The sequence below is a fragment of the Vreelandella andesensis genome (genome assembly GCF_003989795.1).
Taxonomy (GTDB): Bacteria; Pseudomonadota; Gammaproteobacteria; order Pseudomonadales; family Halomonadaceae; genus Vreelandella; species Vreelandella andesensis.
The window spans coordinates 1-42,111 of record NZ_RZHG01000011.1; the positions used below are offsets into that span (position 1 = coordinate 1).

The following is a 42,111-nucleotide window of genomic DNA, read 5'->3' on the forward strand; positions in this document are numbered from 1 at the left end:
TCGCTGGTATCCCAGCAGTAAGCGCTGCCATGGGTGCGGGTTTGTGATGGCATCGCTGCCGCTGAATGTCCGCACCTGGGGCTGCCCCGATTGCGGCACCCAAGGCATTGACCGTGATGTAAATGCCGCCTGCAATATCTTACAAGCAGGCACCGCGCTGTTAGCCGGTGCTGAGAGTTGAAGTAATACCGAGGGTCACTCGGAAATCGACGCCTGTGGAGTTTGTATAAGACCGGCAATGCCAAGGCATTGCAGGCAACGGACAATGAAGCAGGAACCAGGAAGGCAACGACCTGGGAATCTGCCACTATAATCTCTGATTTAGTGGTCGGAGCATGTCAATGCACTTGCTTCTTCCCTTTCGACTACTCTTTCTTTTGTCTTATGCCGCATATTGCTGACGCAAAATTTGGATAATGATAGGTAAAGGTAAAGACGACCCAGAAGTAGCACTTCTAGAAGTCGACCAGCAAATGGGCGAGCGCTGTAAGGCAAAAGAAAGCAAAGCATTCCAGCTCTATGAAATCGCCAACGCTAATCTCAAAAAAGATGCTACTCCCAACTACTCCCAACGTAGGTGAAAATGAAAAATTTGGCGGCTAACGTGACCTCAAAGCACCCTGCACACTGGGCGCTCTTCAGTGCGATCACTCTTTTACTCATTAGCATCAGCAGCTCATGGGCTAATGACGAATCTCAGATCGACACCACTGAAAGCGAGTGCGGCCTTTCCGATCAGCAACGCCAAATGCTGACACTCGTTAACGAGGCAAGAAACCATGCCCGTCAATGTGGCGATCAAAAATTCCCAACAGTAAGCCCATTGAATTGGAGCTGCCAACTTGAGGCGGCTGCCGACATGCACGCCAAAAATATGGCCAAGAACAACTATTTTAGCCATACCGATTCCAACGGCGCAGGAGTTGAACAACGCGTCGATCATCATGGGTACGTATGGCAAGCAGTGGGTGAAAATATTGCGGCAGGCCACATATCGGCAGAAACCGTAATAAAAGGCTGGTTAGAAAGTCCCGGTCATTGCAGCAATATCATGAACGACGCGTTCACAGAAATGGGCATGGCAAGTGCCAACAATACTGACTCGCGGTACACAACTTATTGGGCACAGACATTAGGAACCCCCCGCTAAGCAATCGTGACTGCTCTCTGCCTTTCAGGCGAGGCTTCCACCTTGTGAGCTGCAACCGACGCGCGGCCGGTTTCACGCAAGCCTCATTGCCAGGAACCGACAGTCCTTCAGCCAGCAACATTAAATTGTCCCTAAAATCCGCCGTAATGGACGGCCGAAATCGCATTCTTCGGCGAACCATCAACAAGTTTTGTGCTGTAAGTAAGGTATACAAAGGTTTCCGTTTCAACATCGTGCATACGGACCACGCGCATGTTTTTGAAAAGCGCAGAGCGCCGCTGGTTAAAAACAACGTCTTGCTCGTCTACCTCGGCAGGGTCAAAAACAATCTCCCCCGTTTGCCGACAGGCCACACTCGCCTCGCTAGCTTCCTCAGCAAGCCCCACCGCACCAGAAATACCGCCCACTTGTGAGTAAGAAAGATAACAGGAAATTCCCTGCACCTTTGGGTCGTCAAATCGCTCTACTTCAATCGTGCTGTTCGGGCCAATCAACCTGAACTCCGTGCGCACACTACCAATATGAGCATCCTGTGCCAGTAGTACGGTGGGCAGCAGCAACGAAGACATTGCAACAAACGTGGTAGTTGTAATAAATGATTGGAATCGCATGAAAACGTCCTTGAAAACGAGCAGTGGTAGTGATGGGTGACTGCTTCTATCTAAAATCAGTCGCGGTAAAGGACATAGTGAGCGGAGACGCATCGGCTGGCCAGCGGCCTGCCTGCGAAGTGTCAACATTTTGTCCTTGCACTGCCTGTCTTTGAATCACATAACTTTGCTGGCCGTGGTGGCGAAGCGAGGCGGCAAGCTGGGTGATGGCAGCCACATCATTGCCACTCAACAAACCGATACGCGTTCCTGGTGCCATCCAAAAGCGTGCTTCCCCTGCGCTTGCCATCGGCTGTGGCGGCGCGGGTAGCGCATTGCGGCGATGCCACTCATTCAGCTCTTCAGTGGTGCCGATTACCAACAGTGGAGGCTGTTCCTCCCTCTGCAATTGTATGGGCGAGGCAAGTGATTCGGCGTCTCGCCCAAGCACCTGCCGTGCCAAAGGGTAAAGGGTGTCGTTTAGTGCCAGCACCTGTGTGGTTGGGTCTAGCATCAGCTGGCGCAGAATGGCCGGGGTTGGGCCAGGGTGGCGCAGCAGGTCGGCGCCTGGATCTATCTCAAGAGATCGAGGGCGAGCTGCTAAATGCAGCTCGAAGGGTTGGTGCGTGTCATGCATGGGTTGGCGCACGTAAACTGAACCCTCTTCGGTACTTACCACGAGCGGGATCTCCATCGGCCAAGGCGCATGTTGGCCGCTCTGAACCAGCGTGCCGCTGATCCGGTAGCCATCATCATGGGTTTCTGTTTGTACGGATTCTATATGCAGCGTAGGACGCCCTGGGCGAGTAAGCCAGGCGGTAAAGAAGGCTTGCTGTGACTCACCAGAAGCCATGCTAAAGGCGTCAATTAATGCCTGCCAATCCGCCGTGCGGTGCATCCACTCATTTGCAAGGTGACGTAGGCCGCGGTCAAACGCCTCATCGCCAATACGCTGGCGCAGCATGTGGAAGAGCATCGCGCCATGTTGGTAACCGATAAGGCGGCCTGCTGAGTCAGGGGCTCCGCGAAACGCGGCTAAGGCAACTTCTTGGCTGTTGGGCAGCGCAGCTAGGTCGGCCAGCCAGCGGCGACGAACGGTTTCGGCCTCGCCGCGCTGCTCCGCTAAAGCGTAATCGGCTAGATAGGTGGTTAGCGCTTCGGCCCAATTGCCGCTGGGATAGTCGATATTGACCCCCGCACCCCACCAGGCATGCATCAGTTCATGAGGCAGAGAGGTGCTAGGAATAAATGGCAGTGGTATAACCCGTTCACCTAGCAGCGTAAAACCAGGAAAAGCGAGACCGACAGGTGCGGGAGTCGCTGCGATAGAAAAGCTTTTATAGGGCAGTGGTCCCAGGCGGGCTTGAAAGAGCGTCAGCTGCTCGGCGGCGTGTTGTAAATATGTCTCACCAAAAGCGGCATTCAGCGTCTCAGGAAAGAGCGTGCGCAGGGTTACCCCGCCAACCTCACGTTTGCGAAGCTGCCAGGGGCCGGTAGCAATGTCTACGTCACGGGTGTTCGGATGGTAAAAACGCGCCACATAGTGGTTATCACGGGTGCGTTGCTCTTCAACCAGCGAGCCGGTAGCAACGGTGAGTTGCCCATCTGGCACACTAACGGTTAACACTAGGGGCATGGCGGTATCGCTTAAATCGGGATACCAACCAGCACGGGTGGGCAGCAAGCTACCTTCGATTGCTATTTGATGACGGCTGCCGGGCTGGGTTGCTGGCAGCATGCCCTCCCAGCGAAGCGTAATGGGCGTCGTGCTGTCTGCTTTGCTAGTAGCCTGGGGCAGTTGCCAGTACCCGTCAGACTCTTGAATGACCGTCAGCTCTTCATCGCCACGCAGCGCCGTGGTTAATGCTAAGCCTTCAAGCAAGCGAAAGCGGCTTTTAGTTAAGAGAGGTTGACGCAGTTCGCCTTGGAGCGACCGGGTGGCGGGGTCGAACTGAATGAACAAGGTGCGCTCAGCTGGTGCCTTGCTCGACTCTCCCCAGGCGAACCCTGCCATTAATAGCCATAACAGAGTACTTAGGGAGCTTAGCCATAATAACGGGCTGCGATAGCCGCGACATTGGAACATCGGGTTCCCCTGGGCAAAAATAGAAGATTTACATTATTGCGTGGCATTAAGAAGACCAATATGCGCGACAAACCCTGTATCTCCTAGCGAAAGAATAGCGCGGGGATGGCGCGCGACGCCTCAGCATGCCTATGTAGCCACACCTTCACAGAACGCTAGTTTGACAGCCAGTGGGTGTATTGCCGCAGATAAAGCGTTTTTGCTGGATTAAGTTAACAACAAAGTGAACGTTACAGGCCTGCTAGGCAGTGACATATTGTCAGCTGAGCATGCGACACCATCCTCATAGCCTTTGTGAAGCTTTAACAATCGAAACAACACACACTGATTGACCACTCCAGATTGCGAATGCTGGTGGCTCGGTCTCTTCCCGGTGGGTTGCGGAATTACTCGGTACTACAGAAGAAGCTGTACGAAAACGTGCTCAAAGAGGCGCCTTGATTGGTCGGCATACGTCTTCCGGAGATTGGAGTTTCCCCCGATTCCAGTTCGATGAAGCCCAGCGGCGACTGTTGCCCAACTTGGCGAAGTTGCGTTCTAGAACTCACTCCTGGACACCGGAAGAGCTGATTCGTTTTCTGTTAGTCCGACATGAGCCTCAGTCCACCGATGACACCTCACTCAAGCTGCTTCAGCGGGGCGAGATTGATCGGGTGCTGGAGCTTGCCGGGGTATACATGCAGCAGAGGCCATGAAATGGCTAGATTCCCGCAAGATACGGATACACTTGATTCTCTGCCTGTAAAAACGATTGCGACGAATACCGGCTTTTATCGAGTAAGCAGCACAAATCATTCCTCGGATGTTTTTTTATTCAAGAAACCTTGGAAATCGCTGGACACCGGCCGGTGGAGTGCTCGGAGTTTGCTATATGTCGGAAACACCGGTCGGCGCTTTGGCTGAATCAGTTTGTCGGAGTGTAGCTCATCTTGATGAACTGGAAATGGTTTCAACGCTAGCTGAGCTTAGACAACTCGGCATGTTTGAGCTGGTCCTGATGGACTCCGTCAACGTGCTGGATCTCACCGTTGCGCATCTTGGGTGATACAGGCTCGATGCCTCAATCCTGGGTGATTACGATCAACAGAGGCTGCCACCATGTCGCGTCATCGCGTTAATGGCAGCCGTCTTATTTTTCAATAACCCAACTGAATCATTCTTCGCCGGTATCTGGAAGATAGGCGCCGTCCTCGTCGTGCACTTCGCGGCCTGTCACGGGTGGGTTGAAAGCACAAATCAACCGCATATCCTCAGTGCCACCACGAAGCGTATGCTGATCATGCTTATCCAATGCATAGAGCGTCCCATCGCTTATTTCATGGGTTTCGCCAGTCGCTTTGTCCAGAATCGTGCCGTTACCGGCCACACAGTAAACTGCCTCCAGGTGATGCTTGTACCAGAGGTTCAGCTCGGCACCAGCCGGAATGATCGTTTCATGGAAGGAGAATCCCATGCCGTCGCTTTTTAACAGCATGCGACGACTCGTCCAGCCTGGGCCATGCACTTCACGTTCAGATCCGATAATGTCCTGAATTCTCACAATTTTCATTTTATTGCTCCAGCTATCGAAAAAACTAATCTATCGATGAAAATAGTTACAATCTACGGCGAGCTGGGCGGCCCGGATTAACTTCCGGTCGCCCACATCTTTTCTAAACGTAGAAGTCCAGGTCTTCCATCGATTTCAGTAAATCCCGCATCACGATCGGGTCCTCACCAAAGAAGAACACCAGTCCCCAGTGTGTGCCGAAGGCTGAACGGTCAGGAACCGTCTCTTCTGTTGGTGCCACCAGCTCGTGAGACTCGAAGTAAGGATGCTCAATACACTCCTTGGGCATTTCCAGTTTGCTGACCACGCGACGGCGCGGATAAACACCGAAGCAACCCGCGACACCTTTCGCACCCTCAACTTCCTTGGGGAAGAACGCAGCCACCTCCTCTTTCGTGCTCTTCGGGTCGAAAACCAGCATGGAGGCCTGGTAAGCATTGAATCCGTAGGCTCTTTCAATCAGTTCGAAAGCCTTGAACCCAGGCGGACGATAGGCTACTTCACCGAAGTACATCTCGCCGTCAGCTGTGACAAAGTATTCGGGATGAATCAGCCCGAACTTGATATCAAAGGTTTTTATCAGCAGTTCGATCTGCTTGGTAATCGCATTCCGCCAGCTTTCGAGCTCTTTGGTCGCTGGTACAAACACCGAATAACCCAGGGTGACGTACTCAGAAATGTTAAGGAACTGAATTTTGCCATCGTGAATCCAGGCTTCAACCGCGAATTCCCAACCACTGAGATGGCTTTCCATCAGCAATGGGTATTCTTCGGCCGGAATGTAGTCAATCTCTTCGACCGTGCGGATCATCCGGTGACCGAGGCAGCCAGCCTTGTCGAACGCCTTGACGTGGATAGGGTCATCCGGGTCACCGTCAAGCTTGAGCAGCGTCTGGTTAACACGCTTCATGAAGCGAACGATGTCTTCTTTCTCGTGGGCCTCTTCAAAAATACCAACCCGAATGCCACCAAGCTGAGCCCGGCGCTTCATTAGAGCCTTGTCGCGGAACAGAATGGACTGTCCGTACATACGGGGGCTATCCATCAACACAGAGTTGATAGCACCAGACCATTCTACCGTTTCCTCGAACAGAGGAATGGCAACATCAACGCCCTCTTCTTTTAGACGTGTCGCAATATCCATGGACCGATCATTCAGACGGACAAAATCCCACGAAATGAAAGGTATGTTGTTAGCGGCACAGAAATCCGTGGCCCACTCAGGTGCAACGACAATATAGCGGCGATCAAAGTTCTGTGCCGCTTTGATGGCATTGACGCTCCAGCCAAGCAGGGCGATGTAGCCCTTGTTCGGATCTTTCGGGGTTTCGGTGCCTTTGACCGACGGCATTTCCGGATCACGCCAAGACAGTACCTCTTGGCTGAGTGCTTCTTGAGAAAGTTTTGTTTCGTTTATATTCGACATTTAAATATCACCTCTTATTTTGCTATGGAGGAGCATTGGAGAGTAGTCGATTCAAAACAAACTACAGTTCCAATCCGCCTCAAACACAGGTGGCAGGCCATACAAGATACGATTTGCCTCCACCCCATCTTCACGCGAAATATATTTCTAATTGTTGCCTATGCATTATCAATTTCGACTGAAATACACTTATAGATAAAAATATTCTGGGATCAACATCCTAGATCCTTGAGCCCAGCTGCGTGACCAGCCGTGAAAAAAGAGCAACTTCGATAAGCTTTTTCAGACAGCGCAAACGAGTGAATATGCAGGGGTCCCAAGAACCGGTTTATGTAATTAAGTTGCGCCACTATTATGGAGGCCCCATGTACCCGCAACGCAGTATCTGGCTCATACCGCTTGTATGGAATGGTTGAAGGGTAACCAAAATTTACAATTTAATGTAAGCACGAAAAGGCGGAAGCTGTCCAAGGATAACCATTTGATCGTTTTCAACGTTAACCATCTCCGTTCCGTTCATGCCACGCTGCCAATCACAGTAGCGGCTGCCGTTTCTTCTTGATAAACAGTAGCCAGTGATTGAACCAGCCTTTGTACTTCTCAGCCCAATTATAGACTAATCCCGCTTTTATATCTTTGACCAGAACTCTAGCCGACTTGGGTACGTCGTTAGCTTCTATGGACACGACGACCAGAATATCGACTTTCTCGCGAAGCTCCGGTTGAAGTGGATGACACAGAGACACAGGGACACAGAGTCGAACAGCCAACGAGTGACGCATGCGCAAAGGATCAAGCGATTCATCCCGATAGTACGTCATGACATCGATAAAACCGCTGGGTTTCGCAGAGCACCAATCCACCGACGTCGCTGGTAGTGGCATAGTCGTTTAATTGCACATAGGCTGAGCCGTTGCAGGCCGGTTTTCAGGGATGTAAGTTGCATCTGTTACGAGCGATTCTTTTGAATCACGATGCTGCAGTAAAGCATTGTTCTTAAAATAAAAATCTATGCACAACCTTTTTAACTTCACCTCATGCACGAGCTGGTTTAATGCGACTTAGAACCAAACAATGTTTCAAATGTGATTGTTTTAGAGATGTTCTCTATCGGTGTCGGTACGAGAAGGTAATCGATTGGGTATTTCTGTGTAGTAAGTGCTTGGTTGAAGTCAAAACGCTTCATGAGCGTTCTTATCAATATGGCGGGACCTGGAAGAGCAAGAAGAAATGAACCAGGTCTAAAATCCTGTGGAAAATTTCTGGATTCGCGATTGAGACGGCTCGGTAGAGCCGGGTTTAATCCAGTGCTATAGGTGCTCCGTTAGCCACATGAATTGAACATTACGCTTCAACTCGCTAATGCTAATTCCTGAAGGAGCGAAATTGGCATGAGTAGGTTCTCGGCGCTGATTTAATCGTTTTTGACAGTCCTCCCCCATCGCAGCTTGCGCTGCAGTCTTACGCCCCACATCGCTGATGGCTTTAGAAAAAATAGCGACTTTCGACCATGCCCTTAACTTGCAAACTTTCCGTCGCGATCACTTGGTTCTAAAGCCCGTTCAGTTTTCATAACTTACCGTTTACCTGGAAATGCGTTGAGAATAGCTAATAGCCTACGCCCGGAATTTCTTATACATTATCTATACAGCGTACAAATTAGTTGCCGTTGCTCATGCTTTTCACATCAAGAGGAAACGCCAATGCTGACTGTTTTGGCCCAGTGGATGGCTGCTTTGCTGTTTGGGGGCATGCTGCTCTATTCGTTCGGTTTTGCGGCTTTTATGCTATCGACCTTACCCAGCGATATTGCACGCGCCTCGATCCGGCGCGCCTTCCCACATTTTTATCTGTTTGTTCTGGTGGTGGCCGCGGTGGCGGCCCTACTACTGTGGACGCTCGACCACGTGTCTTCACTACTGATGGCAGCGATTGCGCTGACGGTCATACCCACCCGCCAAAGGCTAATGCCAGCTATTAACCGCGCGACAGATGAAGGCCAGAAAAACCGCTTCAAGACACTACATGGCCTTTCGGTCGCAATCGGGCTTGTCCATATCGGTATTAATGCCTACGTGTTGGCACGCTTTGTTTAAGGCTCAAAGGGTATCGCTGGCCATTAACAGCTTAAAATTTTAAGCATCATCAATACGAGACAACTATGCGTGACGAACTTCCCTTAGCACACAATACGTCCATTATCACCGGCGCGAGTAGTGGTATCGGTTGGGCTCTTGCACAACAGCTGGCGCACCGTGGACACACCCTTTATTTACTGGCGCGTCGTGAAGCCCCGCTGCTAGCATGCCTGGAAACTTTGCAACAGCGCTATCCCAAGGGTAACTTTCACGTCCTGCCAGGGGATCTTATCGATCCGCGCCAGCGCCACGGGGTATTAACCCGGCTAAGAACCGCCATAGGGACGTCATCGGTGGACGCAATTATTCACTGCGCGGGTACTGGATTGCCCGCCGCGAACCTTGCCGATTGGCACCCCGATGACCTGAGCGATGCCCTTCAACTCAACACCGTCGTGCCTCTTGCTCTTGTTAATATGCTGCTGCCTTGTATGACACCCCTGCCTGTGCCATGTCGGATCGTATTGGTCGGCGCGGGTATTGATAGGCACGTTCAACGCGGTACCGGTAGCTACGGCGTCAGCAAGATGGCTATGCGACGCTTGTTCGAACAGCTTCATGAAGAATTGACGTCACAGCCAGCCGAGATCGCGCTGATGCAGCCAGGCGTGGTGGATACGCCAGGGCTTCGCCAGCACATTCGCACCGCCCGGGCGATGAAATTGCCGCATGCCGACTACCTGCAGACACAGTTAGACACCGGTCAGGCATTTAGCGCAGAAACCGTCGGCGAGCGACTTGCCACCCTTCTTGATGTGAGCACATCGCAAGCGTCTTTCAGCGGTCGGGAATGGCGCACAGCTGAGATATACAGCAATGAAGGGGGTTAACGTTGAGTGACTGTAGGCAATAAAAACGGCTTTAAGCCGCGTGATTGCTAGCTTAATGGGGTAACGTGGGGGGGCTTGATGCTCAAAGCATCCTGGGAAACGCCACAACAGTTGAAGGCCGACATTGGAACCGCCAGCATTCTTAAAGGTGGCAGGGTTGTTTTCAATATTGGTGGTAACAAATACCGAGTCATACTCTCTATTCGGTATGAGCAGCAAATTGCTTGGGTTCGTTTCGTTGGCACCCACGCCCAGTACGATAAAGTCGATGCGGAGACAATATAATGAATATTCAGCCTATCCATAATGGAGCCGATCTTGACCGCGCATTTGCTCGTCTTGAGGAGCTTTGGGCTGCTGAGCCAGGTACTCCTGAAGCAGACGAGATCGAAGTGCTCTCAATTCTCATAGAGAAATATGAGGACAAACATTACCCCATCGGGCCGTCTGATCCTATTGAGGCGATCAAATTCCGCATGGAACAGCAGGGGCTTACGCCGCGCGATCTTGAAGCATACATAGGCTCTAGCGGCCGAGTTTCAGAAGTACTGAACCGCAAGAGAAAACTCAGCCTACGCATGATCAAGAACCTGCATGAAGGACTGCGAATCCCTTATGAGAGCTTGATGAGTCAGGCCGCTTAATTATTCAGCCGCACATTAGCGGGTTTTTTATCGAACAGCGCGGAATACTCCACCCAAGCCACCGCATTGGGTGGCGATGGATAGCGTAGCTCCCGCAGGACGCTTTGCGCCCTGACTTCTTACATAAAGCCAGCTAAATTGTAAGAAATGAAAACCTAACGCACCTACAAATACCGCTTCTACCCAACGCCCGGGCAGGCTACCCTGCTGGCGCGGACGTTTGGGTGCGTGCGGCATGTTTGGAATGCGGTGTTGCGCTACCGCACCGATGCGTTCTACGAGCGTCAGAAAAAGATTGGTTACAACGACGCCAGCGCGTTCTTAACGCAGTTGAAAAAACAGCCGGATACCGCGTTTTTGGCTGAAGTCAGTTCGGTGTCGTTGCAACAGTGCTTGCGCCATCAACAACGCGCGTTTAAGCGTTTCTTTGCCAAGCGGGCGCGCTATCCCAGTTTTAAATCCAAAAAGCACCGCCAGTCAGCGACGTATGCCAGTTCGGCATTTGCGGACCATGAAGGTCAGATCACGCTAGCCAAGTGCAGCGAGCCGCTTAACATTCGCGCTGGAGCCGTGACCTACCATCGGCACCTAGCTCCGTGACGGTATTCCAAGACCGTGCCGGCCGGTACTTCATCAGCTGCCTGAGCAAGGTCGAGTCAGAGGCGCTGCCGGTCACGCCTAAAATGAAGGTCGCTCGCTGTCACGCCAAGATCGCTGACACACCAAGATCGCTGACACGCGACGTGACCACCTCCACATGCGTGCGCGGCGCGGTTTGATCAGGCTGTCCGGTTCTGACAGCCAACGGTGGACGCAGTTTTGGCTCATGGGCTTGCTGCCAATCGCCCACCTGGGCGGAGGTTTGGACCATACCCGTTCAGCGTTTGGCCGCTACGTGGCCAAGGCCGTGTTCTGGACACCGGCGGCGGTGTTGCCCTGCCCCAGAATTTCCTGGACGGCGTTGGATGCTGATCGCGCCCAGGTCACCATAAAACATCGGGACCTGACACAGTCAGTTGATCTGACTGTGGCGGCGGATGGTCAGCCAACAGAGATCCGTTTTGAGCGATGGAGCAATGCCAATCCAGAGAAACAGCATCGGCTGCAACCATTCGGCGGGTATCTCTCCGAATTTCGGTACTTCGGCGGGGTTCGTCTGCCTACTCATGTAACTATCAATGATCGATTTCTAGTGCGCAATGACAGGCTTCACATTGTTCATTGAGTACAACAAGAAACGTATTTTGACTTTAACCTTGTGCGGGTGACTCCATGCTGTGCCGACTGATAGCATGCAGTGGGCCAATATCGGCTGCCTGAAGATCAGGTAGCCGATGACGACTCCAATGGAAAACTCCGCGTAGTAGAGTGTCATTCCTGACAGACAGGCTGTTGACGGCGATGATCAGGCGTAGGCGCCGTCGCGATATTTTGACTTCCTGGCGGCTGGAATAACCCGGATGAGCCGCAATATTGCGCAATGTTGATAGCGCCATGCCGATTGACCAGCTGCAGAACCGCCGCATTCCGGCCTCTGACGCCGGAATAAGCAGCGTGTAGTCCTGTGCCAGCTGCAGGTGGTGGTGGGCCACGCCAACCAGATAGCGAATTCCTTCGCGATAGCCAGAGTGATCCTGCCAGTTCTTTGACTGTGTAAGGTCGATACCTCGTGCGGCGAACACATCCCGCGGCAGCCAGCAGATGCCCCGCTGTTGGTCGTCCCAGACATCTTTCAGAATATTGGTCATCTGCAGGCCTTGGCCAAAGGCAACAGACAGGCGCAGCATGTCTTCCTGTTGGGCACGGATCTGTGGGCTCTTGCCGGCAAACAAGCGGGTGAGCATTTCGCCAACGCAGCCGGCCACAATGTAGCAGTAGTCTCGCAGGCAGGTGCTGCTTTCCAAGCCATAAGGGGATTTCAGATGCTCAAAAACGGCCATGCCCTGGCACATGGTATGCAGACAGTCACGCAGTGCCGCCTGCTGTTCCAGCGGCAGCTCACCAAAGGCGCGTAGCACACTGGGCGTTTCGGCCACTAGTTCGCGTTCCAATGGGTCATTGATCAGGCCGGTCTCCAGCAAGGTGGTAGCAAACGCTTGAGCTGCATCCCCATCGTCCAGCCCTGCCAGCAGGCGCTGATAATGAATATCTTTATCCTGCGGTGCCATCTCGGTGCTGTCTTCTACAGTGTCGGCAATCCGGCACAGCAGGTAGGCATTGGTGATGACTGGACGCAGGCTTTCTGGCAGCTGGGGAATGGTCAGAGCAAAGGTACGTGAAACACCCGGTAATAACCGATCCTGTAAAGCAAGAGACTCAGGTTTCATGGCAGTATCATCGCCGCTTGTAAAGGCATGGACGTTTTCCGTTCAAACCTGATCCAATCAGGCGAGGGCGCGCTCGCCGGGTAGTCGGCTGAGCTCAGTTGGCATTGTATAAGCACTCAGGATAGATACATAGTACAAGCCTTGTCCAATATGAAGTGAGTCTGAAGGGAAGTGTTATTTCCAATTAACCCCTTGATGTAGCGGATTAGACCTCCACCCGATGAAGGATCATGCCATGAACATTTCGACTGAAATCTCCTTTACACCTTGGAATAAAGGCAAGTTGGTTGGGCAGAAGGCGCCTCTGCTTCTTAGAGATATTTGGACCATCCGTGTTCGTCTACAGATTGCCAAAAAGACAAGAGACCTCGCCCTCTTCAATTTAGCCATCGATAGCAAATTACGAGGCTGCGACCTCGTCAATTTACGAGTAGGGATATAGCCCATGGTGCGTGCATATCTCCACGAGCCATCCTGATGCAGCAAAAAAACGCATCGACTTGTCCAGTTCGAAATAACCGAGCAAACTCGTATTGCTATTATGAACTGGATACAGCTTGCTCAACTCAGAAACGAAGACTTCTTGTTTCCCAGCCGAATCAATAGCGCAAAGCATCTCTCTACGCGCCAATATGCCCGTATTGTGAAAGCCTGGGTCACCGAAATAGGTCTCGATGCGTCAATGTATGGCACGCACACGATGCGCCGTACAAAAGCCTCACTCATATACCGCCGTGCGAAAAACTTGAGAGCAGTGCAATTACTTCTGGGTCACACGAAGCTGGAAAGCATGGTCAGATATCTTGGGATTGAAGTAGATGATGCTCTGGAAATTGCTGAATAAACTGAAGTTTAGTTGTAGCAAACAACGGTCCTGGCTAGGCCGTCGTTATCGGCCAAGAGCAGTCTTTTAGGTGACACTGATATAATGCGGAGGGCTGCGGTTGCCGAACCCAGCCATCCAGTGCTTCCAAAGGACGTTTCACATTCACGAGGCTGAAGTAGCTGGCCCAGCCACACGGGACCGGAACCAGTTCTTCGAACACTCGTCGTATGTTGCGCCCTCTGTCACGCTTGGGGATATCGCGGCCACGCTGCATCAGGCGCTGCAGGCCGGCCTTGGTGAAGGTTAACCGTGCCAGCTTGTGCCGGGTCAGCGTGTAGCCCAGATATCCTTGGTTCCAGGGGCGGTCCACCGCCCAGCGGTGCCCGGCAATGACGTGGGCCTTCATCGCCGAGACAGCCTGATGGGCGCTGCGTTTGGGGCAATAGCCGTGGCTCGATTCGGAGAGTTCCGGATCGAAGATCATAGTCAGCACCTGCAACAACACCTGCTGGATCAGTCGGTGACCGTGGAAATACCGAGCTGTCGCGTCCCGCCCTTGGGCTTGGGAATTTCAACGGCTCGGACTGGGCTGGGGGCCGGGGGCTGGGGTGGTGCTCACCGGCCACCAGCCGCTCACGCAGCGTTGGCCAGTGTTGTTTCAAGTGATCCGTCAGCTGCTGCACCGTCATGCCGTCGGCACCCGGTGCCCCTTTGTTGGCGACCACCCTTCGTTAAGCCCGCGCCATGTTGGTTTTCTCTACGACAGCCTCCATGAGCTGGGCAGGCTCGGCTTTCGTCCTCGATGACAGCGCCGGGGCGGCAGACCACCAGATCTCCCAGGGTAAGGCGTGCGACGTTGTTTGGCGCATCCATGCGCCTCCCCTTTCAGGCTTACGCTCAAATTCGTTCCCGACGAATTTGTTCCGCTTATGCCTGTCGGATATACGTCATAGCGTTCCGTGCAAGTAGCGGGCTTTAATGATAGTTGCCACCTCACCCCGCCATGAAGCCTCGTATCCGCTTTCTATTCGGCTAGGCGCCCCATCGAGCCAGCGCTTCGCCTCGGGCTTCCTTCATATTCCCCCCTTGCGAGAGACGCCCTTGCTGTCGGCTAGCACTTTCCCTTTGGGCTTGCAGTGGAGTTTCACCCCCAGCAGCACCCTCGGGTACAGCGCCAGTCCGTCGCTGCACGCCATGCCTGCGCGCAACACCAACGCCCCCGGAGTTCCGGGGGCGTTGGTGTTGCTAGATTCTCAATTTACCGAGAGTGTCAGTAGCTCTCATTGAGGACCGCTTCCGGGAAGTGGCGACGCAACATCCGGTTCTGGAAGTCGTCCACGAAGCGGCTGTTGATGATGATTATGAACCGCTCGAAGGGTGCCTCGCTGTCGAGCTGTTCGATCCCGTCGACACTGTGGAATAGCCGGTCATCGCTCAGATGAAGGATATCACCCGGATTCAGGGTGATATCGACCAAGGGTTGCGTGCCAGCCTTGTCTGCGTAGAGGTGGTTTTCGGCGCCCACCACGTTTTCCCGATTGATGACCAGAATGCTTAGGGCTTTGCACCCATCGGCATGAATTCCCTGTCCCTGAAGGGTCGATGTTGCCTTCTCCGCGAACCCCAGTGATCTGCATCAGAATGGGTTCGTGCGCACCGATACTCCACAGCCTTGCCCAGGCGCGAACGAAGGCCTTCACATCAGGGCGTACTATGAATTCCCGAGTCAGCGGATCATAGTACCGCCGGCGATCCGCCATGCTTTCCGCGTCGTTGAAGGCCCCCCCCTGGGCCATGGGGCATTGGCCCATATCCTCGACATCTCCCTGATCATTCAAGACGAGCCATGACATCCGCTTCCATCGCTGGTTAACATAGGGATCGCGCGGCAGGTCAGCGGTAAACCCCTGCCAGGCGGTCAGATCGATTCGCTCCCGAATATCGGCTTTCGCCCAATTCTGATGCCTCAGCGCCTCGGTCACTCCCGGACTCCAATAATCGGCGAGTGAATCGGCAGGCATCGAGGTGAGGTCGAAACCGTGCTTGAGAGTATCGAGTTTCATGTTGGTATTCTCCTGTTAATTAGGCGAAATTGCCCGGTGTTGCCGGTGTAAACACCGTGGTCAACAGGAGGAAAATGAAAAGATTTGCAAGGATATGTCAAAGAAGCGTACTGAAAAAGAGTGATTTTGTTGAAAAAAGGATCAGGTCAATGATGACTTATATGTGTAGGTTATCTCCTAAAAATAGGTGTAGGATAATTATAACAAAGTGCCTATTGTTACCATTATGATGGTTCTTGACAGTGTTTTTTCTTTAAGTGGATCCCATGACTGCCAGCAATTCTCGACATCACAGAGATCCGGAACGCCTTAAGGAGAACCGCAGGGAGTTTTCCGGTGCGCCCGTGTTGAAGGTGTCAAAGACACCTTTAACGGATGGCATCGATTCGCGTGATGCTGGCATGGAAGAAGTCGAGTTAGTGCGCCGCCAGTATCTGGAGAGTGAGCAGCGATTCCGCGCCCTGCTGGAGAGTCTGCCAAAGGTGGCGGTCCAGGGGTATGATCGCGATCGGCGAGTGATTTACTGGAATGAGGGTAGCACTCGTCTCTATGGCTATACCGCTGAAGAAGCCCAGGGAGAGTTGCTGGAAGATCTGATCATTCCTGCCTTCATGCGTGACGAAGTGATCCAGGCGCACTCTGCCTGGATCAAAGAAGGGGTCGATATACCCGCCGATGAACTCGAGCTCAAGCACAAAACCGGTGAACTGATATCGGTCTTTTCGCAGCATCTGATGCTCAATGAGCATACCGACTCGCCCTTGATGTTCTGCGTGGATGTCGATCTTTCCGACCAAAAGCGCGCCCACCGTGACCTGGAATTTGCCACCCATTTCGACAGGCTCACCCACCTACCTAACCGCCAGACCTTCGAGGTCGACCTGGACAGTCAGTTGGATTCCTGTCGACGCCAGGACAATGGCCTGGCGACCATCTACCTGGACATCGATCACTTCGTCGAGATCAACGATGCCCTTGGCTATGATCAGGGCGATAGCCTGCTCGTTGAACTGACTAGGCGACTAAGAGAGTGCAAGCGAGTCACCGACCTGGTGTCTCGTGTCTCTAGCGATGAATTCGTGCTGGCCTTTCCCGGCGTCCACTCAGCCCCCGATGTCAGACGGGTCGTTCGTCATGTCCAGAATGTCTTTCGGGAACCTTTCGTCCTGGATGGTCGGGAGCGTCAGGTCACGGCCTGCCTGGGCGTGGCGCTCTTTCCCGAGAATGGTGAATCGTCACGCGAATTGATCCGTAATGCCGATGTTGCCAAGAATCGTGCCAAACTGGAGGGCCGGGGTGCTGTACGTTTATTCCAACAGAAGCTCCATGATGACTTGGTTCGCCAGCACCATCTCTCGGCGCGACTCGAGGAAGCCCTGGATAACGGTGAATTTTCCCTCCATTACCAGCCCCAGGTCGCGGCGGCCAGTGGACGAATAGAGAATCTTGAGGCCTTGTTACGCTGGGAGCCTGCCGAGGGCCCGACGATCTCGCCTGCCGAGTTTATCCCACTGGCCGAGCGTTCCGGTTTGATCCATCGTCTGGGCGACTGGGTCATCGAAGAGGCTTGCCGCCAGCAGGTGAAATGGCGTGCCAAAGGATTTCATGAGCACCGCATCGACATCAATGTCTCGGGTCGTCAACTGGTGCGTCCCGATGCCCTCAAGAACTTCGAGGACTCGCTGCAGCGTCACGGCTTATTTCCGCGGGATATCGGCATCGAATTGACCGAGAATGTTCTGATCGAAGCCGACGAAACCGTCCTCGAGGACCTGCGGCGCCTCTATCATCGCGGTTTTCGCATTGCTATCGACGACTTCGGGACCGGTTATTCCTCCCTGAGCTATCTCAAGCACTTTCCAGTCACCGCCCTGAAGATCGATCGCTCCTTCATCCACGACGCTCCCACACAGCCGAAGGATAGGGCCATCATGGAGGGTGCCATCTTCATCGGTCATCGGTTGGGGTTGGAGGTGGTGGCCGAGGGCGTCGAGAACGCCGAACAATTATCATTGCTTCGCGAGATGCATTGCGACCTCGTCCAGGGGTTTTTCTTCTACCGTCCGATGCCTGCCAAGGAAATCGACAGCCTGCTGGGCAGTTTCGTGCCTAGTCACGAAGGGCTGTCGAGCTAAGCCTCGACGTAATTTGATTTACAATCCCCGGGGTTGCAGTTGCAATACCCTGGAGTCCTTGCGAACGACATCAATACCCCTCGATCGCTTGGATTGACCCTGTGGCGCCAAACCTGGCCCATGGCAATCGGTGTCTTGTCAATTTACGAGTAGGGATATAGCCCATGGTGCGTGCATATCTCCACGAGCCATCCTGATGCAGCAAAAAAACGCATCGACTTGTCCAGTTCGAAATAACCGAGCAAACTCGTATTGCTATTATGAACTGGATACAGCTTGCTCAACTCAGAAACGAAGACTTCTTGTTTCCCAGCCGAATCAATAGCGCAAAGCATCTCTCCCCGCGCCAATACGCCCGTATCGTGAAAGCCTGGGTCACCAAAATAGGTTTAGATGCGTCAATCTATAGCACGCAAACAATGCGCCGCACCAAAGCATCGCTGATATACCGTCGCACGAAAAACTTAAGGGCAGTACAGCTGCTCCTGGGTCACACACGAAGCTTGAAAGCACCGCCAGGTATCTAAGAATAGAGGTAGATGACGCGTTGGAAATGGCAGAACAAACAGAAGTTTGATGAGGATGAACGACAGCCTAATTCGGGCCGTTGTTGTCCGGCCAAAAGCGGTCTTTCAGTGAGAACTGATATAATGCCGCCGTCACGCGCTTGTCGCCTAATGTTTGCAAATCTAGGGGAACCAGAGCAAAAATCGTGGATATTTCAAAGGAGGAAAGGATCTAACTAACTGATTTCACTGGCGTCCCTGGCAGGAGTCGAACCTGCGACCTGCCGCTTAGGAGGCGGCTGCTCTATCCTACTGAGCTACAGGGACTTACGGGGCGCATAGTATAGCGTGTTGGTGAGTGCCAGCCAACCGCGCTGGCTAAATCCACCCTAGAAGGCGCAATATGAAGATGCCCGCAGTGACGGTGACACTCGCCATTAAAGTAGTAATCGCGATGATATTGGCGGCCAACGCCACATTACCGTTAATGGCTTTAACCATCACGAAGCTCGCAGCGGCGGTTGGGCTTGCGAAGAAAAAAAATAACAACCCTAACTGCTCATCAGAAAAGCCCACGGCCCATGCCGCTAGCGTGGAGAGGAACGGCAACACCATCATTTTCATGCTACTGGCGCTTAACGCTACTTGGCTGCCGTTACGCAGGGTGGCGACCGAGAGCGTTGCGCCAATACAGATCAATGCCAGCGGTAACGTTAACGATGCGAAGTAATCCCCTGAGGTGATCAGCCAACTGGGCAGCGGAATCGATAACGCCGTGAATGGCAGCGCAGCGAATACAGAAATAATCAATGGGTTAGTAACGATATGTTTTAGAAGACTGCGCCAATCGGTTGATTGATCGGGCTGGTAAGCCGCCAGAGCTACCACGGAGAGTGCGTTGTATATGACAATAACCACTCCGAGCAGCAGACTACCGGCAGAAAGGCCGTAGTTACCATACATTCCGGCCGCAAGCGCTAATCCAACGACACCGCAATTACCACGGAACGCGCCCTGCACATAAATACCTCGGTCAGCTTTAGGCACTCGATAGCTGGCCCATACCCAACTAATAAAAAATTGGCCTAGGGTCGCGGCAGCAAAAAACAGCAGTAGCGACACGTCCAACGCAATGCTTAGGTCTGCTTTGATCAAACTCATAAAAATGAGCGCGGGGAGCGTTGCTTTGAAAACTAGAGCTGACGCCGTGTTAACAAACCCACTATCAATCCACTTTAGGCGCTTCAGGCCAATACCCGCGAACACCATAGCAAAGACAGGCAACGTGACTTCTAACGTGTGGAAAAATAACTCAAGTAAGTTCACAAAAGCACTCTCAAGAAAATAAGCAAAGGCTTATATTCCACCCTCACTCGACGTTTGTCGACTGATCTAACCCGCAGATACGCAAGCCACGTGATATGCAAATCACACAGCTATTCAAATATTGACATTGGATCTTGTGCCTTTGCTAGCTTGACCACCACACTGTCACGCCCCTTACCTTTGGCATCGTAACTGGCAGCATCTGCCCGGGAAAGCGCGTCCTCTACGTTAGTGTCGGTCTCGTCGAAGCTGGTCACACCGATGCTCAGCGTCACGGTGTACTCTTTACCTTCGTGGACAACCGATACTTCGCTTACCGCTTGGCGTAAGGATTCAGCGATGCGTTGCGCTTGACCTAATGTACAGCTAGGCAATAACACTCCAAACTCGTCGCCACCTTGACGTGCCACGTGGTCACTACGACGAACTTCCCACGCCACTACTTGAGCGATACGACGAAGCATTTCGTCCCCTAGCGCATGCCCCCCCTCATCGTTAACTGGCTTGAAGTGATCAAGGTCGAACAGTAATAGCGCCGACGGCGTGCTGGTTTTCTGGAAGTCAGCAAAGGCTTCTTCAAGGCGACGCTCAAAGCCACGGCGATTGAGTAAGCCGGTTAATGGATCATGCTCAGCCTCCCAGCGTTGAAGGGCTTCCTGCTCTCGGCGCTCGGTAATGTCTTTTACTACGCCAACCAAGCCCAGCGAATGCCCACCTTGGGAAAGCATGACCACACGGGCATGTATATCAAGCCACAGCATTTCTTTGTCGCTGCGAATAAAGCGCAGTTGCCGGACGTAGTCATTACCGGTTTTCAGGCTATGCGCCCACATATCCTTTGCGCCGGAACGATCGTCGTTATGGATTTGTTCCAACCAGGCTTCCATGGGTATATCCGATTCAATGCCCAAGATTTCTAACAATGCAGGGTTCATGTAAGTAATGTTGCCGCCAAAGTCAGCTACAAACATTCCTTGGGGCGAAGCGTTGAGCACCGAATCCAAAAACGCTTCTCGCTCTTGCAGATGCTCAACAAGTTGCTGACGCTCACTTTCAACACGATTAAACGTGCTGGCCACCTGCTTCAGCTCTTGCATATTGGTTTTAAGATCAACGTAAGAGCGACGACCAAGGCCCACGTAGCCAATCTGTTTTTCCAGCCGACTTAGCGGCGTTAAAATGCGCGCTAACAACCACCACAAAACAGGCATCATTAGCGCCGCCGCAACGACCCAAATCCACCAAAGCTTATGGATAAAACCGGAAAGCGGCTGCTGCGCTTGCTCAAGAGGTAAGAACAACCCTACCACCCAGTTCGCCGGCCATACCTGCGCGTAGGACTGCAAGCCAATTCGACCATCAAGTAACTTACCAACGCCATCGCCTTGCCAACCATCGAGCGCCAGATCTAACAGGGGGATAGTCGTTGCATCGAAAGTGTCATTATTAATGAGCACCCTATTCGGGTGATACAATACTTTTCCAGTGGCAGTAGAAACCGCTGCATACCCTTCGCTACCCAACCGAATAGTTGCCAGTCGTTTAAATAGACCACTGCTGTCTAAGCTGACCACCCCACCAATGAAGCCAGCAAATCGCCCGTTGCTGTCTAATCGAGGAACGCTCACTAACACCATTGACCTTTTGCTAGCGCGACCAACAAAAGGCTCGCTGACATAAGGCCTGCGCGCGCCTTTCAACATTTTAAAGTATTCAAGCTCTGATGTTTCAAGGCCCACTCGCCCGATTAGCGTTGGCCAATCTGACACGATTTTTCCATTACTATCGCTAACAACGATAGCGTCAAACCATGCCAATAGCGCATCGTTTTTACGCAGTTCATAGCCAAGCCACTCAGGGTCATTCGACATTCCAAGGATGCGGTTCAATCGTTCTAGCGCTTCGAAACGGTGGTCAATCTGCTGGGTAACTTCGTCTGCAATCAGGTCAGCTTCGTAGCGCATGTGGGCCATGTTGGTTTCTTGCACCATGACTTTTCCCACCTGCCACGCCATCCCCAACACCAAGCCAGCCAATAACAATAGCGCGCACAAAAGTCCCAGCAGCAGCTGGCCTTTCAAGGTGCTAAGAATTGATTTACTCAGCATTAATTTCTTAGACATCGATTTCCTAGACATCGATCTTATGAACATCGGCATTTTGCAGGCAGAAGTCAGACGAACCGACCAACTTTGTTGTGTAAGCATTTATTACCACTGCGTCCAATGAATCTGCCCCAATCGCGTTGTCAGCCGATAACTTACCAAAATGGTGAGAAAAGTGCGCGTTGGTATAATTCAACGTGGTTGCCTTTTTAAGTTGTATCATTATGTAACAAAAAACTCTCTTACCGTAAGGCCACTTTAGGCTTAATTGATAAGCTAAGCCTTTTAACGTATGTTCGCCGCTTTAGTTGTTTGCGTTTATATTTACGCTTGATTTTGACACCATTCGGTTCTTTCATGGCAAAACTAATAGCAGGCTATACGTCTTACGGTATTACTAAAATCAATGCCCTTGCTTCTTTTTTGCCTGAATACTCGCATTTTTCACGCATAAGACCGCTCAGTCCTAAACCAAGTGCGATTATTGGATGGGGTCTTAAGCCCACGAGTGTTCGTGCACGACAATATGCCTCTCGTCATAACCTACCGTATGTCGCTCTAGAAGATGGCTTTCTTCGTTCTTTAGGACTAGGGGTTGATGGCTACCAACCTCATAGCATGGTGGTCGATTATACGGGCATCTATTATGACGCTTCTCGACCTAGTGATTTAGAGAACTGGCTCAATCATGCCACATTTGATACTGAGGAGCTTGCCCAAGCAACACGCTGCATCGAGCAACTGTCGCGCTATCGCTTGTCGAAATATAATCACGCGCCCGATTATCTGTTGCCCATTGAAGGACAAAATAATGTCTTGGTAGTGGATCAAACCGCAGGCGATGCCTCTATTCACCACGGCGGCGCTAGTGCAGATAATTTTCGACAAATGTTAGCGTCCGCTTTAACTAACCACCCTGATACCAATGTTTTTATTAAGATACATCCTGACGTCATCGCAGGCAAAAAAAAGGGCCACCTGGTAGATGCCAATGAAAATCCTCGCTGCCATATCATTAGCGATAACATTAACCCCTGGGCATTATTCGACAAAGTGCAGGCCGTTTATGTCGTGACAAGCCAGTTAGGGTTCGAAGCCCTAATGGCAGGCAAGCAAGTGCACTGCTTTGGCCTTCCCTTTTATGCAGGATGGGGATTAACACACGATCAGATTAGCTGTACGCGCAGAAGAGTCACACGACTCCTAGAAGAAGTATTTGCCGCGGCTTATCTTCGTTATACCCGATATGCTAACCCCTACACGGGTAATGCCGCGACGCTAGAAGAAACGATTGCCCTGATTGCCGATCAAAAGCGTCAGCAAGAACGCCTGCGTGGTGAATGGTTAGCCTGCGGTTTCTCATCCTGGAAAAGGCGATTCATTGGCCATTTTCTTGGACCGGCAGCAAAGATTGCTTATCAAAAAGAGCTGCCAACCACTATTGCATCAGGTATTGAAAAACCAAATCTACTGGTGTGGTCCAGTCGTATTAACGATGAATTTAAAGTCCGCCATCACAACCTAATGGCGGCGATATGGCGAATGGAGGACGGCTTTATCCGTTCAGTAGGGCTTGGGGTAGACCTCACTCAACCACTCTCTTTGGTCATTGATCGCCAAGGGATTTACTACGACCCCAGCCAGCCTAGTGAGCTAGAAACCCTGCTCAATACCGCTGATTTTAGCAATGACTTATTAGAGCGAGCAGCTCAACTACGCGAACGATTGGTAGCATTAAAGCTTTCCAAATATAATGTGCCGGGCAAAGAAACCATTGAATTACCCGCCAACAAACACACTATTTTGGTGCCTGGTCAGGTAGAAAGCGACGCATCAATTGCCACAGGTTCGCCAGAAATCAGTACCAATAGCGCGCTTATAAAGGCCGTTCGAGATGCCAACCCGGATGCGTTTATTATTTATAAAGCACACCCAGACGTGATTACCGGTGCCCGTATTGGAGCACTCGATACCAACGCCAAACGCCTGTATGATCTTGATGCTAGTCATGTCGATATCACCGTGCTGCTAGCTCACGTGGATGCGGTTCACACCATGAGTTCGCTCACTGGCTTTGAAGCCCTGCTTCGTCAATGCCAAGTACACACTTATGGCCTCCCGTTTTACGCAGGCTGGGGGTTAACCCTGGATGCCATGCACTGCCCGAGGCGAAATCGGAAGCTGCCACTGGATGCACTGGTCGCAGGAACCCTGCTTTTATACCCAAGCTATGTCGATCCCGGCTCTCGGCAACTGTGCAATGCTGAAACGGTAGTCAGCCTGCTGGAGCAGGCTAAATCACAACAGTTTAAGTCTCGCAAACATATGCTTACATGGAAGCAGCGGCTATATCGCTGCTATCGTAACTTATTCATTGGAAGTCATTGAGTTGAAGCAAAAGCGCGCGTTTTTATTTCTCCAAGGCGTCTGCTCGCCCTTTTATCAGCGTCTAGCCCGCCGGCTAACTGACGACGGCCACCGCGTGGTAAAAGTTAACTTCAACGCCGGCGATATCGTCTACTGGCAGCGCACTCACAGTCAGAACCATTTGTTTCGCGGCCCGTTAAGCGAGCTACCCGCTTATATCCAGTCGCTTTGGCAACGTTACGACATTACCGACCAAGTACTGTTTGGAGACCGCCGCCCGATTCACCGCCCAGCAGTTGACTTAGCGCCCGCCGCTGGCATTCGCACCCATGTATTTGAAGAAGGCTATTTTCGCCCTTTTTGGGTCACGCTTGAACGCGAAGGAGTGAATGGCCACTCGCTGCTACCCAGAGATCCCAAGTGGTTTTTCGAAACAGGCAAGGCATTGCCCAAATTACCTGCCCCTGTGCGCTTTCGTGCGTCATTCAAAATCCGCGCCGCACACGATATGGGTTACCACTTAGCAGGGTTAATGAATCCGCTGGTGGCTCCTCATTACCGCAACCACGCGCCTATCACAGCGCCGGTCGAGTATGCGGGCTATGCCAAACGGTTCACCTTACTTCGCTTTTGGAAAAAGCGCGATAACGAACGAATTAAGAACCTGATCGAAGGCAGTAAGCCTTATTTTATGTTGCCGTTGCAGCTCAATACCGATGCGCAGATTCGTGACCACTCACCTTATGCCAACATGGAAGAAGTGATGGATCACGTCATGGGGTCATTTGCTCTGCACGCTCCTAGCGACGCCTTACTGTGCATAAAAAATCATCCTCTGGATATGGGGTTAGTTGACTACCCGAGCATCATTCAGCGGCTGGAAGATTTTTATGGTCTTAATGGGCGCATTGTTTACCTGGAGTCAGGCAACCTTAATCCGTTGCTCAAACATGCTACGGGCACGGTCACAGTCAACAGCACGGTCGGCATTGTTTCGCTTGAAAAACAGTGCCCCACCTTTGCACTCAGCGACCCCATCTACAATTTAGCGGGCCTCACCTACGAAGGCTCTCTAGACGAGTTTTGGCACCAGCCGCCGCTGCCCAGCCAAGCGCTATTTAGCTATTTTCGTAATACCGTTATGTACGCCACGCAAGTTAATGGTGGTTTTTATTGCCAGCCCAGTATCGATTTAGCCGTCAACAATGCAGCAAGCATACTAGAAGCCTGCCCGTCGCCGTTGGAGAAGTTGCTGTGAAAGTTGCTGTGAAAGCTGCTCGTGTGACTGCGCCATCACCTAGCGCCGCCGCCCCCCGCTGCGTGCTAATTACCGGCGCCACTGGCGCGATCGGTGGGGCGCTAGCCCATGCTTACGCAACCTCCACCACGCATCTGGTGCTGCACGGTCGTAATCGACAGTCGCTTGACGAATTGGCGATAGCGTGTCGAGAAAAAGGCGCGCATGTGTCGCTCTCGACGGCTAGCTTAACCGACGAAACCGAGCTAAATGCGTGGCTGGATATGCTCTGCACTGAGCATGTACCCGATATCGTGATTGCCAATGCGGGTATCAACACGCACCCAGGTGAAAACACACTAGAGCCGTGGGACGAGGTTCAAGCACTATTAGATATTAATTTAAAAGTACCCATCGCAATGGCCCAGCGCCTTGTGCCAGCCATGCAAGCACGGGGCAGCGGTCAGTTGGTGTTCATTAGCTCGTTAGCAGGCTGGCACGGCTTACCTACAACGCCTAGCTACAGTGCCAGCAAAGCAGGCATTAAAGCCTACGGCGAAGGTCTCAGAGGGCTACTTGAGCCTCATGGAATTGGCGTGACCGTGGTAATGCCTGGCTACGTTACTTCACCCATGTGTAACGCAATGCCCGGCCCCAAGCCTTGGGAATGGTCACCAGAGCGCGCCGCTAACGCCATACAGCGCGGCATTACCGCTAACCGTGCCCGCATCAGCTTCCCCTTTCCATTGAACTTCGGCACTTGGTGGCTAGCTGTTTTACCAGCTGGCATTTCACAATGGCTCGTCAAACGCCTTGGCTTTAATCATACCGAGGGGGCGTAGCGTGCCGCTTTTTCTGTCTTCCTCTTTCATTAGCCCGCTGTTAGTAGGCTTGTTAGCCAGCCTATTGTTCGAAGCGCTGCTAAACCCGCGTCCCCGCCCGCCTTGGAAGCGCGGCATTGCCGCTAACATTGTGCATGTTGGTAGCTGGTTGCTGCTGTTTGGCATTTTTATACTGCTTCTACAACGCCCTTGGTTTGCTATTGTCTTCGTTCTATCGCTGCAACTGGTGGTGGTGCAATCGAGTAATACCAAATCACGCACGTTGAACGAACCTTTTATCTGCCACGATTTTGAATACTTTTGGGATGCAGTGCTGCACCCACGCCTCTATGTGCCTTTTTTCGGTATTGGTCTCGCCATTGCTGCCAGCAGTGCCGGCGCGGTTGCTATTGGCAGCTTTTTGTTTTTTGAACCATCGCTAATCCGACAATGGGGCGCCGCAACGTTTCTAGTTCACAGCCTAGCGCTGATAGTCACCGGCGCGCTGTTCGTTTGGCTGGGGTGGCGTAAACTGCCGCCTATCACGCTTACCCCTGTCATTGACCTAGAACGTCTGGGGTTATTCTCCAGCCTCTGGGCATACGGCATCGCCCTACTGCAATCGCAGCCGCCTAAAGCTGACGCCTCGCCTTTCTATTCATATACTCAACACAGCCTTGAGCAAGATGCTCAAGCGGCACTGCCCAACGTGGTATTGGTGCAAAGTGAATCATTTTTTGATCCTCGCCCATGGTGCGGCGAGATTGCCGCTGACTTACTGCCGAATTATGATGCTACTTGCAGGGAAGCTATCGTGAAGGGAGCGCTGAATGTGCCCGCGTGGGGCGCAAATACAGTGCGAACCGAATGCGCCGTTTTAACCGGCATAGCGCCTGATGCGTGGGGGCCGCGCCAGTTCAACCCTTACCGCACGCTGTCGAGTCACCCTTTGCCCAGCATTGCCAGTGCATTTAAAGCTCAAGGGTATCGAACGATTTGTGTTCATCCTTACCCTGCTACTTTCTATATGCGAGACAGCGTTATTCCGGCATTGGGTTTTGAGACGTTTATCGACATTAGCGCCTTCGAAAGTCAGGATAAGCATGGTCAGTACATGGGTGACCAGGCTGTTGCACGAAAAGTTGGACGCCTGCTTGAAGATAACGATAATAGGCCACTGTTTGTCTTTGTGATTACCATGGAAAACCATGGTCCTTTACACTTAGAAGCACCCGACAAGGCCGGAGTAGCGTCAACATTGCCAGCAGCGCCGTGGCCGCTGCCCGATTATTTGCGTGATTTAGCCGTATACCTGCACCATCTAGGCGAATCAGATAAAATGCTCAAAAGCGTAAAAGCAGCGCTAAACTCAGCTAGTAGACCAGGGCTGCTGGGCTGGTACGGTGACCACGTACCCATACTGCCTGCCGCCTACAGGCATTATTCACCGCCTGCTAGCAGCACCCCGTACATGATATGGTCAACGGAAATTGAACGTCGTTTAGATGGTAACTTGCATGACAAACCGCCTATTGAGTGCGAGTCGTGCCCGCTGGAAGCAAACGAACTTGGTGTCTACCTATTTAAACAAGCGTTTGGACGCGATATAAGTAGCGATGTGATCAAGGCAGAACCAGAACCTCAGGAGCAAGAATGACTAAACGCGTTGCCATCATCGGCGCCGCCCATCGTTTCCCCGGCACCACACCTGAAACGTTCTGGCAGGACCTGCAAGCCGAAAAAGACCTCGTCACTCAAGTGGCCCCCGACCGCTGGAGCCAGGAAGCTTTCTGGCATCCAGATAAACGCCATCCTGGCACCAGCGTCACGTTTGCCGCGGGTAGCCTAGGCGATATCAGCGGGTTCGACGCAGCGTTTTTTGGCATTTCGCCCCGTGAAGCGGCGAACATGGATCCACAACAGCGCATGTTGCTAGAGCTTACCTGGGAAGCCATGGAAAGCGCGGGCATCGTGCCCAGCACCCTCCGTGGCAGCCAATGCGGTGTTTTCCTTGGCGTCGCCAGCCTGGATTATTCCTATCGCCTGGCCGATGACATGTCGGCGATTGATGCCTCTACTGCGACCGGTAACACATCAAGTATCGCGTCTAACCGGCTGTCTTACGTCTTTGATCTGCATGGTCCCAGCATGTCGCTGGACACCGCCTGCTCGTCTTCCATGGTGGCATTCCACCAAGCGTGCCAATCCATTCGCAGCGGCGAAACTAACATGGCGCTGGCGGGTGGCATCAGCCTGCACCTGCACCCGTATGGCTTTATTATTTTTTCGAAGGCCAGCATGCTCTCACCCACTGGGCGCTGCCAAGTCTTCGATGAAGCCGGTAATGGCTACGTGCGCTCAGAAGGTGCTGGGCTGTTTTTGCTTAAAGACTATGATCAAGCCGTGGCCGATGGCGATAATATCCTCGCAATTGTCGCAGGCTCGGCGGTCAATACTGACGGCCACAAATCTGGCCTTACCGTGCCTAACCCCAGCGCGCAAATAGAGTTAATGCGCCGCGCCTACGAACAGGCGGGCATTACGCCAGATGAGATCGACTACCTTGAAGCGCACGGCACCGGCACCGCCGTTGGCGACCCCATTGAAACCCGTGCCATTGGCGAAGCACTCGGCAAGCACCGCAAAACGCCGCTGCTGATTGGCTCGGTGAAAAGTAACCTTGGCCATTTAGAAACCGCCTCTGGGGTGGCTGGGCTCGCTAAGGCGCTGTACAGCCTGCAGCACCGTGAAGTGCCCGCGACGATCGGCATACGTAATCTTAATCCTCGCATCAAATTCGATGAGTGGAATATCAGCGTTGTCACCAAAGCCAAGGCGCTTAAAAAGCAGGGCCGCTTGGTCATTGGCATCAACTCTTTCGGCTTTGGCGGCGCCAATGCGCACGTCATACTGGAAAGTGCGCCAGAAAAAACGCCGAGTCCTCGTCAAGTACCAGATACGGCGCTGCCCATTCGCGTTAGCGCGCGAAGCCAAGAAGCATTGGCAGATAACGCTCGTGGATTAGCGAACCTCCTACGCGAAGAAAGCCACGCGTTCTATGACATTGCCCATACATTGAACAGCCATCATGAACAGCACACGTACGGTGCGCTCTGTTTTGCTCAAACACCGCAAGCCGCCGCCAGTGCACTCAGCCAGTTTGCCGACGGTGAAGCCAACGACGTTGTAACACTGGAGCGCTTAGCGAATGCACGTGGCCCTGTGTTCGTTTACGACGGCAACGGCTGCCAATGGGAAACCATGGGCCACGACTTACTAGAGAGCGAACCAGCGTTCAGCGAGGCCATTGACCGCGTAGATGCGCTGTTCCAAAAACATGGCGATTTTTCGCTGCGTGACGAGCTGGCAGGCCGAAACCGACCAGAGGCCAGCGGAGGCCGCTTTGACCGCACTGAAATCGCTCAACCTGCCTTGTTTGCGCTGCAGGTAGCGTTGACGGAATGGCTGAAATCGAAGGATATTGTGCCCACTGCCGTCTTTGGCCACAGCGTTGGTGAAGTGGCTGCCGCATGGGCGTCCGGCGCGCTAACGTTAGAAGATGCGGTAAAAGTCATCTACTACCGCAGTTTCTATCAAGGCAAAACCCGTGGCCTCGGGGAAATGACGGCCGTCGCCATGAGCGCGGAAGAGATCGCGCCCTGGCTTGAAAAACCTGAATTTAGTGACATCAGCTTAGCGGGTATTAATAGTCCCAAAGGCATCACCTTAGCGGGTGACCGTGACCAACTAAACGCTATTGAAACAGCCTTTAGTGAACAGAGTACCTTTGCTAAGCGACTGCCCTTGGATTACGCCTTCCACAGCCCCGCCATGGACAGTATCAAAGCAGGCGTTGTGGAAGCATTGGCGGACATCTGCCCACGCCCCACGCAAATCCCTTATATATCTACTGTTACGGGCACCATCAGTGAAGGCACCCAGCTGGATGCTAATTACTGGTGGCTCAATATTCGGGAACCGGTTCTGTTTGATAGCGCCGCCACGGTGTTGATTGAACAGGGGTATAACGTGTTTGTGGAAGTCGGCGCCCACCCTATCCTGCGCCGCTACCTTAACGAGTCACTGCACCAACAAGAGCGCAGCGGATTGGTGCTGGGCACTATTGAACGCAATCTGCCTGGCGTAGACGGCTTAACGCGCTGCCTTGGCCAATTGTTGCTAAGCGGACTCACCCTGGATAGCCACCAGTTCTTCCCGGTGGAAGGCCAGCGGGTTCCGCTGCCACGCTATGCATGGCAACGCACCCAGCTTTGGGTGCAAGGCACCAACGATGGCCAGGGGCTGCTTTCCCGTTACTACCAGCATCCGCTACTGGGATACCCACTGGCGCAGCAGGATCACACCTGGGAGAGTCAGCTAGATACCAAACGCCAGCCATGGCTAGCAGATCACGTTGTCGGTGAAGGGGCGGTCTTCCCCGGTGCCGGGTTTGTTGAGCTGACGCTAGCGGCAGCCCTGCAGCAGAAAGACACACCGCTTTTAGACATTGAAGAGCTAGAGATCCGTGCCCCGCTGCTGCTGGATGGCCCCAATGGCCGCACCATGCGCTTAACACTGGATCCAGATGATGGTCGCTTAGCAATCCACTCCCGTGAACCGGCTACCGGCAGTGAGTGGCAACTAAATGCTGTTGCCCGCCGCATGCGTGAAAGCCGAGGCTTCTTGCTTAATCGCAAAGCGCCCAGCCTGCCAAGCCGTGCACCCGACTACACCTTGGCTGAGCACGTGCAGATGGCCGAGCGCATTGGGCTGCACTACGGCCCTGCGTTCCAAGCCATTAGCCGTGGCTGGATTGAAGGCGACAGCGTCATCGGTGAAATCACGCTCTCCGAGAGTATTCAGGCACAGCTCGACACGCTGCACGTTCACCCTGGAATTCTCGACAGTGCTTTCCAAATGTTCATACCGCTGCTGGCTCAACATAGCGAGTTTGCAGCGCAGTTAGCGTTTGTGCCGGTTCGTGTGGGACGCATTCAAGTGAATGCCGACGCCGGTGCCCCCGTGTTGGCACGGGCACTGATGGGCAAACGCGCGCCCCACTCTTTCACCGCCGACTTCGAACTGTATGATGCGGCCGGCAACGCCGTGGCGGTGCTCAGCGAAACCCGCTTCAAGGCGATTCGCTTAAACCGCGCCCATCATCAGCACTTCAGCTACCTGGATGTTGAATTAACGCCTGCCCCGCTGACCGCAGCAACGCTACCGTTGGCTGGCAATGCCCTTGTGCAATTGGTTGGGCTAAGCAATGCCTTTGCCGACAGCACCGGCCAACGCTATGCACAAGAAGTGTCGCCACTGCTCGATAGCCTTAGCGAAGCTTTTGCTGGTGCCAATGATAACGACAGCGAAGATCAGCCCGCACCTGAAACCATTTGGCAATTACTGGTGCAGGATTACCCCGATTATTTTGCGCCTATTCACATAGTAGGCCGATTAGGTCTGCACCGTGGGCAACTAGCAAGCGGCAGTGAAACACTTGAAAGCTTAGGCATTACCAATGAGCACTTGGCGGGCATTAATCGCGTCCTGATCGGCGAAAACGGCTGGCAAGTGCTAGCGGCTGAGCTTGGCGCGCTGGTGGAAGCCTCGCTAACCACCCTGCCCGTTGGTCAGCGGCTGCAATTGTTGGAAGCGGGGCCCTGCGCCCCCGCTCTCGGTCAGCGCCTACTTGAACAGCTTGCGAATACAGCAAACATTGCAAACGATGCGCACCATTATCGTGCCATCACCACCAGCGACACCGCTCGCCATCAGGCTGAACAGCTTCAAGAGCGTTTCCCGCTGATAGATGTTCAGCCGCTGGAAGATACGTTACCTGCGCTTGGCAATGCAGAGAAAGCTCAGCTGGCATTTATCAGCGTGGATGTGACCCAGCCTGAACGCACTCGCCAACTGATTGAAACGCTGCCTACCCAGCTTGCCCCAGGTGCTCACGTCGTGGTGATCGGCGTTCACCCCAGTCGCTGGCTGGATGATTTGTTGGCCACACCAGGCATCGACCAAGCGCCCCTTGAACAAGATACCCTGCGTGAGTGGTTATCGAACCAGGGCCTCAGCGTTTCGCCGCCGGTCGAGCTTGAAGAAAATGGCGCTTACCTGCTGCATGGCCAATACACAGCAGATGAAGAGTTACCGCGTCAAAATGCTCAAAATTCGTCAGATGCCCTGCACCTGATCGTCGCTGACGCAGAACACGAAGCCCTCGCCACTCAGCTTGCAGAGCGGCTAGACCCGACCAACGCATGGCTAACCGTCAGTGACGCGTCCCCGCAGGCGCTGTTAACGACAGCGCTGGAAGAACGCCAAGCAGCACCTGCCGAGCTGAATGTTGTTGATCTGCGTGGGCTTAATGGCAGCACCACTGCTGCTCAAACCCAGCGTTGCTACACAGCACAGCAGTGGTCGTTAGCACTTGAAGCAAGCGGGCTGGAAAGCCAAGGCAGCCACGTTACCCTTTGGCTGACGACCCAGAATGCCAGTACCGGCGATGACGCTGCGCTATGGGGCTTTGGCCGTTCGCTTGCCAATGAAGCCGTTGGCCATAGCGTCACACTGATTGATCTACCAGACAGCCCCAGCAAAGCGGCACTAAACGCGTTGGCAGCCTCAATAGCCACACCGGATAGCGAAAACGAACTGGTCATCACCGTTGACGGCGAACGGTTTGCGACGCGTCTTCGCACCCTGCCTGCGCCTCACCCGGTGGCGCAAGCAAGTGCTGCGCCTCATCAAGCAATGACCCTGGGCTTCGCGCTACCAGGGCAATTGCGTCAGTTGCAGTGGCGGCCACGACCGTTGCCTGAACTTGGCGCGGATGAGGTGGAAATCTGTGTTAAAGCGACGGGCCTCAACTTCCGCGATGTGATGTATACCCTTGGCTTACTGTCTGATGAAGCGATTGAAAACGGTTTCGCTGGCCCGACCCTGGGGCTTGAGTTCTCAGGTGAGGTTCTCGCGGTAGGTGCCAATGTTCAGCACGTCACCCCCGGCCAAGCGGTGGTAGGCTTTGGCCCTGCCAGCTTTAGCGACCGGCTGATTGCCAGCCAGCATGCCGTTGCGCCGCTGCCTGAAGGCGTCAGCTATGCTGCTGCCGCGACAATCCCGACCACCTTCTTCACGGTTTACTACGCGCTAAAACACCTTGCGCGCCTGGAACCCGGTGAGAAAGTATTGATTCACGGTGCCGCGGGCGGCGTCGGCATCGCCGCGCTGCAAATTGCCCAGTGGCTAGGTGCCGAGATCTACGCCACGGTGGGGTCTGAAGAGAAGCGCGACTTCCTGCGTCTTATGGGGGAAGAGCGCATCTACGACTCCCGCTCACTGACGTTTGCCGAAGAGATCCTAGAGGACACTCAAGGCGAAGGCGTGGACGTCGTATTGAACTCTCTGGCAGGCGAAGCGATTAACCAAAACCTGCGCGCATTGCGCCCATTTGGCCGCTTCCTGGAATTAGGCAAACGTGATTTCTATGAAAACACGCACATCGGTCTACGCCCGTTCCGCAACAATTTAAGCTACTTCGGCATCGACTCCGACCAGTTGATGAAAGTACAGCCTGCGCTCACTCAACGCTTGTTCGGTGAAATGATGGCGCTGTTTAACGATGGCACGCTCAGCCCGCTGCCGTTCACCGCCTTCAGCCACAGCCAAGTGATTGACGCCTTCCGTTATATGCAGCAAGCACGCCAAATCGGCAAAGTGGTGGTGACCTATGAACAGCCCATTGTGCCGCCGCATAACGAGCTGTTAGGCACCGGTGCCATAACGCTATCTGCCGATGCCAGCTATTTGGTGACCGGCGGACTAGGCGGCTTTGGCCTCAAAACGGCCCAATGGCTGGTCAGCAAAGGCGCATGCCAGCTTGTCTTGTTAAGCCGTAGTGGCCCCGCTAGTGAAGAAGCTCAAGCCGCTATCGCGACGCTCGAAGCCCAAGGCGTGAAGGTGCTGGCAGCGGCGTGTGACATTACCGATCACGCGGCACTAGCAAGCGTTATGGCGCGCGTTCAGAACGAACTCAGCCCGCTTCGCGGCATCGTGCATGCCGCAACGGTGATCGACGACGGCCTGATTCGCAACCTAGATGCCGAACGTATCCAAAAGGTGCTGGCTCCTAAAATTGATGGTGCCCGTCATCTGGATGCGCTTACCCAGGACATCTCACTCGACTTCTTTGTGCTCTACTCCTCGGCGACCACGCTGTTTGGTAACCCAGGGCAGGCCAACTACGTTGCCGCTAACCACTGGCTGGAAGCCTTTGCTGCCCGCCGTCGCGCGGCGGGCCTACCCGCCACGTGCGTACGCTGGGGAGCCATTGAAGATGTCGGCTTCCTGGCGCGTAACACGCGCACACGCGATGCGCTGCAAGAGCGCTTAGGGGGGTCGGCACTCCATTCGGATGACGCTCTCAATGTGCTCGAGCAAATGTTGCTGACCCCTGGCCCAAGCTTGGGAGTTCTTGAACTCGAGTGGGGCGCCCTGGCGCGCTTCTTGCCCACGGCCCAAGCGCCACGCTTTAACGAAATTGCGCGCGTTAGCGATGATGATGCTAGCGTCGACCACGATGACGATATCAGCGCACTACTGGCAGATCTTTCGCCTGAAGAGTTGCATAGCACCATCACCGACCTTCTGCGTGCCGAGCTGGCTAGCATCCTGCTGATTGATGAAGAGAAAATCGACATCAATCGCTCGGTGTACGATATGGGCTTTGATTCGCTCATGGGCGTCGAATTGATGACCGCCATCGAGAACCGCTTAAACGTGCAAGTACCGGTAATGGTGCTAAGCGAAGCGTCAACGTTAAACAAACTGGCCGGTGTGCTGATTCAAAAGTTACATCAGCATGACAATGATGTTGAAGAAGCGCCACAAGATGCGTTAGCCTCTCTGGCCGCTCGCCACGGGGCAGATGGGCTAACCAGTGAGTCTGCCTCAACATCTACGACCGAGATACCATGACCGTAAAGCGCTCTGAACTGAAACAACAGCTGCTGGAACAGGCACGCAAGCGCCCCACTCCGCGTGCTGCCAGCTCGCAAGCCCTGGCATCCGCAGGGGCAGAATCAACGCGGCGAGTTCCCGAGCGCTTTACACGTTTTGATGCCCATCCTGGCTATCAGCAACTCGTGATGATGCGTCAAGGTGCCAAACAACTCGGGCTGATTGACCCGTTTTTTAAAGTTCATGATGGCCTGGCCGGCGCCACGAGTATGATTGACGGACAATCCTGTATCAATTTCGCCAGCTACAATTACCTGGGTTATTCCGGTGACCCACGGGTCATTCAAGCGGCGTGCGATGCCGCTTCTCACTACGGAACCTCTGTGTCTGCCAGCCGGGTTGTATCGGGCGAGCGACCAATTCACGGTGAATTAGAGCAAGCGATCGCTAGCACCTATGGCGTTGAAGATGCGGTTGTTTTTGTCAGCGGACACGCAACAAATGTGTCGACTCTTGGGTACCTATTAGGCCCAAAAGATCTTGTGCTTCACGACGAGTACATCCACAACAGCTCGTTAGTGGGCGCTCAGCTTTCCGGCGCTAAGCGCATGTCCTTTAGCCATAACGACCCCGACGCACTGGACGCCTTGTTAAGTCGTCATCGCCATCAATTCGAACGCGTGCTTGTTGTCATCGAAGGGCTTTACAGCATGGATGGTGATATACCTGACCTTCCCCGCTTTGTTGAGCTAAAACAGCGCCATCAGGCATGGCTAATGGTGGATGAAGCGCATTCGTTTGGCGTAATGGGCGACACTGGCTTAGGCTTAAGGGAACATTTTGCGGTTGACCCAACCGATGTTGATATCTGGATGGGCACCATGAGCAAAACGCTATCAGGCTGCGGGGGCTATATTGCCGGTAATAAAGCCCTGGTGGAAACGCTGCGCCACTTCGCGCCGGGCTTTCTGTATAGCGTCGGCATGCCCGCTCAAGTGGCTGCGCCCTCGCTTAAAATTCTGGAATTAATGCCCCAGGAAACCGAGCGCGTTGTCCAGTTACAAGCTATCTCGCGCTATTTCTTAGCGCAGGCGCAAGCACGAGGAATGGATACAGGCCACAGTATTGGCTCTGCCGTTGTGCCCGTTATTGTTGGAAGCTCACCGCTTGCAGCGCATTTGTCCCATGCACTGCTTGAACAGAACATTAATGTCCAACCCATTCTGTATCCCGCGGTGCCTGAAAAAAGTGCCCGGCTTCGCTTTTTCCTTTCCTGTGAGCACACGAAAGCCCACATCGACCAAACGCTGGATGCACTCGCACTACTGCTCGCAAACGCCAAAGGGTGATATATGGAGGAGCTTGAAACTCAAGCAGAATGGATTAACCCCTGCTGGTATGTGATTCAATGTAAAGGCGGCGAGTCATTTCGCGCCGCTGAACACCTCACCAACCAAGGGTACGAGGTGTTCCACCCCGTCTTAAGCACCAAACGTAAGCGCCAAGGCAAACCCACCGTGGTAACCGAGCCACTTTTCCCCTACTACCTGTTTATCCGGCTGGATCAGGTTGTCAGCAACTGGCGGCCTATTCGCTCTACCCGTGGCGTACTGCGCCTGCTTACCTTCGGCAACACCCCTATCGCCGTGCCAGATGCCTTGGTAGATACCCTACGCGCACAACCACACCATCTGGAAGGCAGCCACAGCTACTTCAGCGCGGGAGAAAAAGTGACGATCACCGATGGGCCTTTCAAAGATTTAGAAGCCGTTTTTAAACGCTGCAAAGGCGAAGAGCGCGCTATCGTGTTGCTTAACGTGCTACAACGCCCACAGGATGTCGAAATATCTGTCGACAGCTTACAAAAAAACTAACGCTCCTCTTTGATTTTTGTCATTAAGCATGGTGGCAAACGTACGGCAACTCGTAACGTCCCCTTAACAACGCATCATTTGATTGATATAACGCGACGTAGAGGCCGCAGTGACGGCCTCGCACGCCCGGATGGGATTCTGTCGTAGATATTATCTCGCGACAGACTTTGTATTTATCCTTGCGAAAGTGTCTTGTTGATTTGAACACCATAGCGTTCAAACAATGAGCCTTCCGCTAACCTAATAGCCACCAGCGCTAACTGGTACAGCGCTAGCGACTCTGCATGGCGCTGTTGCGCTTCAATGCGGTCGTCTTCGCGCTCATAGAGATCTCTTAACCGCCCACGTCCTAACGTATAATTACTGCGCTCAGCCGCATAAAGCTCACCATAAAGCTGCTGGTTGCGCGCCGCTAGCTGTAGGTCATTGTGCGCTACCTCAAGTTGGTGAAGTCGGGTACGCAGCTCGTTGACCACGCTGACCTCGATATCACGTAGTTCTATCTCAGCTTGACGTTGGCGAGCCTCAGCGCTACCGATGTCGCCTGAACGTTTCAGGTTCGCCCCTAATGGCATAGAAAACTCGACACCTACATACCACGTTGGGTAGGTCGTCGCGTAAGACTCGCTCACTGCATCACCTATGCGGGTTTCCAGTGCACTCGTACGGTAGCCCGCCACTAGATCAAGCTGGTTGCGATTTTCTTCAACCGCACGATTCGTTTGTAGACGTTGGATGTCCCGCGCTAATAATGCGCTGTGATACCCTGGCCACTGCGATAATACGTCTTCGGCATAGGCATCAAAATTCTGCGACGCACCGTATGGTGTGGTCTCAGGAGAGTCAATAGGCGTAAATGTGAGCATCGCATAGGCGTCATGCGACAGGTTTAATAACGTTTTAAGCTCACTTTGAATATCTCGCCAGCGCTGTTCTTCGTTGTAGAGCGCCGCGCGGCTTTCAATTACCCTTGCCTCGGCTTCTAATAAGGCCGTCCGGGGCTGACGACCTGCATTAACCTGATTTTGGGTTTCTTGCATAATATTACGGGCGTTATCCAGTGCCGACTGTTGTATCTCGATAAATTGAGAGGAAAGATACATCCGCCAATAGGCTCTTAACGCCGAAGATGACACACGCAGCAATTGGTCATGAAAGTCATACTCTGCGCGCTGATGCTGCAACTCAGCTTCTTTAATTCTAGCATTAGCAATCCGATTCCCTATTCCTTGAAGCAAAGGCTGCCGGATACTCACATTCAACGATGCGACGGCCTCTGTGTTGCTATCGCCGTTAGACGCGGCCTCCACTAAATTGCCTTCTCGTTGGTTGCCTGACCAACTCAACACAAGCTCCGCTCCCGTGGCCACGGGAACACGAACGCCCGCCTCAACATCTGTGTTCTGCTCGTCAATCGTGCCAAACGCTGAAGTAATATTAGACAGTCGGTCTGACGTCGTTGACTGGCGTTCTGTGTCTGTATAACGAGCTTCAGCGAAGAGCTCCGGTTGAAGCAGACTGCGCTCACGATTGATATTGCCCGCCGCTACCTGTTGTTGCGTTTGCGATAACAACGCCTGCCCATTACGAAGTATGATCGCTTGGATCAATTGCTGCTGATTAAGCGCCATATTAGGGGCATTGACGAAGGTAATCTCCGCACTCTGATCCTGCACTATGCTGTCTTGTGCATTAACCTGTGTTGACGCGCTGGCAATAGCGAGCACTAGTAGTGCACGAGATAGGGGGCTAGTTTTCATAGCACGAGATAGAGGGCTAGTTTTCATAGTTTTCTGCCTAAGCCGTAATAAGTTGTTCTACTCGGCGCGTGCCTACTCGCCGAGCGCGTGGTAATTAATCTCTCGACTAGAACACCATCTCGTCGTCTTCGATAAATACGTCGTAGAGATAGGGATTGTAATGGTCAAATTCGCCAGTCACTTGAGGCTGTAACCCCGCGACTCGCCCTAGTACTGAAGACAAGCCATTGCCCGTCAGGCCGTACCCAGGCATCTGGTAACGCGAGAAGAAGTTGTCACGATCACCTTTTGAGTGGCCGAACATATCCTGACGAACCAGCTGCTCCAACCTCATGCCACCTTCATAATTTGTGCCGTCGTTAATACTATCGTGGCTAGCCGCTGCGATACGGTCACGCAGCCAGCTGCTTAAACCATTTGGAGCAGTCATACGCTCGCTCATGCTTCGCGGTTCAATAAACGGAGTTTCTGCCAGAGTACCGTCTCGCCCATCACCAATCTCAGCCATAACTGCGCTCAGACGCTGTATTTCGTAACGCTCAACCGTCAGGGAAATAGGATTAAGGGCCGCCAAATTCGCACGGTTACCCACTAGCGAGAGGTAAAGATCGCTTTCAGCTCCACGTGCTTCCAGTAGGTAGCCATTACCATCAGCGATGATGTTCAGAAGGCGGCCGTCACTTGCTAATACCTCGACACGGGTCACGTCGACTTTGAGCAGATTTGGCAACAAAGTAACCAGCGTTTCGCTCAATCGGTCATTTTGATCATCGGTGAGGCGGAGCCCATTGGCATTAACCACAAGAGAACCAGCCTTAATATTAACGCCACTGGCTACATCGCTTCCCAACAGGCGGCCGTTAATGCTGGTCAACGAGACACGCCCTTGCTCTGCCAACAGCGTTCCCACGCGCAAGTCACCACGAGCAGTCAACGTGACGTCACCTGCAAACGTACCCGACACCAGCGTTAAGGGCGTGTTCGCTTTCTGGTTGATAAAGACATCGCCCTTAGCCACGTTCATTAAGAGCGTATCAACCGCGATGTCTAACGCTTGTAACGAGCTGCCAACACCAGAAGCAGCCAGAATATCGAGCCTAGAGGCATCAAGCAGACCGCTACTGCCTACCTGTTGTACCACTCTGCCACCGCTATTGAGTCGTAGTCTGTCACTCGCCTCTATTCTGCCACCCAGCACCATGTCGCTGGCTGCCGTCAATGTAACGTTACCAGCGCCAGTGACATCACCGGTGATTGTCAAAACGCCGCCCACTACTAAGTCGGAGAGACCCGCGACATTAATCATGCCGCTTAGCGTGGTGTTGCCCACGCTATCTAGATCAAAGCGGCCCACGTCCAGCGTGCCATCGACATTGACAGAGGAACCGCCATTGATCGTGGCATTGCCCCTGACCGTGACGCTGTCTGCCAAAGTAATGGCACCCGTACCCTCGATCAGCAGATCGTTGGTAACATCCAGCGAGCCATCTAAATCAGTGATCCCCGCGACCGTCAGGGTGACATTGTCGCCGCCGCTATAAGAGCCGGTGATGACCAAGTTTTTACCGACATTTAGGTCGGAGATGCCAGCGACATTGACCGTGCCGTTCAGGGTGGTGTTGCTCACGCTATTAAGATCTAGATTGCCACCGACCTTTAGCAGTCCGCTGGCTGTCACATCAGTGCCGCCATTGATCGTGGCATTGCCATTGACCGTCACGTTGTCTGCCAAGGTAATGGCATCAGTACCGTCGATCATTAGATCGTTGATGACGTTCAGCCTGCCATCTAGAGCCGTGGAGCCTACAACTGTCAGCGTGACGTTATCGCCGCCGGTGACGTCGCCAGTGATGGCGAGATCGCCACCCGCTGCCAGGTCAAAGAGACCCGCGACAATGACCGTGCCATTCAGAGCGGTGTTGCCAACGCTATAAAGATCAAGGCTGCCCACGTTCAGCGTGCCACCGACATTGACAGAGGAATTCCCTTTGATCGTGGCGGCGCCACCGACCGTCACGTTGTCAGCCAAAGTAATGGCACCCGTGCCAACGATCAGCAGATCGTTGGTCACGTCCAACGCCCCACCTAGAGCCGTAAAGCCTGCCACCGTCAGGGTGACGTTGTCGCCACCGATGACGTCGCCAGTGATGGTGAAATCGCCGCCCACTGCCAAGTCAGAAACACCCGCGACAGTGACCGTGCCGTTTAGAGCAGTGTTGCCAACGCTATAAAGATCAAGGCTGCCCACATCCAGCGTGCCACCGATATTGACAGAGGAATTCCCTTTGATCGTGGCGGTGCCACCGATCGTAGCGTTGTCTGCCAAAGTAATGGCACCCGTACCGTCGATCAGCAGATCGTTGGTCACGTCCAATGAGCCTTCTAGATCCGTGGTGCCATCGACCGCCAGCGTGACGTTATCGCCGCCAGTGATATCACCAGTGATGGCAAGATCGCCACCCGCTGCCAAGTCAAAGAGTCCCGCGACAGTGACCGTGCCATTCAGAGCGGTGTTGCCAACGCTATAAAGATCAAGGCTGCTCACATCCAGCGTGCCACCAATATTGACAGAGGAATTCCCTTTGATCGTGGCGGTGCCACCGACCGTAGCGTTGTCTGCCAAAGTAATGGCACCCTTACCGTCGATCAGCAGATCGTTGGTCACGTCCAGCGCCCCACCTAGAGCCGTGAAGCCTGCCACCATCAGGGTCACGTCGTCGCCACCGATGACGTCGCCAGTGATGGTGAAATTGCCGCCCACTGCCAAGTCAGAAACACCCGCAACATTGACCGTGCCGTTCAGCGTGGTGTTGCCCACGCTATCCAGATCAAGGCTACCGCCAACCTCTAGCAATCCGCTCGTTGCCACATCAGTGCCGCCATCAATCTTGGCATTGCCGCTGACCGAGACGCTGTCTGCCAAGGTAATCGCACCGCTGCTGTTAAGCAGCAGATCGTTGATGACATCCAGCGAGCCATTTAGATCAGTGATACCCGCGACCATCAGCGTGACATTATCACCGCCAGTGACATCACCAGTGATGGCCAGATCGCTACCCACTGCCAAGTTAGAGAGACCCGCGACATTGATTGTGCCGTTCAACGTGGTGCTGCCCACGCTATCGAGATCAAGGCTACCCCCAACGCCCAGCAATCCGCTGGTTGTCACATCAGCGCCGCCGTTGATCGTGGCATTGCCACTGACCGTGACGCTATCTGCCAGGGTAATGGCATCCGTACCGTCGATCAGCAGATCGTTGGTCACGTCCAGTGAGCCTTTTAGATCCGTGGTGCCATCGACCGCCAGCGTGACGTTATCGCCGCCGGTGTAAGAAGCGATGATGGCGAGATCGCCACCCACTGCCAAGTTAGAGAGACCCGCGACATTGA

At 53.4% G+C, this 42,111-nt stretch carries 34 protein-coding genes, 1 tRNA gene and 2 pseudogenes; 21 read left to right on the top strand and 16 right to left on the bottom strand.

Features of this window, described 5'->3' with window-relative positions; genetic code table 11:
* Window positions 1-181, top strand: a 181-nt coding sequence (locus ELY33_RS06115) for a zinc ribbon domain-containing protein (RefSeq protein WP_136624665.1), incomplete at its 5' end; no start/stop codon positions are given.
* Between the two features lie 402 nt (window positions 182-583).
* Window positions 584-1,150, top strand: a complete 567-nt coding sequence (locus tag ELY33_RS06125) for a CAP domain-containing protein (RefSeq protein WP_126945500.1) — start codon at window positions 584-586, stop codon at window positions 1,148-1,150.
* 131 nt (window positions 1,151-1,281) lie between these two features.
* Here the strand turns inward: ELY33_RS06125 and ELY33_RS06130 are convergent, their stop codons facing one another.
* Window positions 1,282-1,761: a CreA family protein gene (locus ELY33_RS06130; protein ID WP_126945503.1), complete on the bottom strand. Its 480-nt coding sequence runs from the start codon at window positions 1,759-1,761 to the stop codon at window positions 1,282-1,284.
* Window positions 1,762-1,807: 46 nt separating this feature from the next.
* Window positions 1,808-3,826: a M1 family metallopeptidase gene (locus ELY33_RS06135; protein WP_126945506.1), complete on the bottom strand. Its 2,019-nt coding sequence runs from the start codon at window positions 3,824-3,826 to the stop codon at window positions 1,808-1,810.
* Between the two features lie 437 nt (window positions 3,827-4,263).
* Here ELY33_RS06135 and ELY33_RS06140 point away from each other — a divergent pair, with 437 nt between their 5' ends.
* On the top strand, window positions 4,264-4,521 hold the full coding sequence (locus ELY33_RS06140) for a hypothetical protein (protein ID WP_126945510.1): 258 nt from the start codon (window positions 4,264-4,266) through the stop codon (window positions 4,519-4,521).
* A gap of 176 nt (window positions 4,522-4,697) precedes the next feature.
* Window positions 4,698-4,871 (top strand): hypothetical protein, encoded by a 174-nt coding sequence (locus ELY33_RS17800; RefSeq protein ID WP_167470048.1) that lies wholly within the window; start codon window positions 4,698-4,700, stop codon window positions 4,869-4,871.
* A 108-nt stretch (window positions 4,872-4,979) separates the two neighbouring features.
* On the opposite strand, the gene ELY33_RS06145 is transcribed toward ELY33_RS17800, so the two are convergent.
* From ELY33_RS06145 to ELY33_RS06155, 3 genes are all read right to left on the bottom strand, one after another.
* Window positions 4,980-5,375 carry an ectoine synthase gene (locus ELY33_RS06145; protein ID WP_126945513.1) on the bottom strand — a complete coding sequence of 132 codons (396 nt, stop codon included), beginning with the start codon at window positions 5,373-5,375 and terminating at the stop codon, window positions 4,980-4,982.
* A 103-nt stretch (window positions 5,376-5,478) separates the two neighbouring features.
* Window positions 5,479-6,726, bottom strand: a complete 1,248-nt coding sequence (locus ELY33_RS06150; protein ID WP_126945573.1) for an ATP-grasp domain-containing protein — start codon at window positions 6,724-6,726, stop codon at window positions 5,479-5,481.
* Window positions 6,727-7,334: 608 nt separating this feature from the next.
* On the bottom strand, window positions 7,335-7,685 hold the full coding sequence (locus ELY33_RS06155) for a hypothetical protein (RefSeq protein WP_126945516.1): 351 nt from the start codon (window positions 7,683-7,685) through the stop codon (window positions 7,335-7,337).
* 819 nt (window positions 7,686-8,504) lie between these two features.
* On the opposite strand from ELY33_RS06155, the gene ELY33_RS06165 reads away from it, so the two are divergent.
* The 4 genes from ELY33_RS06165 to ELY33_RS06180 all read left to right on the top strand — a co-directional run bounded on the left by ELY33_RS06165 (window position 8,505) and on the right by ELY33_RS06180 (window position 10,413).
* The gene (locus tag ELY33_RS06165) at window positions 8,505-8,897 is read left to right on the top strand and encodes a DUF4149 domain-containing protein (RefSeq protein ID WP_126945521.1); all 393 of its coding nucleotides are present in this window, start codon (window positions 8,505-8,507) and stop codon (window positions 8,895-8,897) included.
* A gap of 65 nt (window positions 8,898-8,962) precedes the next feature.
* Window positions 8,963-9,769: an SDR family NAD(P)-dependent oxidoreductase gene (locus tag ELY33_RS06170; protein WP_126945524.1), complete on the top strand. Its 807-nt coding sequence runs from the start codon at window positions 8,963-8,965 to the stop codon at window positions 9,767-9,769.
* Between the two features lie 78 nt (window positions 9,770-9,847).
* On the top strand, window positions 9,848-10,054 hold the full coding sequence (locus ELY33_RS06175; RefSeq protein ID WP_126945527.1) for a type II toxin-antitoxin system HigB family toxin: 207 nt from the start codon (window positions 9,848-9,850) through the stop codon (window positions 10,052-10,054).
* The gene (locus ELY33_RS06180) at window positions 10,054-10,413 is read left to right on the top strand and encodes a helix-turn-helix domain-containing protein (protein ID WP_126945530.1); all 360 of its coding nucleotides are present in this window, start codon (window positions 10,054-10,056) and stop codon (window positions 10,411-10,413) included. The genes ELY33_RS06175 and ELY33_RS06180 overlap by 1 nt, the downstream gene beginning before the upstream one ends.
* Window positions 10,414-10,440: 27 nt before the next feature.
* Here the strand turns inward: ELY33_RS06180 and ELY33_RS17805 are convergent, their stop codons facing one another.
* Window positions 10,441-10,650, bottom strand: coding sequence for a hypothetical protein (locus ELY33_RS17805; protein ID WP_167470047.1), 210 nt, complete (start codon window positions 10,648-10,650; stop codon window positions 10,441-10,443).
* Between ELY33_RS17805 and ELY33_RS06185 the strand changes: the two are divergent.
* Both ELY33_RS06185 and ELY33_RS06190 read left to right on the top strand, forming a co-directional pair.
* Window positions 10,618-11,099, top strand: a pseudogene (locus ELY33_RS06185) (RNA-guided endonuclease InsQ/TnpB family protein); the annotation flags it as partial. The gene ELY33_RS17805 and the pseudogene ELY33_RS06185 overlap by 33 nt on opposite strands.
* Before the next feature lie 71 nt (window positions 11,100-11,170).
* A complete protein-coding gene (locus tag ELY33_RS06190; protein WP_340148105.1) occupies window positions 11,171-11,638 on the top strand; it encodes a DUF6544 family protein in 468 nt (155 codons plus the stop codon).
* Between the two features lie 25 nt (window positions 11,639-11,663).
* Here the strand turns inward: ELY33_RS06190 and ELY33_RS06195 are convergent, their stop codons facing one another.
* Window positions 11,664-12,740 (bottom strand): phytoene/squalene synthase family protein, encoded by a 1,077-nt coding sequence (locus ELY33_RS06195; RefSeq protein ID WP_126945536.1) that lies wholly within the window; start codon window positions 12,738-12,740, stop codon window positions 11,664-11,666.
* Between the two features lie 499 nt (window positions 12,741-13,239).
* On the opposite strand from ELY33_RS06195, the pseudogene ELY33_RS18420 reads away from it, so the two are divergent.
* Window positions 13,240-13,584, top strand: a pseudogene (locus tag ELY33_RS18420) (tyrosine-type recombinase/integrase); the annotation flags it as partial.
* Between the two features lie 34 nt (window positions 13,585-13,618).
* Here the strand turns inward: ELY33_RS18420 and ELY33_RS06205 are convergent.
* Both ELY33_RS06205 and ELY33_RS06210 read right to left on the bottom strand, forming a co-directional pair.
* Complete coding sequence (locus ELY33_RS06205) at window positions 13,619-14,050, bottom strand: group II intron maturase-specific domain-containing protein (protein ID WP_126945539.1); 432 nt, start codon at window positions 14,048-14,050, stop codon at window positions 13,619-13,621.
* A 149-nt stretch (window positions 14,051-14,199) separates the two neighbouring features.
* Entirely contained in the window at window positions 14,200-14,439 is a 240-nt protein-coding gene (locus ELY33_RS06210) for a hypothetical protein (protein WP_126945542.1), read from the bottom strand.
* A 105-nt stretch (window positions 14,440-14,544) separates the two neighbouring features.
* On the opposite strand from ELY33_RS06210, the gene ELY33_RS06215 reads away from it, so the two are divergent.
* Complete coding sequence (locus tag ELY33_RS06215; RefSeq protein WP_126945546.1) at window positions 14,545-14,853, top strand: hypothetical protein; 309 nt, start codon at window positions 14,545-14,547, stop codon at window positions 14,851-14,853.
* Here ELY33_RS06215 and ELY33_RS18210 read toward each other — a convergent pair.
* Window positions 14,837-15,094 carry a 2OG-Fe dioxygenase family protein gene (locus ELY33_RS18210; RefSeq protein WP_340148106.1) on the bottom strand — a complete coding sequence of 86 codons (258 nt, stop codon included), beginning with the start codon at window positions 15,092-15,094 and terminating at the stop codon, window positions 14,837-14,839. The two genes, ELY33_RS06215 and ELY33_RS18210, sit on opposite strands and share 17 nt — an antisense overlap.
* Entirely contained in the window at window positions 15,015-15,419 is a 405-nt protein-coding gene (locus ELY33_RS06220; RefSeq protein ID WP_279629869.1) for a 2OG-Fe dioxygenase family protein, read from the bottom strand. The genes ELY33_RS18210 and ELY33_RS06220 overlap by 80 nt, the downstream gene beginning before the upstream one ends.
* Before the next feature lie 611 nt (window positions 15,420-16,030).
* Between ELY33_RS06220 and ELY33_RS06225 the strand changes: the two genes are divergently transcribed.
* Entirely contained in the window at window positions 16,031-17,764 is a 1,734-nt protein-coding gene (locus tag ELY33_RS06225) for a putative bifunctional diguanylate cyclase/phosphodiesterase (RefSeq protein ID WP_167470050.1), read from the top strand.
* Between the two features lie 260 nt (window positions 17,765-18,024).
* Window positions 18,025-18,291: a tyrosine-type recombinase/integrase gene (locus ELY33_RS18065; protein ID WP_244208569.1), complete on the top strand. Its 267-nt coding sequence runs from the start codon at window positions 18,025-18,027 to the stop codon at window positions 18,289-18,291.
* A 229-nt stretch (window positions 18,292-18,520) separates the two neighbouring features.
* On the opposite strand, the gene ELY33_RS06235 is transcribed toward ELY33_RS18065, so the two are convergent.
* From ELY33_RS06235 to ELY33_RS06245, 3 genes are all read right to left on the bottom strand, one after another.
* Window positions 18,521-18,597 (bottom strand) — tRNA-Arg (locus tag ELY33_RS06235).
* A gap of 51 nt (window positions 18,598-18,648) precedes the next feature.
* Window positions 18,649-19,596 (bottom strand): AEC family transporter, encoded by a 948-nt coding sequence (locus tag ELY33_RS06240; RefSeq protein ID WP_126945549.1) that lies wholly within the window; start codon window positions 19,594-19,596, stop codon window positions 18,649-18,651.
* Between the two features lie 110 nt (window positions 19,597-19,706).
* Window positions 19,707-21,719, bottom strand: coding sequence for a sensor domain-containing diguanylate cyclase (locus ELY33_RS06245; RefSeq protein WP_244208570.1), 2,013 nt, complete (start codon window positions 21,717-21,719; stop codon window positions 19,707-19,709).
* Window positions 21,720-22,058: 339 nt separating this feature from the next.
* On the opposite strand from ELY33_RS06245, the gene ELY33_RS06250 reads away from it, so the two are divergent.
* From ELY33_RS06250 to rfaH, 7 genes are read left to right on the top strand one after another with little or no spacing between them, the layout of a single operon-like run.
* Window positions 22,059-24,089, top strand: a complete 2,031-nt coding sequence (locus ELY33_RS06250; RefSeq protein ID WP_126945552.1) for a capsular polysaccharide biosynthesis protein — start codon at window positions 22,059-22,061, stop codon at window positions 24,087-24,089.
* Between the two features lies 1 nt (window position 24,090).
* Entirely contained in the window at window positions 24,091-25,326 is a 1,236-nt protein-coding gene (locus tag ELY33_RS06255; RefSeq protein WP_126945555.1) for a capsule biosynthesis protein, read from the top strand.
* On the top strand, window positions 25,323-26,147 hold the full coding sequence (locus tag ELY33_RS06260) for an SDR family NAD(P)-dependent oxidoreductase (protein WP_244208571.1): 825 nt from the start codon (window positions 25,323-25,325) through the stop codon (window positions 26,145-26,147). Before ELY33_RS06255 ends, ELY33_RS06260 begins: the two co-directional genes overlap by 4 nt.
* A 1-nt stretch (window position 26,148) precedes the next feature.
* A complete protein-coding gene (locus tag ELY33_RS06265) occupies window positions 26,149-27,783 on the top strand; it encodes an LTA synthase family protein (RefSeq protein WP_126945558.1) in 1,635 nt (544 codons plus the stop codon).
* Window positions 27,780-35,105, top strand: coding sequence for a type I polyketide synthase (locus tag ELY33_RS06270; protein ID WP_126945561.1), 7,326 nt, complete (start codon window positions 27,780-27,782; stop codon window positions 35,103-35,105). Before ELY33_RS06265 ends, ELY33_RS06270 begins: the two co-directional genes overlap by 4 nt.
* Complete coding sequence (locus ELY33_RS06275; RefSeq protein ID WP_126945564.1) at window positions 35,102-36,436, top strand: aminotransferase class I/II-fold pyridoxal phosphate-dependent enzyme; 1,335 nt, start codon at window positions 35,102-35,104, stop codon at window positions 36,434-36,436. Before ELY33_RS06270 ends, ELY33_RS06275 begins: the two co-directional genes overlap by 4 nt.
* A 3-nt stretch (window positions 36,437-36,439) precedes the next feature.
* Window positions 36,440-36,961, top strand: coding sequence for a transcription/translation regulatory transformer protein RfaH (gene rfaH, locus ELY33_RS06280; protein WP_126945567.1), 522 nt, complete (start codon window positions 36,440-36,442; stop codon window positions 36,959-36,961).
* Window positions 36,962-37,134: 173 nt separating this feature from the next.
* Here rfaH and ELY33_RS06285 read toward each other — a convergent pair whose 3' ends face one another.
* Entirely contained in the window at window positions 37,135-38,748 is a 1,614-nt protein-coding gene (locus tag ELY33_RS06285; protein ID WP_126945570.1) for a TolC family protein, read from the bottom strand.
* A gap of 79 nt (window positions 38,749-38,827) precedes the next feature.
* The coding region (locus ELY33_RS17810) for a beta strand repeat-containing protein (RefSeq protein ID WP_167470049.1) at window positions 38,828-42,111 on the bottom strand (3,284 nt) is incomplete at its 5' end.

Excerpts from the sequence above, each read along its gene's own strand:
- ELY33_RS06165 (WP_126945521.1), top strand. The coding sequence starts at position 8,505 with ATGCTGACTGTTTTGGCCCAGTGGATGGCTGCTTTGCTGTTTGGGGGC.
- ELY33_RS06150 (WP_126945573.1), bottom strand. The coding sequence starts at position 6,726 with ATGCCGTCGGTCAAAGGCACCGAAACCCCGAAAGATCCGAACAAGGGC.
- ELY33_RS06170 (WP_126945524.1), top strand. The coding sequence starts at position 8,963 with ATGCGTGACGAACTTCCCTTAGCACACAATACGTCCATTATCACCGGC.
- ELY33_RS06215 (WP_126945546.1), top strand. The coding sequence starts at position 14,545 with ATGATAGTTGCCACCTCACCCCGCCATGAAGCCTCGTATCCGCTTTCT.
- ELY33_RS06175 (WP_126945527.1), top strand. The coding sequence starts at position 9,848 with ATGCTCAAAGCATCCTGGGAAACGCCACAACAGTTGAAGGCCGACATT.
- ELY33_RS06180 (WP_126945530.1), top strand. The coding sequence starts at position 10,054 with ATGAATATTCAGCCTATCCATAATGGAGCCGATCTTGACCGCGCATTT.
- ELY33_RS06190 (WP_340148105.1), top strand. The coding sequence starts at position 11,171 with ATGCGTGCGCGGCGCGGTTTGATCAGGCTGTCCGGTTCTGACAGCCAA.
- ELY33_RS06195 (WP_126945536.1), bottom strand. The coding sequence starts at position 12,740 with ATGAAACCTGAGTCTCTTGCTTTACAGGATCGGTTATTACCGGGTGTT.
- ELY33_RS06270 (WP_126945561.1), top strand. The coding sequence starts at position 27,780 with ATGACTAAACGCGTTGCCATCATCGGCGCCGCCCATCGTTTCCCCGGC.
- ELY33_RS06250 (WP_126945552.1), top strand. The coding sequence starts at position 22,059 with ATGGCAAAACTAATAGCAGGCTATACGTCTTACGGTATTACTAAAATC.
- ELY33_RS06245 (WP_244208570.1), bottom strand. The coding sequence starts at position 21,719 with ATGTCTAAGAAATTAATGCTGAGTAAATCAATTCTTAGCACCTTGAAA.
- ELY33_RS06130 (WP_126945503.1), bottom strand. The coding sequence starts at position 1,761 with ATGCGATTCCAATCATTTATTACAACTACCACGTTTGTTGCAATGTCT.
- ELY33_RS06220 (WP_279629869.1), bottom strand. The coding sequence starts at position 15,419 with ATGTCATGGCTCGTCTTGAATGATCAGGGAGATGTCGAGGATATGGGC.
- ELY33_RS06145 (WP_126945513.1), bottom strand. The coding sequence starts at position 5,375 with ATGAAAATTGTGAGAATTCAGGACATTATCGGATCTGAACGTGAAGTG.
- ELY33_RS17805 (WP_167470047.1), bottom strand. The coding sequence starts at position 10,650 with ATGCCGCACGCACCCAAACGTCCGCGCCAGCAGGGTAGCCTGCCCGGG.
- rfaH (WP_126945567.1), top strand. The coding sequence starts at position 36,440 with ATGGAGGAGCTTGAAACTCAAGCAGAATGGATTAACCCCTGCTGGTAT.
- ELY33_RS17800 (WP_167470048.1), top strand. The coding sequence starts at position 4,698 with ATGTCGGAAACACCGGTCGGCGCTTTGGCTGAATCAGTTTGTCGGAGT.
- ELY33_RS06275 (WP_126945564.1), top strand. The coding sequence starts at position 35,102 with ATGACCGTAAAGCGCTCTGAACTGAAACAACAGCTGCTGGAACAGGCA.
- ELY33_RS06155 (WP_126945516.1), bottom strand. The coding sequence starts at position 7,685 with ATGCCACTACCAGCGACGTCGGTGGATTGGTGCTCTGCGAAACCCAGC.
- ELY33_RS18065 (WP_244208569.1), top strand. The coding sequence starts at position 18,025 with ATGAACTGGATACAGCTTGCTCAACTCAGAAACGAAGACTTCTTGTTT.
- ELY33_RS06125 (WP_126945500.1), top strand. The coding sequence starts at position 584 with ATGAAAAATTTGGCGGCTAACGTGACCTCAAAGCACCCTGCACACTGG.
- ELY33_RS06205 (WP_126945539.1), bottom strand. The coding sequence starts at position 14,050 with ATGATCTTCGATCCGGAACTCTCCGAATCGAGCCACGGCTATTGCCCC.
- ELY33_RS06225 (WP_167470050.1), top strand. The coding sequence starts at position 16,031 with ATGGAAGAAGTCGAGTTAGTGCGCCGCCAGTATCTGGAGAGTGAGCAG.
- ELY33_RS06210 (WP_126945542.1), bottom strand. The coding sequence starts at position 14,439 with ATGGATGCGCCAAACAACGTCGCACGCCTTACCCTGGGAGATCTGGTG.
- ELY33_RS06135 (WP_126945506.1), bottom strand. The coding sequence starts at position 3,826 with ATGTTCCAATGTCGCGGCTATCGCAGCCCGTTATTATGGCTAAGCTCC.
- ELY33_RS06285 (WP_126945570.1), bottom strand. The coding sequence starts at position 38,748 with ATGAAAACTAGCCCTCTATCTCGTGCTATGAAAACTAGCCCCCTATCT.